This window comes from Acidobacteriota bacterium (assembly GCA_016712445.1).
Classification (GTDB): domain Bacteria; phylum Pseudomonadota; class Alphaproteobacteria; order Caulobacterales; family Hyphomonadaceae; genus Hyphomonas.
Genome location: JADJRB010000001.1, coordinates 1,053,253 through 1,107,005, shown reverse-complemented (window position 1 = coordinate 1,107,005; position 53,753 = coordinate 1,053,253). Strand labels below are relative to the sequence as shown.

Genomic DNA, 53,753 nt, shown 5'->3' with positions numbered 1-53,753 from the left:
CGAAGCCAACATGGGCCGGCAAGTGGCGCGTGACATCATTACCGTGGACGCGATGAAGGCGGCGCTGAAGCGCGTCAAGGTTTCGACCGAGATGAAGGCGCAGGCCGCGGCGGATCTCGTGATCGAGGCGGCGACCGAAAAGCGCGACGTGAAGGAAGCCATCTTCCGGTCGATCTGCGACGTGGTGCCGGCACACACCTACCTTGCGACAAACACGTCCTCGATCTCGATTACCCGGCTGGCGTCCGTGACGGACCGGCCGGAGCGCTTCATCGGCCTGCATTTCATGAACCCCGTGCCGCTGATGAAGCTGGTGGAAGTGATCCGTGGACTGAACACCGATCAGACGACCTACGATGCCGCGATTACCTATGCTCACCGGATCGGCAAGACCACGACGAATGCCGAGGACTACCCGGCCTTCATCGTCAACCGCGTGCTGATGCCGATGATCAACGAGGCGATCTACACCCTCTATGAGGGCGTCGGGAACGTGCAGTCGATCGATACCGCGATGCGCCTCGGCGCGAACCATCCGATGGGTCCGCTGCAGCTGGCGGATTTCATCGGTCTCGATACCTGCCTCTCGATCATGCAGGTGCTGCATGATGGTCTCGCCGACACCAAATACCGCCCGTGCCCGCTGCTGGTGAAATTCGTCGAGGCCGGCTGGCTGGGCAAGAAGTCCGGCAAGGGCTTCTACGACTATTCCGGTGATCATCCGGTGCCGACTCGCTAGGCAGCCGCATTTCTTAAGAGTCCGGTAACCATCCGCGCGCTCCTTGGCTCTGCAAACAGAGCTGCAGGAGTCCGACATGGTCCGTACACCGTTGAACTATCTCGCCGGCGCAGGCGTGCTGCTGGCAATCGCAGCCGGCGGCGCCTACTACGCCTCCCAGTCGGCTTCGGCCGCGAGCGTTGCGGGAGAGGGCGAAGCGCTCACGGTTTACTGGTCGGATGGAGATTCAGGGCGGCTGTCGGACGGAACGAAATTCCGGCTCCATGGCATCGATTCGCCGGAAACCGGCTCGATGAAACAACGCGGCGGCGCCAAGTGCGAAGGCGAGCGGGCGCTGGGATTCGAGGCGAAGGAGGCGGCGCTCGAACTGACGCGGGGCAAGACAGTGCGCGTCAGCGAGAGATTTGGCGCAGACCGTTACGACAGGCTTGTCGTGAGCCTCGAAATCAACGGCAGGGATGTGGCCGCACAACTTGTTTCAGGTGGCACGCACCAGACGTGGGACTATGATGGACGACAGAAGAAACCGGACTGGTGCGGCGAAGCTTCCAGCTGAAGGCTTGCCTTCAGGGCGTCGCCGGTTAGCTTCATCCCGGGACGGCAGGAGGCAGGCGATGCGGCAATTTCTGATCACGGCGAGCCTTGGCCTCGGACTCGTCTTGTCGGCGTGCGATGACGCGCCGCGCCGCGGTGAACCCTACACACCACCCTCGGCCGCCGCGCAGGAACGCGAAGTCCTGGGCGAGACAGAGCCGTCAGATTTGCCGCTAGGCCAACGGGCGGCGCTTGTCTATGCACATGCGATGACGGCTAGGGCGCTGGCAAAGGCCGGTGATGAGGCGGCTTCGGATGAGGCGAGCATCATCGGTCTTGCGGGCGGCTCGGCCGACGCGGGGTTGATGACTGGCCTCGACACGCTCGGGTTCGACCCGGCGAAGCTGGAAGCGGCAATGGCGGCGCCTGACGACGAGACGGCCGCAGCGGCAGCAGACGAAATGCTCGGCGGACTTCGGCAGGGCGCGGCCGTCGATGCCAAGGCTACGATCGAATTCCTGATGAAGTCGCTTTCCGCGTCGTATGAAACTGCGGTCGTCTCCGGCGAAATCGAAGATCAATCCGCCTATCGCGGGGCCTATGGACTAGCGGTCGCGGCGCGCGACATTGCGGCTGCGCAAGATCCGGAAACGTTCGGATCACTGAAGACCGAGCTCGATGTGCTGGTCTTGATGTGGCCGAACAAGGGGCCGGTCTACGGCGCGCTTCCGGCGCCCGAAATGGTCATGGCCGAGCAGCTGGCGCGGGTGAAGTCAGAGCTTGCCGGCGTCCCTTAGGACGGCGTCGATGAACTGCACGGCTTCCGGCGCAGCCCAGTCGGTTTCGCCGGACATGCGCGCGATTTCCCGGCCTTGCGGATCATAGAGGATGGTGGTCGGAAAACCCTGAACATTGGCGCCGTAGACGATGTCGCCCCGGTCGAGCGGCGCATGGCGGAACGGGATGTTGGCCGCGCCGAGTTCGACCAGGCGGCGCTTGGCATACTCGACGTCTTCATCGGCATCGATGCTGATGGCGACGATCTGGAAGGCGTCGCCGCCGCGCGCCGCTTCGAGGGCACCGAGCGAAGGCATTTCGCGTTCGCACGGGCCGCACCAGGTCGCCCAGTAGTTCACGAGTATGGTCTTGCCTTTCAGGCTGGCGAGATCCGCTTCGGTGCCGTCGGCGAGGTCGAATGTGCCTTCGGGGACGGGCGTACCGGCACCGGCGAAGTCGAGCTTTTCGAGCGTGCCGGTCGCGTACCGTTCGAGCGTGTTGGCAGGCGGCTTGCCGCCGGCTGCGCTGATCAGCACATAGACAATGGCCGCGAGGGCGACCAAGAAGAGGCCGGCAAAGGCATAGCGGATCATACGGGGCTCGGCTCCGTTCGGAAAAGTCACGAAGGATATGGCAATGAGTTCAGGTAAAGGCCAGTCGATGTGGGGTGGCCGTTTTGCCGCAACACCCTCCTCGATCATGAACGAGATCAACGCCTCGCTGGATGTTGACCGCCGGATGGCCGAGGAAGATGTGGCCGGCAGCCGGGCCCATGCGGACATGCTGGCCGAGATGGGCATCCTCACGGCGGGCGACAATGAAGCGATCCAGGCCGGGCTGGACGCCGTTGTCGCAGAGATGAGGGATGGCACATTTCCCTTCCGGCGCGAGCTGGAAGACATCCACATGAATGTCGAGGCGCGTCTCAAGGAGCTGATCGGTGAGCCGGCCGGGCGGCTTCACACGGCGCGGTCGCGCAATGACCAGGTGGTGACCGACTTCCGGTTGTGGACGCGCGGCGCGCTGGATGCGACGAGCCACCTTGTGACGGAGCTGCAGGGGGCGCTGGTGCGCCGGGCAGGGGAACATGCCGGGTCCATCATGCCCGGTTTTACGCATTTGCAGACGGCCCAGCCGGTGACGCTGGGCCATCATCTGCTGGCTTATGTGGAAATGCTGGAACGCGACCGCACGCGGCTGCTCGATTGTGCCGTCCGGCTGAATGAAAGCCCGCTCGGTGCCGCGGCGCTTGCCGGGACCGGCTTTCCGATCGACCGGGACATGACGGCCGAAGCGCTCGGCTTTGCGCGGCCGATGGCGAACTCGCTGGACGCGGTCGGCTCGCGCGATTTTGCGCTGGAAGCGCTCGCGAGCCTGTCGATTGCGGCGACGCACCTGTCGCGCCTTGCCGAGGAAATCGTGCTCTGGACGAGCCCGCAATTCGGCTTCGCTGTCCTGCCGGATGAATGGTCGACGGGATCTTCGATCATGCCGCAGAAGCGCAATCCGGATGCAGCCGAGCTGATCCGGGCGAAGGCGTCGCTGATCACCGGCCTGTTCTCATCGCTGCAAGGCGCCGTGAAGGCGTTGCCGCTGGCTTATGCCAAGGACCTGCAGGATGACAAAAGGCTCACGTTTGAGGCGTTCGATACGTTTGATCTGTGCGTGCGGGCGATGACCGGGATGATCGCCACGATCACGTTCAGGCCGGACGTGATGCGCGCGGCGGCGGCAAAAGGCTATTCCACCGCCACCGACCTCGCCGACTGGCTGGTGCGGGAACTGGGCCTGCCGTTCCGGGACGCGCACCATGTGACGGGCCGCATCGTGGCGCTGGCCGAGGGCAAGGGCGTTGAATTGGCGGAACTTTCGCTCGGCGAGATGCAAAAGGTGCATTCCGCCATCACGAAAGATGTCTTCAATGTGCTGACGGTTGAGGCGTCTGCCTCATCCCGGACATCTTATGGCGGCACAAGCCCTGTTCGGGTCGCGGAACAGGTGGCACAGTGGACACAGAGGCTTCGACTGGAGTGATGACGATGAAACGGATGCTTGGCGCCGCGGCTGCGGTAGTCCTGATGAGCGGCGCTTCGGCCTGCGGATTGACGGGCGACCTGAAACGTCCGGGGCCGCTGTATGGCGACCCCAACAATGTCGACCCGGCCTCGTTGCCGGACGCTGAGAACAAGAACCTGCCGCCGCTGCCGGATCGTCCTTCGCAGGCGCCCGAAGAGGAAACCGAGGACGAGCTGCTCGGCGGGCCGGATACCTGATGCGCGGGCGGCTTTTCCTCGCGCTTGCGGCCGGATTGGCGCTGGCAGGATGCCAGACGGCGGGCGCCCCCGCCGAGACAACCGTGCTGTCGGCCGAAGCCGCCGAAGCGGACCCGCTGGATGTTGCAGTCTCCGTCTCGGACAATCCATCCGAAGGCCTGACGGAGAATGACTGGGGCGGAGAAGTGCCGCAATCGAAACCGGCCGGCGACGTCGATGACGGCGGCCTTGGCGATCTAGACTAGGCGCCCGGAGCCAGGATGCACCATTTCAACTATTCCGGTGGGCGCCTCCATTGCGAAGGTGTGGACCTCGAAAGGGTCGCGGCGGAAGTCGGCACGCCGTGCTATGTCTATTCCAGCGCGACGCTGCGCCGGCATGCGCGGGTGATTGCCGATGCCTTCCGTGGACAGAGTGTGCTGGTTGCCTATTCGGTGAAGGCCAATGGCAACCTCGCCGTGCTGGCAACGCTGGCGAGCGAAGGCTGCGGGGCGGATGTGGTCAGCGGCGGCGAATTGCTGCGGGCCCGCAAGGCCGGCATTCCGGCCTCGCGCATTGTGTTCTCCGGCGTCGGCAAGACGGCGGCGGAAATGAAGCTCGGGCTCGAGCAAGGCATCCACCAGTTCAATGTCGAGAGCGCCGGGGAACTGCGCCTGCTTTCGAAAGTGGCGGTCGAGACCGGCCGCGAGGCGCCGATAGCGCTGCGGGTGAACCCGGATGTGGCGGCCGGCGGCCATCCGAACATTTCGACCGGCAAGTCCGGTGACAAGTTTGGTGTGCCATGGGGCGAGGCCGAAGCGCTCTATGCCGAAGCCGGGCAATTGCCGGGCATCCGCGCGGTGGGCGTCGATGTGCATATCGGCAGCCAGATCGGCGACCTCGGCCCGATGCGAGCGGCGTTCGAGAAGGTGGTGGCGCTTGCGCTGCGCCTGCGTACGCAGGGACACGCGATCCGCCGCATCGATGTCGGCGGCGGGCTCGGTATTCCGTACAAGGAAGGGGACGCGCCGGCGCCGCCCTCCGCTTACGCGGCGATGATTTCCGAAGTGACCGCCGGACATGGCTTCGATGTGATCCTGGAGCCGGGCCGGGTGATTGCCGGCAATGCCGGCGTGATGCTGACCACCGCGCTCTACGAGAAGCAGGCGCCCGACCGGACCTTCCTCATCATCGATGCGGGGATGAACGACCTGATCCGTCCGGCGCTCTACGGGGCGCACCATGACATCGTGCCTGTGAGCGAGCCGGCGCCGGGCCATCCATCAAAGACGTATGATGTGGTCGGGCCGATCTGCGAGTCGACGGACAAGTTTGCGGCCGGACGCAGCCTGCCTGAAGTGAGCCCGGGCGAGCGGCTGGCGTTCATGTCGGCGGGCGCCTACGGGGCCGTGCTCTCCTCGGCCTACAATGCGCGTCCGCTGGTGCCGGAAGTTCTGGTGGACGGCGACCAGTATGCAATCGTCCGCAGGCGGCCGAGTTTCGAGGAACTGGTAGCGTTGGAGCAGGTGCCGGCTTGGCTTACGACAGTGGCCTGAGCGAGATCGCGGACAAGGTTTCCGCGACACACCGACGGCTGACGCTGCTCGCGCTGGGACGGGCGTTCTGGCCGGTCTTCGTGCTCGTGTGCCTATTCCTCGCCGCGGCGCTGGCGGGCGGTTTCGACCGGCTCGACAAGATCACCGCTGCGCTGCTCACGCCGGTCCTGCTTGTTGCCGGCGCGGTGCTCACCTGGCGGGGCTTGCAGAAATATGACCGCCCGGACGAATCCGAAGCGTCCCGGTTGCTGGAAGCACCCTCGGAGCTGAGGCCGTTGACCTCGCTGAAGGACCGGCCTGCCCATCCGTCGCCGGCGGCGGCGGGCTTGTGGCAGGCGCACCGGGCGCGGCTGCTGGCGGAGCTGCGAAACCTGCGCCTGCCGCGGCTCAATGCCGAATGGAAAGCGCTCGATCCCTACCTGCTGCGCGGCTTGCTGCCGGTGGCAGTGATTGCGTTTGCGGTGCTGGCGGGCGGCGACGGGCCGGGGCGCATCTGGCGCGCGCTGTTCCCGGACTATGGGGCGCTGGTCGGCGCCGACAAGATGATTGTCGAAGCCTGGGTGACGCCGCCGGAGCATACGGGCCGTCCGCCGATCTTCCTGAAGCCGGGGAGCGAGGAGGTCCGTGTACCGAAGGGTTCGGTGGTGACCCTGCGCACGGAGGCGCCGTCTGCGCCGCGGATCGTGATGAAGGGCGCGCGGGACCGGGACGCGAAGTTTGCCGCAACGCCGGACGGCGCCTGGGAAGCCAAGGCGACGATCAACGGCGACACGCGGATCAGCGTCAAATGGTGGGGCGAGCGGGCGCGCTACAGCTTCACGGTTCTGCCGGACGCGGTGCCGGCGATCGAGTTTGTCGGCCTGCCGGAGCCGGGCGCGCAGGACCGCGTGAAGTTTGCATGGAAAGCGCAGGACGATTACGGCATCGCCGGAATCGAGCTCGCCATCCGCCTGCGAGAGCCGCATCCGGCGGCGCCCGATGCCGAGGAACGCGTGCCGGTGCCGATGCCGGGGGCGGCGGGCGCGAAGGAGGCGAATGCGTCGGTCGAACTTGACCTGACGCGGCATCCCTGGGCCGGGCTCGCGGTGGACCTGCAACTCGTGGCGCTGGACGGCGCCGGGCAGGAAGGGCGCAGCGAAAGCGTGCCCTACATCCTGCCGGAAAAACTGTTCCTCGATCCGCTGGCGCGGGCGGCGCAGGAGGCGCGGGTGACCGTGCTGCGCGAGCCGCGCCCCTATGCGCCTGTGAGCAAGAACAGCCAGTCACTGACGGACGGCGCCCTGAACCTTGCTGCGACCGGGCGCCTCGGGCTCGCGCCCGACGGTGTGCGCCAGGCCGCCGCGATGCTGGGCGCGATCACCTACAAGGGCGAGTATTTCTTCGATGACCTGGGTGCCTTCCTCGGTTTCAAGATGGCCGAGGAGGCTTTGATTGCGGCAAGCTCGAAGGCAGAGGCGGATGCGGTGGATCCGCTGCTGTGGTCGATTGCGCTGAAGCTTGAATATGGCAGCGCGGCAGATGCGGCCCGGCGGCTGGAGGCGGCGCGGGCCGCGCTGGAGCGGGCGCTGCGTGACGGGGCGTCGGAAGAAGAGATCCGCAGGCTGATGGAAGCTTTCCGCGACGCCGCGAACGAATACCTCGCCGCCAAGATGGCCGAGGCAATTGCCAACGGCATGGACGCGCCGCCGTCATCCGAGGACCAGCAGGCGCAGGCCGGCGGGCAAGGGCTGGGCGGACAGGACTTCGAGGACATGCTGAACGCCCTGCAGGACCTGACGGATACCGGCGCGTCCGAACAAGCGCGGCAATTGCTGTCCGACATCACGAACATGCTCGAGAATCTCGAGTTCCAGCAAGGCGGGCAAGGCCAGGATGGACAGGGCATGCCGGGCCAGCAGGGTGAAGGCGAACAGGCGGATGTGCCGCCGGAAGAGCAGGAACTGACGGACGCGATGCGGCGCCTGTCAGAGATGCTGCGCGAGCAGCGCCAGCTGAATGACGATACGCTGGCCCAGCAGCGCGGGGAGCAGCCGTCCGGCGAGGGTGGCACGCCGCCGCCGTTCGGTTCACCGGAAGGTGAAGGCGCTGACGAAGGCGGCGGCGGGCAACAGGAAGGCAGCGGCATGGGCCGCGGCGAGACGCCGGGCGAGGATGGCACCGGCGCCGGCCGGGACGGTGAGACACGCGAGGGCGATCAGGGCGGCGGCCGCGAGAACGGCGGCACGCTGGCGGAGCGCCAGGCCGAGCTTGGCCGGATGGTGGAGGAATTTGCGCGCCGCGCCGGGGAAGGCGAGGGCGAAGGCGGCGGAAACGGCGCGCAGATCGATCCCGACGCGCTGTCGGCGATCCGCGATGCGCAGCGCCGCGCCGAGCAGGCGCTGGAGAACGGCAATGAAGGCCGCGCCATTCTCGAGCAGGAACGCGCCACGCAGATGATGTCCGAGATGTCGCGCGGGCTTGCGACGGCGCTCGACAGCCTGCGCGCAGACCGGCTTGGCCAGCAGGGCGGGAGCGAAGACCCGCTCGGCCGGTCATTGATGGGCGCCGGCAATGACGGCGAAGGCGTCAACATTCCCGAAGAGGCCGAACGCCAGCGCGCGAAGGACATCCTCGACGAATTGCGCCGCCGGTACAACGAAGCGGAAGACGAGGAAGAGCGCGAATACCTGCGCCGGCTGCTCGACCGGTTCTGAGGCGGCGCTTGCCGGGCCTGCGGGTCCGTGGTCTGCTCGCGGCAAAAGAAGACCGGGAGGAAAAGATGGCGCGCTGGGAATATACCAAGGGGCTGAAGGATATCGGCAACGGGCTTTATGCCTGGCTGCAGCCGGATGGCGGATGGGGCTGGTCGAATGCCGGGCTGATCGTCGACGGCGAGGCTTCGCTGCTGGTCGACACATTGTTCGACATGGCGCTGACACGCGATATGCTGGCGGCGATGGAAGATGCCAGCGGCATCGGCGCCGGAAAGATCGGCACGATCGTCAACACGCACGCCAATGGCGACCATTGCCATGGCAACGGATGTTGTCCGCAGGCGGAGATCATTGCCAGCGAAGCAAGCGCGAAGGAGATGGCCGAGGTGCCGCCCGCGACGCTGGCGATGTTCAAGGCGGCCGGTTCGAAACTTGGACCGGCGGGCACTTATTTCGCCGACATTTTTGCGCCGTTTGATTTCGAGAATGTCGATGAGCGCACGCCGACGAGAACCTTCTCCGGGGAGATGTCGCTTAAGGTTGGCGGCAAGGAGGTGCGGCTGATCGAAGTCGGGCCGGCACATACGGGCGGGGACGTACTGGTGCATGTGCCGGGCGACCGCGCCGTCTATACCGGCGATATCCTGTTCATCGATGGTACGCCGCTGATGTGGGCGGGGCCTGTGCGCAACTGGATCGGCGCCTGCGAGAAGATCATCGGCATGGATGTGGATGTGATCGTGCCGGGGCACGGTCCGATCACGGACAAGGCGGGGGTGCAGCGCGTGGCGGACTACCTCGCCTATGTGGACCGCGAGGCGCGCAAGCGGTTCGAGGCTGGGCTGAGTGTGCGCGACGCGGCGCATGATATCGCGCTGGGTGATTTCTCAATCTGGGGCGATGCGGAGCGGATCGCGGTGAATGTCGACAGTCTGTACCGGGAGTATCGGGGTGATGGGAAGGTCACGCCGGTGATCGAGCTGTTTGCGTTGATGGCGGAAGTACGGGACGCGCGGCGAGGGTAGGAGTTATCCGAACCCTTGCAGGCCCTCACCTCCCACGCCCTTCGGGCGCGGGCCCCTCCTCTCCCATAAATGGGAGAGGGGTTAGGAGCGTTGCGTTTGGGGCTGGGTGGCAACTCCTTCTCCCGCAGGGAGAAGGGGCTTTGAGGGAAGCGTTCAGCGGTTCGCGCCCGGCACCCATTTGATGTCGTCTGCGCCGTTGTTGTTGGCGGCGCGGCCGGCGACGAAGAGCCAGTCGGACAGGCGGTTGATGAAGGCGAGGGCGGGCGCGCCGACCGGTTCGTCCGGCAGGGACGCAAGCTCGGCCATCTGGCGCTCCGCGCGGCGGCACAGAGTGCGGGCGACATGCAGCTGGGCAGCGAGGCGCGAGCCACCGGGCAGGATGAAACTGTCGAGGGGCGGGATGGACTCGTTCATCGCGTCGATCTCTTCCTCGAGCCGCGTGACCTGCGTTTCGATGATGCGCAGCGGCGTCCATTCGAGCACGCGGCCACGGTCGGGCGTCGCAAGGTCGGCGCCTAGATCGAACAGGTCGTTCTGGATGCGGCGGATCTGCGCCAGCAGCTCGCCTGAGGCGTCCAGGACCGCGACGCCGAGGGCGGCATTCAGTTCATCCACCGTGCCATAGGCCGCGACACGCGGGTGCCACTTGGCAACAGTCTCGCCGGTGGACAGGCGCGTCTCGCCCTTGTCGCCGGTGCGAGTGTAGATCTTGTCGAGCCGGACCACGCCTCAGCCGCCGATCTTGATGGCGCCGGCCGCGAAACCGATCAGGACGATCAGGCCGATGGCGACCGCCTGGAAGATGACGCGCAGGCGCATCAGCTTGTTGGAGCGGCTTGCCTGGTTCTCATCGGTGCGGATCAGGTTGAACAGGCCGAACCCGAGGACGACGACGATGCCGGCGAGGGCGAGATAGAAGGCGATGGTCAGGAGGTTTTGCATGGCGCGCGGCCTTTCAGGCAGGAATCCATCATAACATAGTCCGGTGCGGGCGCAGCGGCCCTGCAACATGGGGTCGCGCCGGGGGTTAGTTGTCGTTCTCGAGGCGATCGGCGAGCGCTTCGACCCGGGCCGCCATCGCGAGCAGGATCTCAACCGCACGCGCATCCGTTTCAGGGCGGGCGGAGACCCCCCGGCGGGCGCTGTCGAGTTCGTCCAGCAAGGCGAGCGCGGTGATCAGGAGCAGGCGTTCGTCGCCGATATCGCCTACGGCGCCCGCGATCTCGCGCACCCTCTGGTCAAGCTGTTCGGCGAGGCGCTGGATCCGGTTTTCCTGTCCGGGGGCGCAGGCGATCGAGAAGCTCCTGCCGCGGATCGAGATGTCGGCCTTGGCCATGCGGTCACTCGTCCTTCCCGAGTGCGGCGCGGACTTCCTCGATGGCCGCGCCAAGGGCCAGACTCGCCTCATCGGCGAGTGCCTGAAGCTCTTTTTCGCGTGCGAGGGATTGGTCGAGGTCGTCGGCCAGCTTCGACCGGTCGGTCACCAGGGCGGCAATTTCGGCGCGCAGGGCGGCCGGGTTGCCGGAACGCAGGAGGTGGGCCTCGAGCGCGGATTCGAGGCGCTTGAGGGCGGTGTCTAGGCGTTGGGCGGCCGGATCGAGCTCTGACATGGCCTTTCTGGACTAACTGGAATGGATGCGCGCGCCAAGCGCCTTGACGGTTCAGCGAGAGTCTGGCCTAGCACCAACCACGCAAACACCGGGAGACCAGCAGAATGGCTGTCACGAATCGCGAGATGGCGAACGCCGTCCGAGCCCTGTCGATGGACGCCGTCGAAGCCGCAAAATCGGGACATGTGGGGCTGCCGCTGGGCATGGCGGATGCCGCAACGGTGCTCTTCCGGAAGTTCCTCAAGTTTGATCCGAAAGACCCCGCCTGGCCGGATCGCGACCGGTTCGTGCTGTCGGCCGGACACGGCTCGATGCTGATCTATTCGCTGCTTCACCTGACCGGCTACGCCTCGGTGAGCCGCAACGACATCCGCAATTTCCGCCAGCTGGGCGCGAGCACGCCGGGGCACCCGGAAAACTTCATCACGCCGGGCGTCGAGACGACGACCGGGCCGCTGGGGCAGGGCATCGCGACGGCCGTGGGCATGGCGATTGCCGAGCGCCACCTGAATGCGCGGTTTGGCGATGATCTGGTCGACCACCGCACCTGGGTGGTCGCGGGGGATGGCTGCCTCATGGAAGGCATCAGCCAGGAGGCCATCACGCTGGCCGGGCACCTGAAGCTGAACAAGCTGATCGTGCTGTTCGACGACAATGCCGTGACCATCGACGGCTCGACCGACCTGTCGGATTCGACCGACCAGTGCGCGCGGTTTGAAGCTTCGGGCTGGGTGTCGCGCCGCGTCGACGGGCATGACGAGAAAGACGTTGCCGACGCCCTGAAATGGGCAACCAAGCAGAAGAAGCCGGTCTTCCTTGCGGTGAAGACCATCATCGGGTTCGGCGCGCCGAAGCTGGCAGGCACCGGCAAGGCACATGGCGGACCTTACGGGGCCGAGGAGATTGCGGGAATCCGCAAGGCGCTGGATTGGCCGCATGAGCCGTTCGAAGTGCCGGAGGCGATCGAGAAGGCCTGGGCGAAAGCGGGCGAGCGCTGCCGCGACGAGCATCAGGCGTGGAAGAAGCGCCTCGCGGCGAGTGCCCACAAGGGCGAGTTCAATGCGGCGATGGCGGGCCGGCTGCCGAAGAATCTCGGCAAGGCGGTCGCCAAGCACAAGAAGGCCGTGGTCGAGGGCGGCGCCTCGAAGGCGACGCGGGTGTGGAGCGGCGAGGCGCTGGAAGTGATCACGCACCTCGTGCCGGAGATGGTGGGCGGCTCGGCTGACCTGTCGGGTTCGAACAATACCAAGACGGCTGTCACGGCGCCGATGACGCCGAAAAGCTGGGACGGGCGCTATATCCATTACGGCGTACGCGAGCATGCGATGGCGGCGGCGATGAACGGCATGGCGCTGCATGGCGGCATCATTCCGTATTCCGGCACCTTCCTGGTGTTCGCGGACTATAGCCGCGCGGCGATCCGGATTGGCGCGCTGATGGGCCTGCGCGTGATCCATGTGATGACGCACGATTCGATCGGCCTCGGCGAAGATGGCCCGACGCACCAGCCGGTGGAGCATGTGGCTTCCCTGCGCGCGATGCCGGAGATGGTTGTGTTCCGTCCGGCGGACGGTGTGGAAACCGCCGAGTGCTGGGAACTGGCGCTGGCGCGCGCGGACGGTCCGGCGACGATGGCGTTGACGCGGCAGAACGTGGCGCCGGCCCGCAAGACGCATACGGACGAAAACCTCTGTGCGAAGGGCGCCTATATCCTCTCGCCTGCCAAGGGCAAGGAGCGCGGCGTGCTGGTGGCAACGGGTTCGGAAGTCGAGATCGCGCTGAAGGCGCAGGCGCTGCTGGCGGCGGAGGGCATCGGCGTGCGCGTTGTCTCGATGCCGTCGATGGAACTCTTCGGCCAGCAGGATGCATCCTACCGCGCGGCGACGCTGGGCAAGGACTTGCCGAAAGTGGCGGTCGAAGCGGGTGTGCGGTTCGGCTGGGACCGGTGGATCGGCGAAGACGGCGGATTTGTCGGCATGGACAGCTTCGGCGCCAGCGCGCCCTACCAGAAGCTCTACCAGCATTTCGGCATCACGGCTGAGGCCGTGGCCGAGGCGATGAAGGCGAGGATCTAGAGCCCCGTATAGTTCGCACGCGGACGAATGGCGCGGCCGCTGGCGCGCTGCTCCATCGCGTGGGCGATCCAGCCCGCCATTCGGCCTGACGCGAAGATCAGGAAGGCGGCGTCGTCCGGCAAGTCCAGTTGCACGGTGAGCGCTGCGAGGAGCATGTCGATATTGGCGGCTTCGCCGGACGCCTCTTCGGCGGCGCGCACGGCGCGTTTCAGCGCGAGCGATGGCTTCATCCAGCGCAGGAGGGCGGCGGCGCGCGGGTCGCCGGCCGGATAGAGCGTGTGGCCGGTCGCAGGGATCTGCTCGCCGCGCGCGGCCAGCGCCGCCAGTGCGGCAGGCGGGCCATCCGCGACGGCGGCACGCAGGTAGGCAAGGGCGCGGGCGGAGGCTTCGCCGTGGAGCGGGCCGGTGAGGGCGGCGCAGCCCGCCAGCGCGCAGGCGGCTAGGGGCGCGCCGGTCGAGGCGGCAACGCGCGCGGCAAAGGTCGACGGGTTCAGTTCATGGTCGGCGACGAGCACGAGCGCGCGGCGGACGAGGTCTGTGCCGGCGGGGTCGAGGGACCAGAAGCGGCCGAGACGTTGGTGGAAGAAGCCGCGCCCGCCGGCGCCGGTGATCGCTGCGCTGAACTGGGAGAGCAGTTCGCCGCCTTCCAGCGCGAGCGCGCCGGGGCCGCGCCCGAAACTCGGCGGATCGGCGGCGGCGCGCGCGGCGAGGAAGGCAAGAGCGCGGGCCTTGCCGCACTCACCTGGCGGCACGCCGTGCGAGGCCCGGGCGGGGGGCAGGGCGCCCGATTGCCAGAGCAGGCAGGCGGCCTCTTCGAGCGTCGCGTCGGCGGCGAGACGCACGGCGTCCCGGCCGCGATAGATCAGCTTGCCGCCCTGCACTGTGGTAATCGCCGTTTCCATCACGGGTTCGCCCCAGGAAATGGCGGCGCGGGCGATGGCGCTGCGTCCCCGCCCGCTCCGCCGGCGGGCCACGAGCGCGGCGATATCCGGGGCGGAATACAGGCTGGCGCGCGGATCGTCCGTATCCGGCTGCGAGGCGATCAGCCCGCGGCTGACATAGGCATAGAGTGTCTGGGGTTTGATCCCCAGTTCTTCGAGGGCTTCGCGGCGTCCGATCCACTGCATATATTGATTATATTGATCAAGATTGACGTTGAACAGTCCCAGCGCAACATCTGCGGGCAGAAAAGGAGACCGAGCATGGATTCCGGACTTGAGAATGTCGTGGCCGCCGAAACGGTGCTGTCGGATGTGGATGGGCAGAACGGGCGCCTGGTGATCTGCGGCTGGCCGGTCGAGTTGCTGGCTGCGTCGATGGCGTATGAGGATGCCGCCCACCTGCTCTGGCGGGAATTCTTCGATGATCTGCCGGATGTGCGCACTCTGGGCGCAAGGCTTGGCGCGGCGCGGGCGGAGGTGTTCCGGCATGTGCAGGCCTTGCCGGAGGCGCTTGATGTAATTGCCGCGCTGCGGGTCGGCTGGGCGATGCTGCCGGATGATGAAAGCCTCGAGGCGGCGCTGCGCCTTGCGGCGGCTGGGCCGGTGTTCACGGCGGCGGCCGTCCGGCGCGCCCGCGGCGAGGCGCCGATTGCGCCCGATCCGGATCTTTCCCATTCCGCCGATTTCCTCCGGATGCTGACGGGCCGGGTGCCCGACCAGTCCGAGGCGCGGGCGCTGGACGCCTATCTCGTGACGGTGTGCGATCATGGCCTCAACGCGTCCACCTTTGCGGCGCGAGTGGTCGCATCCACGCGGGCGGGTCTTGTCTCATCTGTCGTTGGGGGACTTTCCGCCCTCAAGGGGCCGCTGCACGGCGGCGCGCCGGGGCCGGTGCTCGACATGATCGACGCCATCGGTGTGCCCGAGAATGCGGAAGCGTGGATCGACGGCGCGCTCGCGCGCGGAGACCGCCTGATGGGGTTTGGCCACCGGGTCTACCGGGTGCGCGACCCGCGCGCCGATGCGCTGAAGGCGGCGCTCGCGCGCCTGCCGGGCACGTCCGGACGCATCCGGTTTGCCGAACATATCGAGCGGGCGGTGCTGGGACGGCTCGCGAAGAAATATCCGCAGCGGAAGCTGGAGACGAATGTCGAGTTCTACACCGCGCTCCTTCTAGAGGCGCTGGGCCTGCCGCGCGAGGCGTTCACACCGGTGTTTGCCTGCGGCCGGGTTCTGGGGTGGACGGCGCATGCGCGTGAACAGATCGCCGAAGGGCGACTGGTGCGGCCGCGCTCGGTGTATCGCGGCGCGGTGCCTGTGCCGGCCTGATGCGGGTCAGGCGGTGATCCGGGGCAGCCACATGACGAGGCTGGCGCCCGCGATGCCGCCCGCCATGATCAGGGTAAGGACGACCAGCAGCGCGGACATGGCATGCTTTGGCAGCGATGTCCGACTGGTTTCGGCCAGAAGATAAAGCTGGTAGACGGCCAGCGGGAGGACCGTCTGTGCGAGCATCGCGGCGCGCCCGGCCGGACCGTCCAGCTGGTCGCCGAGGCCAGCGCCGCCGGTCGGTATTGCCCAAGCCATCATCATCACCCGGAGGAACCAGACGCCGCTTGCCATCAGGAAGAGGCGGGTGGCCCAGCGGCGATGCGACGGAAAGTTCCGGGCCCGCGCGGTGCGCAGCGCCATCAGCGCGCAGGTGAAGATGGCCGCGCCGTTGAAGCATTGCAGCGCGGCGTTCGTCCAGCCGCCGAAATTCGGACGCAGCAGGTTGAGCGCGATGGCGCCTGAGCTGATGAGGAGCGCGACGGCGACGTAGAAGCGGCCGTTCCAGCGATGGAAGGCGGGCAGGCGGCGGCGAATTGCCGGCACGAGCTGCAAGGGTCCCGAGGCGGTGATCAGGAGGGCGAGCGGCAAATGGAGCATGAGCAGTGTGTTGCCCACGAGGTCGCCGGGACGAAGCCCGTTGAAGAGGACATCGTTCCAGCGCGCGAGGTTTCCTTGAATGGCCGACCCGCCATAGAAGACCGCGATATATACCGCAAAGATCGCTTGCCCGGTGACGGCGCAGAGGAACCAGGCGATGCCGGTGCCCGACAGGATTCGCTGGGCGCGGCGCGGATCGGGGCGGGGCGTATCGAGAGCGGAAGAAAGTGCAGTCATGTCGGCGCCGGGAGGAAGCAATCGGGAGCGCCACTATATGTTTATCGATATTCGGCCGGTATGATCGGCTGTCGCAGTTTCCTGACCCTGGGTGCCAATCACGGCGGAGCATATGTCGGAGCTTACGGTTTCAGCGGGATATGTCCGCTCTTTCCTACAACTCGCAGAAGCGCGGGGCGCCGAGACGGCGGCGCTGCTGGAAGCTTGCGGTGTTTCACCGGCGCTTCTGGAGTCGCCGGACGCCCGCATTCCCTTTGACCGGTTCAAGGCGTTGATGCGCCATGCGAAGACCGTGTGCAACGAGCCCGCGCTGGCCCTGTATTTCGGCGCGGCGGCGCCGTTCAACGAAGTGTCGATCGTCGGGCTGATTGCCTACAGTGCCGGATCGATGGGCGCGGCGTTCGAACAGACAAACCGGTACGCGCGGCTGGTGGTGGAAGTCGACGGTCACGAAACTGCCAGCCGGTTTGCCATCGTCCGGCGGAGCGACGGCGTCTGGCTGGAGGACCGGCGGCGCAATCCGAATGACTTTCCCGAGCTGACGGAATCGACCTGGGCCCGGTTCGTGTGGGACCGGGCGCGCGCCTTTCCCGATCGGCCGCCGTACGTGCTCGAAATCCATGTCACCCACCCGGCGCCGCCGCATGCGGCGACCTACAGGGACTTCTTCGCGGTGCCGGTGCGCTTCGGCAGCGACTGGAACGCGATGCGGATCGAAGAGAGCTGGCTGGACGAGCCAACCCATGGGGCAAACCGCTACGTGTTCGGGATCTACAACGCCCATGCGGACGCCTTGCTTGCGCAGCTGCTGGAGTCGAAATCCGTCCGTGGACAGATCGAGGCGGCACTGATCCCGGTCCTGCACACGGGCGAGGTCTCGATGACACAAGTGGCGCGGCGGATGGGCTTCAGCCGGTCGACGCTGCACCGGCGGCTGAAGGCGGAAGGGGAGGCGTTCGAGATCATCCTTGACGACCTGCGCCGGCGCATGGCGCTGGATTATCTCGACGGGCGCAAGGTCTCGGTGAATGAAACGGCCTACCTGACGGGCTTTTCCGATCCGTCGGCTTTCTCGCGCGCGTTCCGGCGATGGACGGGCACCAGCCCGGGGCGGTACCGCAGCCGGGAAGGCTAGGCGTCGGGCGTCTCGGTGAAGAGGTCGAGCTGGTTGGGGTCGCGCGGCTTCCGGCGCCGGGTGCGGGTGCGCCCCTGACGGAAATAGAGGTCATCCGTGTGGTCGGAGGCAGCTGGCCGCGGCGCGGCCGGGGGTCGCTGGGCGGCTTCGGCGGGATCGACCTGCTTCCACCAGGTCACCGCCACGACGACGTGGCCTGAGGTGTCTTCGTAGCGCTGGATGTGGCCGGCGGGACCATCGGCGGACTGCGCGCCGAGCAGCGCCAGCGCTTCGGCTTCCGGCAGGTGCAGCCAGCTGGTTTCAAGGCCGGCAATAACCAGGCCCGGCGACAGGCGCGCCGCTTCGCTCCGAGTCCGGGCGATCTGGGTGCCGGGCCGGGTCGCCTCTTCGAGGCTGCGGGCAATTGGGTAAGCAAGGCTCATGAGAGCGGCGAGGTAAGCCCGTCATCGCCCGGCGTCCAGCCCGTATCGCTGACGCTGGTCAGCCGCGCCGCCGCCAGACGGGCGAACCGGAGCGTGACGGCCTTGCGCCGGGCCGCCACCAGGCGGGTCTCGGGCGCTTCGCGGATGACCGCGCCGTAGAAGGCATCGGCAACGATCAGGCCGGCCTCAGGCGGGATCAGCTCCTGCGGGAAATCGCTGGCGACCGCAAAGGTCAGCCGGTCGCAATAGTCCATGTATTCGCGCCATTTGTTGTCGGATTTGAAGTCGGCGATGCTCGACTTGATCTCGATCATCCAGATATCGCCGGCCGGCCCGATGGCGGCGATATCGGCGCGGCGATTGTTGGCGAGCGTCATCTCGGTCAGACCGTAATAGCCAAGGTGCCCCATCAGCCGCAGCGTGCCGCGGCAGATTTCTGCGGCGCGGCGGGGCAGTTGCTCGTCGGGCGGGGCGGGCGTCATCACGGCGGTGCGTTCCGTTTGTGTTCCGGGTCGCCGAGATAGGCCCCTGCGCGCCGGATCGTCAAGGCTTGGGACCGGCTAGTCCGCGCGCGCAAAACATCAAGGCGTCATGCATCCGATCCGGTTCGGCGTGCGTAAGACTTGCCAGAGTGCCAGCTCGGACTGCCGACAGGAGGACAACATGGCCGGTGCCTATGACGCCTCGAATACCGCTGACCGCCAATTCGTTCGCACTGCCATGCAGGCGGCGATGCTGGCGCCTGAGCATGAAGCACGCCTCGCGCGGCGCTGGCGAGAGCAGGACGACGAGGCTGCCCTGCACGAGTTGACGACGGCCTACATGCGCCTCGTGATCGCGATGGCCGCGAAGTTCCGCCACTACGGGCTGCCGATGGCGGACCTCGTCTCGGAAGGCAATGTCGGTTTGATGCAGGCTGCGGCCCGGTTCGAGCCGGAAAGGGAAGTGCGCTTTTCGACTTATGCCAGCTGGTGGATCCGCTCGGCGATCCAGGACTATGTGTTGCGCAACTGGTCGATTGTGCGCACCGGCACGACGGCGGCGCAGAAGTCGCTGTTCTTCAACCTGCGCCGCCTGCGGGCCCAGATTGCGGATACCGGCGACGGGCTGATGAAGGCGGAGAACCGCGAATGGGTGGCGACCCATCTCGGGGTGCCGGTGCGCGATGTGGAGACGATGGCGTCGCGTCTTTCCGGGCCGGACCGGTCGCTGAACGCGCCGCTTGTGGCCGACGGCGACGGCGAATGGCAGGATCTGATCGCCGACGAGTCGGCGACGCCCGAACAGGCGGTGATGGCGCACAAGGACAGCGCCCGGCGGCGTGAATGGGTCGCGAAAGCGCTGCAATGCCTGACGCCGCGCGAGATGCACATCATCGGCAAGCGACGCCTCGCGGAAGAGGCGATGACGCTGGAAGCGCTCGGCGAGGAACTGGGTGTGTCGAAGGAGCGGGTGCGGCAGATCGAGCATCAGGCGCTGCTGAAACTGCGCAAGGCGCTTGAGCAGATGGTCGGCAGCCCGTCGGCGTCGGGCCTGCTGCCCGAGGCCTGATCCCTCGTCAGTCGAGCCGTTCGAGGTTCAACGGATGAGTGATTTCCAGCCGGCCATCGCGCAGGAAACCGCGGGCGCGCAGGTGCGTGCCTTCGGGCAGCTGGCAGAGTTCGGCCGCGGACTTGCCGATCTGCAGCACCAGGGTTGAGCCTTGCAGGGCGACCTCGCAGACGGCGAAACGCTCCTCGGAACTCTGCATGTCGCCGGCGATGCCTTCGACCAGCTGGAAACGGTCGGCGCCCTCGGGCAGGGCGGCTGCGTCGTGGATCGGCCAGACGCCATCGTCCCAAAGGCCCCGGCGATCTTCGCGCGCCTTGGTTTCGTAGGCGAGCAGCGGCGCATTGGCCGCGGCGGTGTCGGGATAGACGCGCACGCGCGCGCCGCCCTTGCGGACCATTTCGGCGTTGAGCCAAAGACGGGGGCCTAGCGCGTCCGTGGTGACGACGTGCGCCAGCGCGCGGTCATACCGGTCGCGGGTGAGGCCGCCATAGCGCAGCTCCACTTCGCGGCCGAGCACCATGTCTTCGAGCAGGCGCTTGGCATCGGCATAGCCGGCCTCGCCCTCACGGTCGCGGTAGGGTGCGGCGGGCGCTTCGATGCCGACCAGACGGACGCTCTGGCCAGTGTCCAGCACCAACGCATCACCGTCGAGCACCCGCACGACGCGGCCCTTCTCGCCGGCTGCCAGCTCGTCCAGCGGGTCTTTCGCGGCCTGGCACGCGGCGAGGGCGATGGCCAAAATGAAGAGCGCCAGTATTCGCGACACGCGCTGTGTTCCCCGTCCAACCCCGCCGGACTCTATCACCCGTCCGCCTCCGCGCTGGCAAGCGGAGTCTCCGCTCGGGGATTGCCAGACGCGGGCGGCGCCCTCTAAGCCTTCCGCAACGATAACCCCCGGGAGGGACCCCATGTCGAAACCCAAGAAATCCTATCGCAAGCGCGAAATCGGTGGCCACACGCTGAGCCCGGAATCCATGATGATGGGGTTCGGCTACGATCCTTTCATGTCGGAAGGCTCGATCAAGCCGCCGATCTTCATGACCTCGACCTTCGCATTCAAATCCGCGCGGGACGGGGAAGCGCTGTTTCGCAGGCTGGCCGGCCGCCATGAGGAGGGTGATCCGGAAGACGCGGACCTGATCTACACGCGCTTCAACAATCCCAACATGGAAGTGCTGGAAGACCGGCTGACGCTGTATGATGACGGCGAGGCGGCGCTGTCTTTCTCGTCCGGCATGTCGGCGATCACGACGGCGCTTTTCGCCTGCGCCGAACCGGGCACCGCGGTGCTGCATTCGAGCCCGCTGTATGGCGCCTCCGAAGTGTTCATCCGCACCTTCCTGCCGGGATGGGGCGTGCGGTCGGCAGAATTCGATGCCTGGTCGAGCGAAGCGCAGATCCTCGCGGCGGCGCGCGCTGCCGTGAAACAGTTCGGACCGGTCTCGGTGATCTTCACCGAGTCGCCCGCCAACCCGACCAACGCGCTCGTCGACATCGCTGCCTGCGCCCGCGTGTGCGACGTGCTGGAGAAAGAAACCGGCCGCCGGCCGATCCTGATGTGCGACAACACGATGATGGGGCCGATCGGGCACCAGCCGCTGAAGCACGGCGCTGATCTCGCGCTCTACTCGCTGACCAAATATGTTGGCGGGCATTCGGACCTGATTGCCGGCGGCATAGTCGGCAATGAGGAGATGATGACCAAGATCCGCCGTATGCGGAACTATCTGGGCACGATGCTGGACGCGCATTCCTGCTGGTTGCTCACGCGGTCGCTGGAAACCGTGCAGCTGCGCATGGAGCGGGCGTTCCGGAACGCAAGGGTGTGCGCCGAATACCTCGATACGCACCCGAAGATCGCCAAGGTCATGTATCCCGGCCTCCTGAAGGACGGCGATCCGCAGAAGAAGATTTTCGACGAGCAATGCCTCGGTGCCGGGGCGACGTTCTCGTTCGATGTCAAGGGCGGCAAGGAGGCGGCGTTCCGGCTGCTCGACAACCTTCGCCTGATCAAGCTCGCGGTCAGCCTCGGCGGCACCGAAAGCCTGATGTGCCATCCGGGATCGACCACGCATTCGGCTGTTCCGGCGGACGTGCGGGCGCGTATCGGGTTCACCGATGGCCTGGTCCGCTTCTCGGTGGGCATCGAAGCGCCGGAAGACCTGGTGGCCGACCTGGGGCAGGCGCTTGAGCACGCGTGACGCGCACGGCCTTCAAATCCCCGGCAATTTCCCGTAAAGGAGAGCCCGGCGATCCCGTAGCTCAGCAGGATAGAGCGACAGATTCCTAATCTGTAGGCCGCGCGTTCGAATCGCGCCGGGATCACCATTCCAGCCTCGGGTCTGCAGCGTCTGGCCGCTTGTGGGGCGGGCGGGGGAGGATTACGCTCCGGGTCCGGACCGCTTTCTCGTGGGGAGAGGGCGCGCGGTGGAGCGTGATGCAGATGCGGGCTTCATGGCCGATTGGCGGACTTGCCCTTGTGCTGGCAGCGCTGGCGCCGTTCTCTGGCGAGGCCCAGGTGCGCGACGAGGCAACGGACACCTTTGTGCGCGGCTTCGTGCGCTTTCTCGCCTATCACGAGGCCGGCCACATGCTGATGGGCCAGATCGCCGACCTCAACAGCAACTCCGAATGGTCCAGCTCCGACCGGGAAGATTATGCCGACCAGTTCGCGATGGTGCTGCTGCAGCCGGACGCCGACGATCCGGACGGCGTGGCGGAGATCATCAGCGCCGCCGCCGGCTGGTTGCAGGTCGACAGCAGCCTCATCCGCAACGAACCGCATGCGCCGCCGGAATACCGGGCGATGGATATCCTCTGCCTGCTCTATGGCAGCAACCCGCAGCAGTTCGCCGAATTCGGAGAAGCCCTGCCGCCTGAGCGCGACTGCCAGGCGGACTACCAGCAGATTACGCAGCAGATCGAGGACGTGTTCAAGGATTATAGCGGCCAATGGGGGCGGGAGATCGAAATCGTGTATGCGGCGCCGACCGGGGGCATGGAAGACGCGCGCAGTTTCCTGATCGACAGTGGCATCGCTGAAGACCTGAAATTCGACATCGAAGCGGACTTCTACCTCACGCATAAGACCACGATACAGGCGATCAGCTGCAAGGGCCGCGTCAAGCCGGACACGTTCTATTCAGACCGTGTGCGCGGTGCTTCGCCGGATCAGGACCATTTCGTGATCACGCTCTGCTACGAGATGATCGATGAGCGCCTGAAGTACGGCATGTGCGGGTTCGAGTAGCTCCTTCGCACCTGCGGCAGCAATTCGGAATGTTCAGCAGGCATCGAAAGGGATATCCTGACGGGCCATGCATGAGGGAAGGGACGCACATGCGACACATTGCAGGAAAGCTGCTTGCTGCATCAACGGCGCTGGCGCTGGCCGGCTTCGCGGGCGCGCCGGCCTTGGCACAAGGCGACGAAGCGACCGAGGCCGAAATCGTGCAGACTGACGAAGCGTTTGACGCGCAAGCCGAAGACGAAGCGGGCCTGGCGGCGCCCGAAGAGGCCGCTGCAGATGAAGCTGCGGCGGACGTGGAAGAAGCCCCGGCGGTTGCCGACGCGGCCGACCCCGGCGTGACAGACGCGCCGGCTGCCGGTGCATCGGACGGCGCGGTGCTTGCGGCGCCGGGCACGACCGACGAGAGCAATCCGGGCGGATCGACCAAGCCGGGTACGACGCCGGACGACTGACGCGCAGGCTCAGTCCGTTGCAGCGACGCCGGCGCAGACATCGCGCGCGGAAACCGGCCACTCTGCGGCCAGCAAGGCGTCGGTCTCTATCTCGAGGTCCGAAAAGCGCCGGCTTGAGGCGCTCAGGAGGTGCGTGCAGGCGTCAGCGGCCAGCTGGTCCCAGGCCTGCGTCTGACGCGCGACATCCCAGATCCGCAAGGTGCCATCGCTGCTGGCCAGCACCAAACGGCTGCCATCCGGCGAGAACGTGGCGCTGCGCACATCACCGCCGAAGCCCGGCAGGGTGATGAGAAGCCGCCCGTCGGCTGCGTCCCAGATATTCGCGGTCTGATCGAGGTTGGCGGTGGCGATGCGCGTACCGTCCGGCGAGAATTGCGCGCCGGACACGTTACCCTTGAACGCCTCAAGCGTGACGAGCACGCGGCCGGTGCTGGCGTCCCAGACCCGCGCCGTGCCGTCATCGCTGCCGGTGACGATGCGCCGGCCGTCGAGCGACCAGGCCGCGGCGCCGACGCTGCCCGAATGGCCGGCAAGCTCCAGCAGGAGCGCGCCCGTGTCCGCGTCCCAGATCCGGGCGGTGCGGTCGTGACTGGCGGTGACCACGCGGCGGCCGTCCGGCGAGAATTCGGCGCCCCGCAGCGTGCCCGCATGGCCTTCCAGGGTCAGTTCGAGTTCGCCGCTCGCAGCGTTCCAGAGACGGGCGGTCTGGTCTTCGCTGGCGGTGACGATCCGGTCGCCCGTCCGCGAATAGGACGCACTCGTCACCGGCGCTCCGTGTCCGGACAGTTTGAGCAGGACCGTCCCCCGCCGCCAGTCCCAGACTTTTGCGATGCCATCTTCGCCGGCCGAGACGACCCGGTCTCCGTCCGGCGAGAAGGCCACCCCGAACACCTTTCCGGCATGGCCATCGAGGCGCGCGAGGCGTGCGGGCGCGCGCGCGTCCCAGACCTGCACGACTCCATCGTCGCCGCCGGCCACGAGCATCGTGCCATCGCGCGAAAACTCGGCGAAGGCCACTGCGCCGTCAGCGGCCGCGAGCGTTGCGGCGAGCCGGCCCTGCGCGCGCCATACCTTTGCAGTTCCGTCGTCGCTGGCAGTCATCACCAATTGGCCATCGGGAGAGAATGCGCCCATGCGGATGCGGTCCGCGTGGCCGAGCAGCGTGCGGGCGAGTTCGCCTGTCCTGGCGTTCCAGATCCTTGCCGTCGCATCATTGCTCACGGTCAGAAGCAGTGCGCCATCGTCCGAGAACCGGACAGCGCGGACGGTACGCTTGTGGCCGGACAACACGGCTATGAACCGGCAGGTCCTCGCGTCCCAGAGGCGGGCCGACGCATCCCCGCTGGCGGTCGCCACGACGCGGCCATCCGGCGAAAAGGCGGCGCTCAGCACGGTGTCGGTGTGCCCGCTCAGTGTGCATGCGGTCTGGCCTGTTCCGGCATTCCAGATCCGTGCGGTATGGTCAAAGCTGGCGGTGACGATCCGCTCGCCATCCGGTGAGAAGTCTGCATCGTAGACGGGGCCGCCATGTCCGGTCAGTGTACGGATGAGGGCGCCGTCTGATGTGCGCCAGACCTGCGCGAGGCCATCATCCTGCGCCGTCAACACGCGCGCGCCATCGGGCGAGAAGACAGCCTTCCAGACCGGCACGCCGATGTCCGCCAGCTGTAATAGCGGCTTGCCGTCTGCGGCGTCCCACACCCTGGCCGTCCCGTCCCGGCTGGCGGTTACTGCCAACGCGCCGTCCGGCGAGAACGCCGCCGTCAGCAAGGGCTGCACATGTCCCGACAGGACAATGGGCGCATCCGCATCGTCAAGGTTCCAGATGATCCCTGTGCCATCCTGGCCTGCAGTGAGGACCCGGCGTGCATCTGGCGAGAACACGCCGCTGTTGACCCTCTGCGTATGTCCTTCAAGCGTTTGCACCAGCGCGCCTGTCTGCGTGTCCCAGACCCGCGCGCGTCCGTCATCGCTGGTGGTCAGCGCGAGCCGGCCTTCGGGCGAGAAGGCGGCTCCGTAGACGGCGCCGCCGTGCTGGAGGGGCGGGAGCGACTCGCCGGCCTGGAACATCACGGCGCCGAGCGCGGCGCGGTAGCTTTCGGCATGCTTGGCCGAGAGCTGCATGCCCGCCAGCGCATAGCGCGCGGCGGCGAGTGTGTCTTCGTCGTCCAGCTTCTGCCAGGCGCGCTCGGCGAAGAAGCCGGCGAGGTTGTCATGCGCCAGGCGCTCGTTCTGGCGCGCCTGAAGGCCGAGGGTGACGGCCGCCGCAGCGAGCAGGCCGAAGACGCCCGCCAGTCCGGCGAGGCCGGCCACGAGGCGCCGCTGCCGGGCTTCGCCGCGGCGCCGGTCGCGCTGCCAGAGTTCGTCGAAGCTGATGTCCAGCAGGCCAGCCGCCAGCCGGGCGACGGCGCGGTCCTTGCCGTCCTTGCGCACGTCAAGGCCAAGCGGCTCGATCGGCAGGTCCAATGGGTCGTCGGGATTATAGGCCCGCCGGAAGGCGGCCGGAAAACACTCCGTCTCCGGATCACCGGAATTCGGAACGCCGTCGATGATGAACGCGAACACCTTGCCGCCGGCGCGGCGGCGACGAAAGCGCTCGATCTCGGCGACGACCCAGGGCGACTTCGCCGACCTCGGTGAACAGATGACGATCATGCTCTCCGACGCGTCGATGGACCGCTCGACCACTTCCGCGATATCGGCGGCGGCTGCCATCTCCTCGTCATCGCGGAAGAAACGGCCCAGCCGCGCACCGGCAGGCAGGCTGCTGTCGGCATCGGCCGGGATGCGGTAGCCTTCGAGCCAGCCATGCAGGCGCTTGCCCCAGGCTTTGTCCTGCTGGGAATAGCTTATGAATGCACGGTAGGTCTTCGCATCGCCGGTCATGTGCTCAGCTTCAGCGCCCCAGTCTCCCAACCCCGGACAGCCTAGAAGGAGCGCGGGGGGAAGTCGAGGCGCCGGGCTTGTTCAGGTGCCGGGCAGGAGGGTGCCGCACCGGATGTCATAGATGATCGCCCGGTCGCTGCGGGTGAGGGCGGCGCTTTGCGCGTGATCGGGGGCGAGATGCGCGGCGATCGACGGGCCGGGTGTGACCGGGTTCATGAAAACGCGTTCGCAATAGCGCGCGCCCGGCTCCGCTGATGCAAGGACGCCTGCCCAGCAGGCGTCGTAAGCCGCCTGTCCACAATAGGACCCGAAGTCGGAGAGGGAGAACGCATCGAACGGCCCGAGACCGGATGGGCCGAGGGAAGCGAGATCCTGGTCGGCAATGACGATCCGGTCGAGCCGGGTGCGCACGGTGTCGAGATTCGGTCGCCGGAGATGCAGGGGCAGGGCGCCCGTGGCCGTGTGCCGGCCTCGAAAAAGCAGGGTCGCGAAGTCTGAGTCCCGAAAGAAGAAACTGGCCGAGGCGCGCCGGAACAGGTCTGTCAGCCGCGCCTCGCTTTTCGCTGGCGGCGGCAGGAATGCGCCGCCCGGTTCGCCGACAATGCGTGTCCAGAACCAGCGCCGGGACAGGAGCCGTACCGCGCCGTGCCAGACCGCGTCGTCAAACCGGCCGCGCCATATCGCGGCCTGCGCCTCGAGCGTCGGGGCATCAAACAACGCGTCGATGGCCGCGCCGCGCATGGTGCGGTTGCCGATGGCGCCGAGCCGCAATACGCGCTCCCATCGCCCCGCATGCCAGATGCCGGACCGGATGGCGCCCATCCGGTCGCCCCAGTACGCGCGCGAGGCCGGCGGCAAGGCGCGCGACACCTCTGCGAACAAGGCGGCACGGTGACTCGAAGGCGACAGGCCAAGGAAGGCGTAAAGCGCGTCGTCATCCAGCACGCGATAGGCCGCCATCTTCAAGCGCAGCAGCTCGTTCTGGGCCGGGTTGATGTCGATCGACGTGATGCGGGCAGGGTTTGCGAGCAACAGGTCGAGCGGCCGAGCGCCGCTCGCGGTCAGGCAGAGCACATGGTCGTCGGGGCCGAGGTCCAGCGCAGCGAGTTCGGTGGCGCCGTCCTCGTTGGCGGAGGTGAAATTCAGTGTGCGGCCGAAGTTCGACATCGTCAGACCTGCAGCGCAACGCTGAGCGCCGCGGGCAGGGGCGCGCGACCCATCAGGATGGCATTGATGCCGGGGCGAAGGATGTCTTGCGGCGCGAACGTCAGCGGCGCGCCTGCGTGCGCGGCACGGTTGACTGCAATCAGTTCGAGGATGCGCCGGTCTTCGGCAAAGATGCGCAGGAAGAAGACGCGCAGCGCTGCGAGCTTCAGGCGGGACAGCGTGCCTGTGCCTGGCACGGCAAGGGTTGCGGCAACATAGGTCTGGTCGGCCGACATGGGTGTCAGCCAGAAGCGGGCCGAAAAGACGCGGCGCGATTGATCCGTATACGTGACTTCCGCGATGGAGGGGGCACGGAAGGTATCTGTGATCGTGTAGCGGTTGGCGCCCAGAAGGCGGGCGCCCCAGCCGCTCGGTGCCGCGCCTGGGGCATAGGTTGCTGCAATCCAGGACTCGCCACTGGCCACCCGCGCGGTGACGGCCCGGCGGGCGCCCGGACGGCGAAGGTATCCTTCATGCACGACGCTCGTGTGCGTGGTGTCGAGAATGTTCTCGCCCACATCACCGAGGCCCGCCCTGACGGTCCCATCAAGTATGAGCTGCCGGCTCGGCCCGGCGATCAGCGGTGTACACGCTGGCAGATCGCCTGCGTCCTCGCCTGTGGGCGCGAATATCCATCCATCGCGCTCTGCCGCCGGCCGCGGGGTGCCGGTCAGCGCGCACGCGGCGTGTATGCGGCCGCCGTCCTGCCTCGACAGTGACAGCGGATCGCCGGCGAGCATGCGCGCGATTGGCGCGCGCTGCATTGCGGCCGCCCGCATCAGCGGATACCAGCCGGGAAGAACGTGCACGCCGGGGGTCACGCGGCGCCAGTCTCGCGGACGACCCGCCGCAGCTTGCCGCTCTTTGGTGGTGGCAGCGGCGCGATGGCCGAGGTGATGCGCGGCGCTGTCCCGTGCTGCGCGAAGATTGCCGCGAGGTTCGCCGCGGCTGCCGGCAAGTGCGGCGCGCAGGCCGGCGTCAGCACCAGCGACACGCTGTCCGGTGCTGTCTGGAAGACGCGGAAATCGTCAACCGCCCGTTCCGTGCCGACGATCGCGTTGCGGATGACATCCGGCGTCACGAGAACCCGCGCGCCGTTCGTGGTCGCGAGCGAGAACGTGTCATCGCATCGGCCGACAATTTCATCCACGCGCTGCAGGGGCGAGCCGCACGGGCAGGGCGTGTCGGACAGGCGCAGCAGGTCGTTCATCCGGTAACGGATCATCACCTGCGTGCGCCGCGTGAAATCCGTGACGAGCGGCGCCGCCAATCCGCCGGTTGGCTCCCACTCAAAGGCTGTGCAATCTTCGCAGAGATGCAAGGTGCCATGCGGGCAGGCGACCCCGAAGAGGCCTTCGGTCGCCATGTAGATCTCGCGCACGGTCACGCCGAAGCGTGCCTCGACCAGCCGGCGGTCCGGCGGGTCGAGCACTTCAGCACCCGAGAATACCTGGTCCGGCGAAAGCGCAAGGTCGGCTTCCGCAAGCGCGCGCAGGGCGTGCGGCGGCGCGACGAGTACGTTCGGCCGGAAGGCGGCAACGGCCGGGAACTGGTCTTCCAGCCCGTCCGAGAGGTCAAAGAATTTCAGCGCGAGCCGCCCGGATTCATTTGCAGCGTCGTAGAGGCGGCTGCCTCGCGGCAGCATCACGGCGACCCGGTATCGTTTCGACAACAAGTCCGGCAGCGCTTTCGCCAACAGAGTGCCTAGCCAGAGATAGCGCTCGCTGTCGCTCACTACGTAGAGGCCGCGATTGCCGCTGGTGCCGGTGCTCGCGCCGATACTGTATCGCCCTATGCGGCCCGTGCCGGTGAGAGCGTGCCAAGCCTCATCTGCGGTGATGGCCGGCACATTGTAGCGGTCGAATGCGGCCATCAGCGCCGCCTTGTCCATCACGGGAAAGTCCGCGAGCCGCTGCCCCGTGAGGCTGGCGTAGGCGCCGACCTTCGGCGCCGCCCGCGCGAGGAACTGCGCTAGCCTCCGGGACTGCCAGTCGAGCAATGCGGCCCGCGTGCGCAGCCGGGCGGCGCGCGCTTTCGTGCGCCAGAAAGCCGATAGCGTAAGCGCGAGCGCCATCGTCATGGGGGCGTTTCCGGATCATGGCACAGCACGATGCGCCCGCCGGCCTGTTCAAACGCATTGAGGCGCGCGGCCGTGTCGCGGCTGGCCGCAGCATCGTCGAGAATCCACCGGGCGGGCGCGCCGGGCGAGCGACGCTCGCGGATCGCTTGCGCGAGCCAGTCGGCGTCTCCGGCATACAGCACAGGTGGGTCCTGCCGCGCAAAGAGGTAACCCGTATGGCCGCGCATGTGTCCGGGCAGGGGGACCGCCAAGACCGCGCCATCCCCGAATACATCGCGCGCGGGGCCGAGGCCGAGCGGCGCCTCAACCATCGGCAGCGCGTCCAGCGGCGTCAGGCGCGCATGAAAATCATCCGGCAGCAGTTCGGCAAATACGCCGTGGCGGGTTCGGCCAAACCATCCGGCGTTCGCAAAATGCCGGGCCGCCGCAGCATCGCCGATGAGACGTGCGCCGGGATAGTCGCGCAGCGCGGATACGTGATCGCCGTGCAGGTGCGTCAGCAGCACAGCGCCGATCGCTTCGGCGCGGGCGGGCAAGGCATCGGCCGTCAGCCTGGGCTTCAGGATAGCGGCATACAGGGTCAAAGGCAGGGAGCGCGGCCCGCTCGTCACACGGCGGGAATAGCCGGTATCGATCAGGCAGGCGCCCGCCTGCGCATGAGTGAAACGTGCATAGCGTACGGCGAGGGAGATGCGGGTCCAGCGGCCGCCCTTCAGCACCAGTCGCTCCGGCACCGAGACGGTCGCGCTGTTTGGAAACGTCAGGTCACTGATCATGTGGCGCGCCCGAACGTGCGCGCGAGGCCTTCTTCGAACGCCACGCGCGGCCGCCAGCCGAGGGTCTCTCGCGCGGCGGTAAGATCCAGCGTCTGGGTAAAGGCGAAGAGGCCCGCGCCATAGGCGGTGACGCGCGGCTCGGGGCGGCGCGGATGCAGCCACGCAGCGGCTTCGAGCGTGCGGGCGGCGGCAAACATTGCTGCAGCCGGTATGCTTCGCCAACGCACAGGAACGCCGGCCCGGGTGGCGGCGGCTTCGACGATGCGGCGCACCGCCAGCGGTTGCCCGCCCGACACGTTGAACACGCGGCGCGGCAGGCCGGCCGGCGCAGCCAGCGCGGCGCGCACCGCGTTCACCGCGTCGTCAACGTGCGTCAGGTCTGTCTCGGCTTTACCGCCCCGGATCAAAGGCAGGGCCCCGGTCCCGGCGGCGCGGATGAGGCGCGGCAGCAACGCGGTGTCGCCGGCGCCATAAAGCCCGCGCGGCCGCAGGACGATGACGTCCAGATCGGTTGCCGACAGGGCCAGTTCTTCGGCTTTACGCTTGGTTGCGGCGTACGCGTTTACCGGCGCAGGCAGGGGCGCATCCTCTCGCACGCCCGGCTGGTCGCGGAAGCGGAAGTACAGGCTGGGCGTGGAGATGTGCACGAACCTACTGGCGCCGGCGGCGCGCGCAAATCCGAGTGCGTGGCGAGTGCCGTCCACATTCGCGGCATAAAAAGCGGTCTTCGGCGCCCAGGCCGAGGACAAGGCGGCGCAATGCACGACTGCGTCGACAGAACGTGCAGGCGTCGGGCCTCCGCGCGCCAGATCGTGCGCAACCGTAGCGGCGCCGAGCTTCTCAAGTGCGCGCAGCTTTTCGGCATCCCGGCCGAGTGCCAGTACGTCCGCGCCGTCTGCCAGCAATTGCCGCGCGAGTGCGCCGCCCAGGAATCCGGTTGCGCCGGTGATGGCCACCGTGCCCACGCCTAGGTCTCCAACAGCGCGCCCGCCAGCGACACGCCGGCCGAGGTGCCCACAAGCAGGATGCGCATACCCGGCCGAATCCGCCCTTCGCCCCGCGCCATGCCGAGTGCAACGGGGATTGAGGCGGCCACCTGATTTCCGATCGTCCGTACCCGGTTGAAAACCTTGTCCTGGGCAAAGCCGCCGCGCCGTATGATATGGGTCAAGGCGTGGGGGCTCGCCTGGTGCGGCACAACGAGGTCGATGTCCTTGCGCGTCAGGCCGGACTTGGCCAGCAGCCGGTCGAGAAAGCCGGGCAGGGCAGCCGCGGTGATCCGGTAGAGCGCCTTGCCGTCCATGCGGAAGTAGGCATTGCGTGCGAAGGCGTCCGGGTCCGCATGGAAGTCGATGCCGGTCCCGCCGGCAGCCAATGTGCAGGCGTCATAGCCTTCGGCATAGGTCTCCATGTGGAAGCCGCCGAAACGGGCACCGGCGCCGTCGCCGGTCGCCGCGCTGACGACGAAAGCGGCTGCACCGTCACCGAAGAGGCCAGCGGTGTCCGGTGCATCGTTCCAGGGCAGGGCGCGCGAGGCGATCTCCGAGGTGACCACGAGAACATGCCGCGCCCGTCCCGATGCGATCTGCAGCGCCGCCAGGTCGAGGGCGACCAGCGCGCTGAGACAGGTGGCGTTCACGTCATAGGCCGGGAAGGTCAGCGCGGCGCCGCCAAGCTCGCGCTTCACGAGCGCTGCCGTCGCCGGGATCGGTTGGCGGCCCACGGCTGCCCCGAACAGGAGAAGGTCCATGTCGGCGAGTTTCAGCCCCGCATCCTGCAACGCGGCCCGGGCGGCAGCTGCGCCGAGGTGCTCCTGCGTTTCGCCCGCGCCGGCGACTGGCCGGCTCGCCACGCCGCACGCCGCCTCCAGCCACCCGTCCGGCCGGCCAAGGCGCCGGTCGATGTCCGAGGACGTGAGCAGGGTTTCAGGCACGCAAATGCCAAGGCCGGCCACAACCGGGCTGGCAGCAGGCAGGACAGTGGTCGCAGTGCGCTCAATGTGAGTGAACATTTACGTATTATACTGCGCTTTTCAGCCGCGCGCAAGCGGCGCCGGCGCGGGCGGTAGAGCTGGATCTGGTTCCGATGTCAGGCCAGCGTCAGGCGCAGCTCGCGAAAGCCGACAAACCCGATCGTCGGCCGGTCGCGAATCGCAGGCGCGGCGAGCCGCATGCGCGGATAGCGCGAGGCGAGCAGGCGAAGCGCAATTTCGATTTCGAGCCGGGCAAGCGGCGCGCCCAGACAGGCATGCACGCCGCCGCCGAACGCGGCATGGTCACGCCGGCCCCTGCGGATACGAAAAGCGTGTGGATCCTCGAATGCGTCGGGATCCCGGTTGGCCGCCAGCAGCGACACGACCACAGCGGCGCCATGCCGGACGGGGCAGCCAAGGATCTCGCGGTCCTCCGGCACATACCGCGCCGCAATCGACACCGGCGGGCCGTAGCGCAGCAGTTCCTCGGTCGCCGGAACGGCCAGGTCCGGGTCTGCCACGAGCGCGGCCCATTCTTCCGGATGGGTGATCAGCGCGTGCAGGCCGTTGCCGATCACGTCCGCTGTGGTGAGGTTCCCGGCCAGCAGCAGGAGCAGCAGCAGGGACGAGATTTCGGAATCGCTCAGCCGGTCGCCGTCCTCACCTTCGGCTTGCAGGATGGCGGTCAGGAGGTCGGCGCGCGGCTGCCGGCGCCGGCGGGCGATCTCTTCGGCGAAATAAGCGTCGAGGCCGGCAAAAGCCGCGATCTGGCGCCTGTCTTCGTCCGGTGAACGCAGCGGATTGAACACGAAGATCAGGTCTTCGGACCAGGCCCGGAACTGCGGCATGTCCGAACGGGCAAAGCCGAGCATGTCGCCAATCACATAGATCGGGAAGGGCGCTGCAAATTCCGAAATCGCGTCGAAGTCCGGTTTGGCCGCGGCCTGCTCCAGAAGCCGCGCCGCGATCGCCTCGATATCCGCCCGCTTGGCCGCGATGGCCTTGGGCGTGAAGGCGCGGGATACTAGGCCCCGCACGCGCCGGTGCTCTGCGCCGTCCATGTAGAGCAGGTTGCCGTGCGGTTCCGGATCCAGCATGGCTGGCGGCGCGAAGACGCGGGCGAGCGAGCCGGCAGGCGTGGCGCGCGGGTCGCGCTGGTAGGTCGGATCGGCGAAGATCGCCCGCACGTCGGCCAGCCGGGTCAGGTAGAGGCCGCTCGGCGCCTCCGGAAAGTGGGCGTGCCGATGGATGTGGTGCGGTGCTTCGCGGCGCACCCGGTCGAGCAGTGGATGCGGATCGCGCAGGAAATCCGGATTGAGCTCAGTCAGCTCGAAGCCGTTCGGCAGAGGCGCGCAGTCGGGCACTGGTTTCGCGTTTGGCATGGCCATCCCCATAAAATACAAGCGCTAGTTGTATTTCAGGTCTGACGTATTCTCGCAATTGCAAATTCGCGAGCTTCAACAGGCTTGACGATCCAGCTCATCTCAATTACTTTGCAATTCAAAGTGCTTTAAGGAGATAGCGATGACCCACGCCAACACCCTCTCAAGCGACCTCGCCTATGTGCGTGACCTTGCTGAAGCCGGACAGAATGCGCCGCTGCTGGGCGGACGGTTCCTCGCCTGGTGGGGCGGGTTGATGACGTTCGCTTACCTAGGCCATTACCTGATCGCAACCGGCGCCGCCGGCGTCGGTATGGAAACGCTCTGGATCTGGTGGGTTGGCATCACGTCGCTGGGCCTCGCCGGCCAGTTCCTCATGCAGAAGCTGTTTCCGGCCAAGCCCGGCGCCTCGTCGCCCGGCAACCGGGTGCAGTCCGTCTTGTGGATGAGCGCGGGCTTCGCCCTGTTCGCTTACTTTGCCGGCGTCTTCGGCCGGGTTCTGGCCTTCGGCGAAGGTATTGAGGGCTTTTACTGGTCTGTGCCGATGGTAATCGGCCTTTACGGGCTCGGCCAGCTCGTCACCGGCCTGATTGCCGATCAGTCGGCATTGCGTTTCGCCGGCTTCGCCGCGCTCACGGGCTCGGCCGCGGCAGGTCTCCTGTCCGGTTCGGAATATGTCTGGCTGGTCGCCGCCGCCGTAGCCTTCCTCGCGGTATTTGCGCCCGGCGTTTGGATGCTGCGCCGCGAACCGGCAACCACCGTCTGAGGGCCGGCGCGTGAGCGAGGACAATCCTTTCGACCACAATGACATCGACGATGTCATCCACGGCCGGCTCCGGCTTGGCGTCATGGCCTACCTGTCGGCGGCCAGCCCGGCCATCTTCGGCGAGTTGCGCGACAAGGTCGGCGCGACGGATGGCAACCTTTCCACGCATCTGAAGAAGCTGGAGGAGGCCGGTTATGTCCGCCAGGAAAAGCGCTTCGTCGGCAAGAAGCCCCAGACCCGCGTTTTCCTGACCGAAACGGGCCGCGCGGCCTGGATCGCGTGGATCCAGCGCATGGAAGCGATCATGCGGGCGGCGGAATAGGTTTGGGCGCCGATCACGGCGAGTTGAGTTGAACCATCCTGCCGGTGCGTGCGTATAAGCGGCATGACAAACCCGCTTTTTTCCCGACGCCTGTTCCTGTTTTCTGCCGCTACGGCCGCCCTCGTCGCCTGTTCCGGCGGCGCACCGAAGGCGGCTGCCGCCGGTCCATCTCAGTACACGGATGATGACTGGCGCAAGCTTACCGAAGACGAGTGGAGAACCCGCCTGTCGCCTGCCGCCTTCGCCGTGCTGCGCAAGGCCGACACCGAGCGTGCCTTCACATCGCCGCTCAACGACGAGAAACGCCCTGGCACATTCCACTGCGCCGGGTGCGACCTGCCGCTGTTCTCGTCCGACGCCAAATTCAACAGCGGCACGGGCTGGCCAAGCTTTGCGGATACCTTGCCGGGCGCGGTTGGCACCAGCATCGACAAGAAGCTGTTCTATGCCCGCACCGAATACCATTGCGCCCGCTGCCTCGGCCACCAGGGGCATGTGTTCGAAGATGGCCCGGCGCCCACGGGCCTGCGTTACTGCAATAATGGTGTGGCCTTGACGTTCAAGGCGGCGTGAATGGCTGCCCCCTCGCCTGATTGGCTGAGGGGCAGACCGTTTCAGTAGAACAGCTTCGCCGCGAGGAAAGCGAAGAAGAAGCCGACCGCGTAGAGCGCAACGCTCAGTCCCCAGACGATCCAGCTGATACGCCGGGCACGGGCGCAGGCGTCGGCCTGTGCCTTGTCGGCCGGGCAGGGCAGGCTGCGCGCACGCCACTGCCAGGCGCCGGACACGGCGAGCAGAAGCCCCGCAACCCCGAAAACGACACCCTTGTGCTTGCCGAGCCAGGTGATCTGCGGCACCGCCTCGATCAGTCCGGCCATCACGGCGCCGGCCCCGATACTGACGAGCAACGCCGGCAAGGCGCAACAGATCAGTGTGCCGGTGGAAGTGAACAGCGTCAGGAAGGCCGGCAGGGTGCTGGGCGGCCTGATTTCATCCGTATCCGTCATTTCGCGGCATTCCTGTCGATCGATACGAGCGAATAGCCCGACTTGCGGATCAGCTTTTCGATGGCCGCATCGTCCATCGACTTGCCGGGTTTCAGGTCGATGCGGACTTCTCCCTTGTCGAGGTTCACGTAGACCTTCTGGACGGCATCTTCCTTGCCGAAGGTCTTGCGGATCGACTGGGCGCAGAAGTCGCAGACGAGGCCGTTGACCTTGGCGACGAGGATTTCTCCCGCGCCAGCCTCCATTGCGGATGCCTCCGGAGGCGTTGCAAGCGCGGCCGGCGCCGCGACGGCGACAGCGGCGGCGACCATGAGTGTCTTGATCAGTTTCATGTCTCTTGTCCTTTTGTTCAATGTATCAGAAGCGCCACACCCAATTGAGCAGGAATTCCTCCTCCTCAAGCGTGTAGCCGGCCTCAAGCAGGAAAGGTCCCTGAAACAGGCGCACGAGCGGTGTCAGGGTTACGGGTTCGTCCGCCTCCGGATTATTGTCGACCTGCAGCATGAGCCAGGTATGCAAGTCGCCAAACTCCGCCACATAGGGCGCGGCCCCGATCCGGGCCGAGTGCGAAACGCTCTCGTCCGGGCCGAAGTCGCGCGCGCGCACGTCGTACGAGACGAACAGGCGGCGCGTTTCCCAATCGGCCGCGAGACCGGCAAAACTTGCCAGCTCGGCATCTCCCCCCTCGAACGGGTCGGCCACGCCGGCCCCGAGCTTGAAGTAGACGTTGCCCTGGCTTTGCGGGGCATTCCATCGGCGCACGAGCCGGTTGTATTGCAGGCCAGTGAATGTCTGGTCCATGTCCCAGTTCTGCTCGACGTAGAGGCCGATGGAGTCGGTGGCCGTCGGGGAGTAGTGGGCGTGAAGGGATGAATACATCCCGTTATTCTCCTGCATCAGTGTCCAGCCGCCCGCATAGGAGACGGGCCGGGCGCTGGCAGGCGCGGCAACTGCTGCGAGGGCAAGCCCTGCAACAAGGTATCTGGGCGGCATGGTGCCGGTCCTTCTTTCCGAAGTTGATCCGATCCGTGAACGGATCAGGCCTTCGGTGGGCGGGGCTCCGGGAGCACAGTGCGCGAAGCGGCGCGCGTATCCAGCGGGAAACTGGTGGGGCGCGCAAAGGTAAAATCGGCGGGCACGGGCGAATCGAGCGCCGGCAGGGCGGCCAGGACCGCAGGGCAGCAACAGTCGGTTGCCTTGTCCGGTGCGGCGGGCAATTCGGGCGCGGCGTCGTCAGGTACCGCCATCATGTCGCAGTGCGCATGATCCATCACCGCCGCCGCCTCGGGCGCCTCTACCGGCATGTCGCACGGGCCAGCATGCGCCGACAGGGCACTTGCGGCCATCAGCCAGAGGCCAAGGCAGAGGATCAGGGTGCGCTTCAGCATCGCGGTCTTATAATGGGGTTGCCGGCCAAAACCGTCAATCAAGCCATTACTGCGCGGTCCAGCCGCCATCGATCGACAGTTCGGCGCCGTTGATGGCATCTGCCGACGGGCTGCACAGGAACGCGGCAAACCCGGCAATCTGCTCGACCGTCACGAATTCCTTGGTGGGCTGGGCGGCCAGGATCACGTTCTTCACCACCTCGTCACGGGTCATGCCACGCGCCTTGGCGGTGTCGCCGATCTGCCCGTCGACCAACGGCGTGTGGACATAGCCCGGGCAGATCAGGTTGGCGCGCACGCCGTGTTCGGCGCCTTCAAGGGCGGTGGTCTTGGTCAGGCCCGACAAGCCGTGCTTGGCCGCGACATAGGCGGCCTTGTAGGGGGAAGCGACCTTCGCATGCGCCGATCCCATGTTGAGGATCCGGCCCCATGTCTTCGATTTCATGTAAGGCAGGGCGAGCCGTGTCGTATGGAAGGCGCTCGACAGGTTGAGGGCGATGATCAGGTCCCACTTGGCGACCGGGAAATCCTCGAGGGGAGAGACGAACTGCGTGCCCGCATTGTTGACGAGGATGTCCACGCCCCCGAAGGCCTTCGCCGCGTCCGCCATCATCGCTTCGATCGCGTCCGGCCGCGTCAGGTCGGCGCCGGAAAACGTGACCTTTACTTTATGATCCGTTTCGAGATCGGCGCGAAGCGCTTCGATTTCCTTCGCGTCGCCGAAACCGTTGAGGATCACATTGGCCCCGTCAGCGGCGAGGCGGGCGGCGATGGCCTTGCCGATCCCGCTGGTCGAACCGGTCACGAGGGCGATCTTACCCTTGAGCATGCGTGTGTCTCCTTTAGGGGCGAGAGGGCAGTGGGTAGGCACGACGGGGCGCTCTGGCAACCCTGTGACCTGCTCTGCCCGCAGAATTGAGAGGACTTGCCTATGATGCCGTTTGGTGGGGAAATCAGTGCCTTCGACGCGGCCTTTCCCAGATTCCTGATGTCCACCGGCGCGGCCGGCCTGATGTTGCTGCTGGCCTCCACGATCTATGTCCTTTTGACTCCGTGGAAAGAGCTGTCGCTGGTGCGCTCGGGCAATACCGCTGCCGGGGTGGCGCTCGGCGGCGCGGTCGTCGGCCTCGCGATCCCGATTTCTTCCACGCTTGCATCATCCATGACCCTTCCGGGCCTGCTGATCTGGGGCGCCATCGCGCTGCTGATGCAGCTCATCGCCTACCGCGTCGTCGACCTCATCTTGCGCGACATCCCCGGCCGCATCGCGAATGACGAGATCGGCGCGGCCACCTTGCTGGCGGCGGCCAAGATATCGACTGCCATGATCCTCGCTGCAGGCCTATGGGACCCGGTGCTGCAGAGGCTATAATCCCCCGTATGCGATCCTTCGACCTGCTCATCTATCTCGGCGCGCTCGGCCTCATGCTGGCCGTGATCTTCGCGCTGTCGCCGGACGCCGACGCACCTGCGCCTGCGCCGGAAACCGAGTTCGAACGCGAGTTTGCCGAAGAGATGGGCCCGCTTCTGCCGGATGCCTCGCCGCTCGATGAACTCGTGCTGGTTCAGGTCGGCGAGCCGCAGAACGGCGTCGGAACCGCCTTCGCTGTCAATTCCAGCGGCGACTGGCTGACCGCCCGCCATGTCGTCGAAGGCTGCGCCAAGGTCACGCTGATGGTGGCGCCGGGCAATTTCGTGCCGGTCGCACGCATCTCCATCGACGAAGATCACGACCTTGCCCTGCTGTCGACCGGGCGCAGCCCGTTCCCGGTCTCGCTGGCGCTCGACGCGCCGATGCGGGTAGGCACTGAAGGGTTCGCCGTCGGCTACCCGCAAGGCGAACCCGGCGAGCTTGCCACCCGGCTCGTTGCCCGCTCGCGTCTTGTCACGCGCGGCCGGCGCGAAGCCGAAGCGCCGATCCTCGCCTGGGCCGAAATCGGCCGCACCGAGGGTCTCGAAGGCACGCTCGGCGGCATATCCGGCGGGCCGATGTTTGATTCCAGCGGCGCGGTGCGCGGTGTGATCCTCGCCGAAAGCCCGCGCCGTGGCCGGATCTACACGACCGCGCCGCAATCGGTGGAAGCCTTCCTCACGAAGCTCGGCATTCCGCTTGAGCCCGGCCCGGCGGAAAGTTTCGAACTGTCGGGATATGGCACGCCTTCCGACAACGCGCGGCGCAGGCTACAGGTCGTGAAAGTGACCTGCGAGGTAACGCCATGAGCGATTTTGCGACCCGGCTGACCGAAGGCGTACGCCGCCACGGCCCGCTCTGCGTGGGAATCGATCCGCATGCCGGCATGGTGCCCGCCCTGTTCGGCGGCGATACCGCGCGCGGCCTCGAATACTGGGGCAGGGCGCTCGTCGAGGTGGCGGCCGGAAAAGTCTCGGTGGTGAAACCGCAGGTCGGCTTCTTCGAACGCCTGGGCCCCGGCGGCATGGCCGCCCTCGCTGCGGTCACCCGCGCTGCGCGCGATGCCGGCCTGCTGGTGCTGATGGATGCCAAGCGCGGCGATATCGGGTCGACCGCCGAAGGCTACGCCGAAGCCTTCCTCGGTGCCGGCGCCTTCTTCGAAGCCGACGCGGTCACCGTAAACCCCTACATGGGCCTCGATACGCTCGAGCCGTTTGCCAAGCGCGCCGAGGCGAACGGCAAAGGTGTGGTCGTGCTGGTGCGCACCTCGAACCCCGGCGCCGCCGACTTCCAGATGCTCGATACCGGCGGCGAGCCGCTGTACATCCGCGTTGCCGAAGCCCTCAAGCCGCTGACCGAACGCCTGATGAGCCCGTGCGGCTGGTCAAACCTGATGATGGTGGTTGGCGCCACGGCACCGGAAGAAGCCCGGCGCGTCCGCGCCGCCGCGCCGAAGGCCCTGTTCCTCGTGCCGGGGTATGGCGCGCAGGGTGCGGTCCCTGGCGAGGCGATGGCCGGTCTGGTCAGGCGGGGCAACCATACCGAAGGCGGCGTCATCAGCGCCTCGCGCTCGGTCAATTTTCCGAAAGCGGCGGAAGGCGCGCGCGATGTTGCCCGCTGGCAGGCCGCCGTCGAGGCCGCGCTGATGGCGGCGCGCGACGAGTTGCAGGCCGCTGCGGTCGCCTGACGCTGGCGCTGCGTCACGCCTCGACATTGCGGCGTGAAGGTCTAGTCTGCCCGCCTGCAGATCCCGCCGCTTGTCAGGCCGGGGCGCGGTTCGGGAGGCACCACATGAACATCAGGACTTGGCGCAGCTGGGCAGGCCCGGCGCTACTCGCGGGCGCGGCTCTCGTGCTGGCCGCCTGCGGCGATCGCGGCCCGAAGGTCGCGCAGCCACAAGGTTTCGCAGCGGTCGATACCGCGCGCATTTCCACCGCCAGCGGCGGCGACGAATGGCTCACCTATGGCGGCACGTATGACGAGCAGCGCCATTCCAAGCTGACGCAGGTAAATACCGACAATGTCAGCCAGCTCGGCGTTGCCTGGACCTACGACCTCGCCACCAACCGCGGCGTCGAATCGACCCCGATCGTCGTCGACGGCACGATGTACGTCACTTCCGCCTGGTCGGTCGTCTATGCGCTCGACGCCAAGACCGGCGCCGAGAAGTGGGTCTACGATCCGGAAGTCGACAAGGCGGTCGGCGTGAAGGCCTGCTGCGATGTCGTCAACCGCGGCGTCGCCGTCTATGACGGCAAGGTCTATGTCGGTGTCATCGATGGCCGGCTGGAAGCCCTGAACGCCGAAACCGGCGAGAAGGTCTGGAGCACGGTGACCGTCGACCAGTCGCTGCCCTACACGATCACCGGCGCGCCCCGCGTCGTGAATGGCAAGGTGCTGATCGGCAATGGCGGCGCCGAACTCGGCGTGCGCGGATACCTCTCCGCCTACGATTCCAGCTCGGGCGATCTGGTCTGGCGTTTCTACACCGTCCCCAACCCGCTGAAACAACCCGATGGCGCAGCCTCCGACGATGCCTTCGTCAAAGTCGGCAACGTCACCTGGGGCGATGAAGGCGCCTGGACCACGGATGGCGGCGGCGGCACGGTCTGGGACTCGATCGTCTATGACGAGGTCAACGACCAGATCATCTTCGGTGTCGGCAACGGCTCGCCGTGGAACCGCAATTTCCGCGACCCGTCCGGCGGCGACAACTTGTTCCTGTCCTCCATCGTGGCGGTCGACGCCAATACCGGCGCCTACAAATGGCACTTCCAGACCACGCCGGGCGACAACTGGGACTATACCGCCACGCAGACCATCATCCTCGCGGACCTGCCGCTCGGCGAGAACGGCGCCAGCCGCCGCGTCGCGATGCAGGCCCCGAAGAACGGCTTCTTCTACGTGCTCGATGCAGCAACCGGCCAATACCTGTCGGGTGATGCGTTCGGTCCGATGAACTGGGCGACCGGCCTCGATGCCAAGGGCCGCCCGATCGAGAACCCGGAATCGCGGTACGGCAAGGCGCCGTTCCAGCAGCTGCCCGGCCCCCTCGGCGCGCACAACTGGCAGCCGATGGCCTTCAACCCGGATACCGGGCTTGCCTACATCCCGGCGCAGGAAATCCCGCAGGCCTATGCCGAGGATCCGCGTTTCACTTCGCGTCCGACCGGCTGGAATACGGGCATCGACTTCGCCGCCGGTATTCCCCCGATTGCGCCGCCGGAAGTTGCGAAGATGCTGCGCTCGACCCTCAAGGGCCGCCTCGTGGCCTGGGACCCGGTCGCCCGCAAGGCACGATGGAGCGTCGAGCACGACAACGCCTGGAACGGCGGCGTCCTGTCGACCGCGGGCGGCCTCGTCTTCCAGGGCAAGTTGAACGGCGACTTTGTTGCCTACAATGCGGCCACCGGCGAAAAGCTGTGGAGTCATCCGCTCAAGTCGGGCGGCGCGTCCGGCCCCGGCACCTATACGATCGACGGCGAACAATACGTCACCATCACCACCGGCTGGGGCTCGGCCTTCGCGCTCGCCGGCGGGTTCGGATATGACGAGAAGGTGCCCTCGATGGTCGGGAAGGTGGTCACCTTCAAGCTTGGCGGCACGGGCGAGATCGCCGATTCCGGCCTGGCCCCGATCGAGAAGACCGCCAAGGCGCCCGCCTTCGGCAGCCTCACGATGATTTCCGAAGGTGCGGTCCACTATGCTCGCAACTGCGCGGTCTGCCATGGTCCGCTCGCCGTCTCGTCGGGCGTGCTGCCGGACCTGCGCTGGTCTGCGATCACCGGCAACAAGGATGCGTTCAAGGGCGTCGTGCTGGACGGCAACCTCGCCGCCAACGGCATGGTTTCCTTCGCGGACTATCTGACGCCGGACGAAGCCGAGGCCATCCGCGCCTATGTGCTGACGCAGGCCCACGCGGCTACGGATGCCGGCGGCGGCAACTGACGTCCGGCGCAGCCTGACCCTGCAGCTGCCCGCACTCAGGCCGAGTGCGGGCAGTTTGCGTTTGGCGGGCCAACTTCCGGATTGAAATGCGGCCGCGCGTGGTGCACGGCTCCACTTCAGGGCGCTGGGGGTGTCACCATGACGGGCTGGACGCCGTGCGCGCCGCAGCGCCAGACGTGCTGGCCACCGCGGCTTTCAATGCCGGCCAGACCTATTCGGACTTCCAGGAAGGCGACAAGACCGCCGGTTATGGCGTTGCGGCGCTGATCGCAGGCGGCGCCGGGGTGGCGGTGCTCAAGAAGACCGGCCTGCTGGCGATCCTTCTCGTCTTCCTCAAGAAGGCATGGATCCTGATTCCGATCGTCTTCGGCGGCCTCTGGCAGGGCATCAAGCGGCTGTTCGGCGGTCGCGGACAGGCCTGATCGTTTTCGAATGGCGCGCCGGCCGCAGGCAGCGTAGTCTGCGCGCATGCATATCCTGCTTGGTCTCATAACCATCCTGGTCGCCATCGGCGTCTGGCTCTGGCGCCTGCAGATGGCCAAGCGCGGTTTCGATGCGGCGGCCGATGTCGTGCAAACCGTTGCGAACGCGCCTCGCCGCCTCGCCTTCAAGTACAAGGCCGGCAAGGGCGGCCTCGACCTGATCACCGATCCTCGCGAGGCGGCGGCCATCATGATGATGCAGGTCGCACTCGCCCGCGGCGCGCCTTTGTCGGCCGGGCAGGGCGAGGCGATCGAAGCCGAGATCATCGCGGCTTTCGAATTCACGCCGGTCGAGGCGGAAAACCTTGCCGCCCATGCGGCCTGGGTCTGCCAGACGGCGCCGCCGGCGCGCGAGACGATGACCCGGCTCAGCAAGCTGATTGTCAGCGCCTCCAATCTTGGTCCGAAGGAAGTCGTCGATCTCGACGCGATGCTGGTGGCGGTGTCGGAGGCCGAGGGCGTGCCCACCCGTCCGCAACTGGCGCTGCTCCAGGTCTACCGCGACATGGCTGGTCTCAAGACCTGATCTTGCGCCGCTCCGGGCGCTGGTCTACGCGGGGCCATGACCTATGCGGCGCGCGTCTGGAACGATAACTGGATGAACTTCTCCGTGCTGCGGCACGGTGCGTTCGACGGTTTCCTCGTCACCTCGAAAAACTCCGGCACCCATTGGGTGAAGTACATGTTCGCGGTGGCGCTGGCCGACACTTACGGCATCGAGCGGCCGGCCTACTTTTCCGAGAATGCCGTGCGCCCGTATATCGGCTGGCCGAAGGATGCGCCGGTCCATCCGCAACTGCCACGCCTCGCGTTCAGCCACACGATCCCGCACCGCCTCGCCGACTGGGGTTGGGCGCGCCGCCTCGGCCGCCTGCCGCCGTATGCGCTGTGCATCCGCCACCCGATGAGCATTCTCGCCTCGCACCATGCCAAGTGGGAATACGATATCCAGGTCGACTGGCTCGAGTACCTGCGCGGCGATCCGGACGGAAAGCGCTACCGCTGCGACCTCTTCTGGCTTGCGCGCTTCTGGAACCGATGGGGCGAAGTGGAGCAGCGCTTTCCCGCATCCATCCTGCGCGTCCAGTACGAGCAGACGCGCGCCGATCCGCGCGGCACGCTGGAGGCCATCGCGCGCCACTGGGGAATCAGCCTGACGCCGGCCGCGCTCGACGCGGCGGTGGCCGCCGGCACCAAGGAGGCGATGGCTGAGAAGGTCGATCCGGACGCCGAGCCGAACGTGCTGCAGAACCGCCAGCAGTCCCTGACGGACCTGTTCAGCGGCGAGGCGATGGACATATATGCCCGCATCGTGCGCGCGCACTTCCGCCACGACCTCGGCTACGACCTGATGCGGCCGCCTACGGTTTGACGAATCCGCTGGAGCGTCCGTCGGGTCCGTACCGGATCCACCACGGCTCCTGCTTTGCCTGCGCTTCCAGCGTCTGGAACAGCGGGTCTTCCAGCACGGCCGCTGCATACGCCGCTGCCGCGCCGCTGAGCGGCAATCCATAGGTGCGGAACCGCGTCACGACCGGAGTGTAGAAGGCATCTGCCGCCGACCAGGCGCCGAACAGGAAAGGTCCGCCCTCGCCAAACCGCTCCCGCAGGCCGCTCCACATGGCCTGAAGGCGCGCGATGTCGGCTTCTAGCGCGGCGGTCATCTCGGGCGCCGCTTCGCGTGCGCGGATGTCCATCGGACAGGCACTGCGGATCGCGCTGAAGCCGGCATGCATTTCGCTGCACACGGCCCGCGCCACGGCCCGGCGCTCAGGATCCAGCGGCCAGACTTCGCCGGGCGGCGCCCATTCGGCGATGAATTCGACGATCGCGAGGCTTTCCCAGATCTCGAAGCCGTCCCAGCGCAGCAGCGGAACCTTGGCGGTCGGGCTGATCGCCTTCAGCTGCGCGGTCGTCTCGGGAAAGTCGAGCGGCACGATGACTTCTTCCACCGGCAGGCCAACCTTGCGCGACACCAGCAGCGGCCGGATCGACCAGCTCGAATAGTTCAGGTTGCCGGAAACGAACTGCCTCATTGCGGCTTTCCTTCGCCGATAGCCCAGCGGGTCTCGTTGATCGTCACGCGGCCGAACACGCCGGCCTTCGAATAGGGGTCCTCGGCATTCAGTGCCTTGGCCGCCGCCAGGCTGTCCGCCTCGATCAGGAAAACCGAGCCGACCATCTTGCCGTCGGCGTCGAGCAGCGGGCCGGCCATCCGGACAACCGGGCCAAGGCCGCTGGCCCATTCCAGGTGTGCTGGCCGGGCTGCCGCGCGCCGGGCCGCGCCGTCGGTTTCATTGTCGAGGCAGTGGAGACAGAACAGACCCATATGGCACCTCCGGAAGTCTGATTGTGCTATGGCACGGCCCGCGCAGGGGCGCCATGGCCGTCCGATTCCCTGATTTCGCTGGTTTTAGTCATTGGCGACTGAATACTATATTGATTGTTCAGTCATTTCGTGTAGAGTAGCTAAATGATGACACCGAGCCCCACCGACGATACCCGGACCCAGATCCTTCACGCCGCCGTGGAACGTATCCTCCACTACGGCTACTCGAAGACAACGATGGCTGAGATAGCCCGGGACTGCAACATGTCTGCGGGCAACATCTACCGCTTCTTCGCGTCCAAGCTCGATATCGCCGAGGCGATGGCGCAGAAGTTCAATGAGGAATCCTACCTCACCTTCGCCCAGATCGTCGCCCGCAAGGACACCGCCGCCAACCGGATGCGCGAGTTCTTTCACTATGATCTTGCCCGCACTTACTCGGCCATCGAGGAAGAGGCCAAGATCCTGGAAGTCGCCGAAGTGCTGGGCAACGAGCGCCCGCTCTATATGAATGACAAGCTGGCCCGGGAACGCATCTACCTCGTCCAGATCCTGTCGGACGGGGTCAAGGCCGGCGAGTTCCGGCCGCTCGCCAACCCGAACGAGGTTGCCGAGATGTGGCAGTCGGCTCTGATGAAGTTCCGCTTCCCGCAGCTGTTCTCGAAACTGACACTGCCGAAACTGCAACGCGAGCTCGACGGAGTCATGGACCTGCTCCTTTCCGGCATTTCTCCCGGCTCAAACGTGCCCGCACCCTGGGACGGCATGACCCCGGCCACCGACGAAGTCTGCCCGGTGACGGGCAAACCAATCGAGCATCTCGAAATTAAAAGCTGATTAGTGAATAAAAACGTTTTTGTTCATTGACCAGCGTTCAGGGCGGTGCTATATAAGACTCATGGACGGCAGCGGTTGCCTTCCACCAGTCCAAAGAGCCCTCGCCATGACCACCTCGCGCCAAGAAGCCCGCCAGTCGCTGATCTCGTTCCTCGCCGCCGTTCCCGTGACGGCGCTGGCCCTCTGGGCCACCTACGGTCTCGCCACTTTCGTCGCCTGATCGTGCAGCGGACCGCACCGGCCCGCAGCCACATTTTCCCCGGCCAAAGGCGCGCCGCCCCTGACGCGCCGCGGGGTTCCAGCCGGGACCTGGGTTTTCCCCTTCCTCCAGGTCCCGGTTTTTCTTTGTCCTGAATCCGGCCTCAGGCCTTCGCGCCCTTGTGGCCGCCGCCATACACCGGCGTCGTGAGCGCGGCCGCCTCATCCAGTGGCCAGCGCGGCCGCGATCCGGCCTCCAGGCCATCGGCTTCGCCCGCCAGTCCTGCTGCCAGCCGCTCGGCGCCCGCCAGTGCGATCATTGCGGCATTATCCGTACAGTGACGAAGGGGAGGGGCGATCAATCGCGCGCCGTGCTGCGCGGCTGCGGCCTCCAGCGCCGCGCGGATCGCCTTGTTGGCGGCCACGCCGCCTGCCACGACGAACCGCTTGCCGCCCGCGCCGGGATCGAACCCGGCCAGCGCCCGCGCCGACTTCTCACTCAGCACATCGCAGATCGCGGCCTGGAAGCTCGCGCAGATGTCGGCCTTCGTGGCCTCGCTCGCAGCGCCTTCCGTCCCGCGTGCCACGGCCGATTTCAGCCCTGCAAAACTCATTTCCAGTCCTGGCCGGTTCAGCAGCGGGCGCGGGAAGTCATGGGCGCGCGGGTTTCCGGTGGCGGCGAGGCGCTCCACCGCCGGCCCGCCCGGGAAGCCAAGCCCCATCAGCTTTGCCACCTTGTCGAACGCTTCGCCGACCGCATCGTCAATGGTCGAGCCGAGGCGCCTGTAGATGCCGAGCCCTCGCACTTCGAGGAACTGGCAATGCCCGCCGCTGACCAGCAGCAGAAGATACGGGAACGGACAGTCCGAAGCGAGGCGGGGGGAGAGGGCGTGGCCTTCCAGATGGTTCACTGGAATGAAAGGCACGCCGGCGGCCTGCGCCACGGCCTTGCCAGTCATCAGGCCCACCAGCACGCCGCCGATCAGGCCGGGGCCAGCGGTGGCCGCCACACCGTCCAGCGCGTCATAGCCTATGCCGGCATCCGCCATCGCTTTCGCAACCACCGCGTCCGCCAGCTCCGCATGCGCGCGCGCCGCAATTTCCGGCACCACGCCGCGATACGGCGCATGTTCCTCGACCTGCGTGCGGATCACATCCGACAGCAGCGTCACGTGCCCGTCCTGAAGTCGCAGCACGGCTGCGGCGGTCTCGTCGCAGGAAGTTTCGATACCTAGGATTGTCACGGGCTTGGCCATCGCCGGCATATAGCGTTGACTGGCCCCGCATAGAAGCGCCGAATCCCCGTGTAAGAAATCCGGCGGCGGGCAGACTAAACATACATGACGCCGACACCCGACCAGGATGCAAGATACCGCGAAGCGGCCGAAACCTTCGGTGCGGCGCTGCAGCGTCTGGCCGGGGCGTTTGAGGCAAATGCCGAGCGCCGGCGCGACTTGCTGCAGGACATCCACGTGGCCCTCTGGCGCAGCCTTGCGGCCTTCGATGGGCGCTGCAGCCTGAAAACCTGGGTCTACCGAGTCGCTCACAATACCGCCGCCAGCCATGTCGACCGCGAGCGCCGCCGCCATCACGGCGCCGTCTCCCTTGAGGCCGCCGCAGACCTGCCGGCACCGTTCAGCCTCGCGGCCGAGCTTGAAGCAAGCGACGCGCTGGCGCGCCTGCACGCCTGGATCCGCGCGCTGAAGCCGCCGGACCGGCAGCTGCTGACACTCTATCTCGAAGACCTCGCCGCTACAGAAATTGCCGACATCACCGGCCTCACGCCCGGCGCCGTCGCCACGCGCATTTCCCGCCTCAAGTCGCAGCTCGCCGCGGATTTCAAGGAGCCCGTCCTATGACCGACCGTGATCCCTTCCAGTCCCTCTGGACCCAGCAAGCGCAGGCGCCCTTCAGCATGACCACCGCCGACCTCGCCCGCCGCAGCGCCCGGTTCCAGTCCACCATCCGCAGGCGGAACATCACGGAATATGCCGCCGCGGCGCTGGTCATCGGCGTGTTCGGCTGGATGGCCTGGCTGATCCCTGTGCCCGCCGTGAAAGCCGGCGCGGTGCTCGTCAGCCTCGGCGCGCTCTATGTCTGCTGGAAACTGCACGTGCTGGCCGGCGCCGGGGTGCCGGACGCCGCTGTGCCCCTCGCAGACTTCCACCGCACCGAACTCCTCCGCCAACGCAGCGCCCTTGCCAGTGTCTGGAAGTGGTACCTCGCCCCGTTCGTGCCGGGCATCCTGGTCTTCATTGGCGGCGTCGCCTTCGCCGAAGATACCGGCCTGCCGCTGTCCGCAGGATTGATGCTGTTTGCCACCAGCGCCGGCTTTGTCGCCGCAATCTTCGCCGCCATATGGTGGCTGAACCAGCGGGCTGTCGCAGCCCTCGACCGGGAGATCGCCGCGCTCGACGTGGGTTCCAAATAATCGCTTGATTTACGGCAGGGCAGGCGGCTGAGATCAGCGCGCTATCCCTGCCGGAGACCTGTCGATGCCCGCTGCCATCCTGCTTCCTGCCGCCACGCTTGTCGCCTGGTCCCTCGTCGTCTGGGTCTGGATGCTCGCCACCCGCGTCCCCGCGATGCAGAAGGCGCGCATGCATCCCGAGAAGGCCAAGCACACGCGCGGGGAAGTCTGGGGCGCGCTGCCTTCCGAAGTCCGTCAGGTGGCGGACAATTACAATCACCTGATGGAACAGCCGACGATCTTCTATGCTCTCGTGATGGTGCTGGCGGTCAGCGGCGAAGCGACGATGCTGGATGCCGGTCTCGCCTGGGCCTATGCCGGCCTGCGCATCGCCCACTCCCTGTGGCAGAACACCCGCAACGTGGTGATGATCCGCTTCTACTTCTTCATCGCGTCCACGCTGGTGCTCTTCCCGATGACGGGCAGGGCGCTGTACTTGTTGCTCACCTAGCCGGGAAACACAATCTAGGTCGCTTTTCGACGGTTCCTGCCGATACGACGCGTTGATTGGAGTTACGCACCGATCAGTTCGCGGACGGCTGGAATCAGTATGCTGCCAATCGCCGTTCCGAGAAGAATTAGGCCACCTGACCAGATGCGCTTCCTGAGATCCCCCAATGCCCACTTCAAAAAGGATCGTTTCGAAACAAAGGTTGCGAGCCGACCTTGTATCTCGTTGAGTGCATTCGCCTCCGTTCGGTCCAGGTCTCCGCCTTCAAATGGCGGTCGACTCGCCGGATAAGTCGAGTTCAAATGCCCGCGGTGCTCGGCGTGGATTTCTTCGCATCTTCCCCGAAATTTTCGGATGTAGTCTTCGGCGAGCTTGAAATCTCTAGCCTCGACAGGCGAATGTTCAGGATCGAGTGAGTCCAGTTTCGCGCTCACGCGCTGACTAAAGGACAGGAGACTTCGTATCAAAATCTCTTCCAGCACCAACCAGCGTCGACCACTTAAGGCCTTGCCTTGAGTCGCCGCCGCGCCGGTATCTTGCGCAATTTCTTTGCGAGCCAAACGCTCCGACGCCGCAAACTCGATGTCTAGAAAGTTTGCGAAATGGCTCTTCAAATGTCTCAATCCCCATCCATCCGCAGCGCGGCGACGAACGCTTCCTGCGGAATCTCGACCTTGCCGAACTGGCGCATGCGCTTCTTGCCGGCGGCCTGCTTGTCCAGCAGTTTCCGTTTCCGCGTCGCGTCGCCGCCATAGCATTTCGCGGTCACGTCTTTCCGCATGGCGCTGATCGTTTCGCGCGCCACGACGCGCCCGCCGATCGCCGCCTGGATCGGAATCTTGAACATCTGGCGCGGGATCAGGTCCTTCAGCCGCTCGCACATCTGGCGTCCGCGGCTCTCGGCCCGGTCGCGGTGCACCAGCATCGCCAGCGCGTCGACCGGCTCCTCGTTGACGAGGATCTGAAGCTTCACGAGGTTTTCCGCCCGGTGCCCGATCAGCGAATAGTCGAAGCTCGCATAACCGCGCGAGATCGATTTCAGCCGGTCGTAGAAGTCGAACACGACTTCGTTCAGCGGCAGTTCGTATTTCACGCAGGCTCGTCCGCCCACGTATGAAAGTTCCTTCTGGATGCCGCGCCGGTCCTGGCAGAGTTTCAGGATCGAGCCGAGGTATTCGTCCGGCGTGTAGATCGTCGCGGCAATCCACGGCTCGCGGATTTCCGAGATGCGCACCACGTCCGGCATGTCGGCCGGGTTGTGCAGCTCGATCTCGGAGCCGTCCGTCATCGTCATCTGGTAGACCACGCTCGGCGCGGTCGCGATCAGGTCGAGGTCGAACTCGCGGCTGAGACGTTCCTGGATGATCTCGAGGTGCAGGAGGCCGAGGAAGCCGCAACGGAAGCCCATGCCGAGCGCCGCAGATGTCTCCATCTCCCAGGTGAAGCTCGCATCGTTGAGCCGCAGCTTGCTCATCGCCGCGCGCAGGTCGTCGAAGTCGCCCGCGTCCATCGGGAACAGGCCGCAGAACACCACCGGCTGCACGTCCTTGTAGCCGGGCAGGGCCTTCTCGGCCGGGCGCTTGTCCTCGGTGATCGTGTCACCGATCGCCGTGTCGCCGACTTCCTTGATCGAGGCGACGAAATAGCCGACCTCGCCGGGGCCCAGCGCGTCGGTCTCGGTCAGCTTCGGATTGAACGTGCCGACCTTGTCGATCTCATAGACGCTGCCGGTGCGCATCATGCGGATCGACTGCTTCTTCTTCAGCACGCCGTCATGCACGCGCACGATGACCACGACGCCGAGATAGGGGTCGTAATAGGCGTCGACGAGGGCGGCCTTCAGCGGCGCGCTGGCATCACCCGAGCGAGGCGGGGGCAGCTGCGTGACGATGGCTTCCAGCACGTCAGGGATCCCGAGGCCGGTCTTGGCCGAAATCTCGACGGCGTTCGCCGTGTCGAGCCCGATGATGTCCTCGATCTGCTCCTTCACGCGCGGCACATCGGCGGCCGGCAGGTCCACCTTGTTGAGCACGGGGACGATCTCGTGGTTCTGGTCGATCGCCTGGTAGACGTTGGCCAGCGTCTGCGCTTCCACGCCCTGCGACGCATCCACCACCAGCAGCGAGCCCTCGCAGGCCGCAAGGCACCGGCTCACCTCATAGGCGAAGTCCACGTGTCCCGGCGTGTCCATCAGGTTCAGCGTATAGGTCTCGCCGTCCTGCGCGGTGTAGCTGAGGCGCACGGTCTGCGCCTTGATGGTGATGCCGCGCTCCTTCTCGATATCCATCGAGTCGAGCACCTGTTCGCTCATTTCACGGTCGCTCAGGCCCCCGCAAGCCTGGATCAGGCGGTCGGCGAGGGTCGATTTGCCATGGTCGATGTGGGCAATGATCGAGAAATTGCGGATATTGTCGCGTGGGGTCATGGGCGGCATATAGCGGGGCAGGTCGGCTGCGGGAAGTAGCTCTCGGCTGGCCGTCCCACTGGCATCCCGGCCCGGCTGGGCGTAAGACTTGCCCCGAACCGAGGAGACACCCGAATGAGACTGGCTATCGCTGCGATTGCGTCCCTGGCGCTGGGGGCCTGCTGCCATCACGGCAAAGCGGCTGACGCGCCCGATGCCCCGCCCGCTGCAGAGGAAACCGCCGTGCAACCGACCGACTGGCAAGAACCCCAGATGCCCACCGCCGAAGAGGCCGCGAAAGCCGCCGCCGATGCCCAGGCCGCGGCCGAAACCGGCGTCGTCTATGCCGGCGCAGACAAGAAGGGCCTGACCATCGGCCTGAAGGTTGGCGAGACGCTCCGCATCGAACTCGTGTCCATCCCCACCGCCGGATATGTCTGGACCGTCGTGGAAGCCCCCGCCTTCATGGAAGCGGCCGGCGAATCGACGCGCGGCACCGATCCCGCCTACCAGAACATGCCGGGCTTTACCGGCGGCAACCACTATCTCGGCTTCGACTATGTCGCGAAATCGGCCGGCACCGGCACCTTCAAGCTCACCGAAGGCCGCCCCTGGGAAACCGACGAACCGCCGATGGATACCTATGACCTGACCGTCACGGTCACCGCAGCAGAGTAATCCGCACCTTGGCCGACACGCAGCCACTCCCCGCCAGGACCGGCATCACCGATGAGGGCTACCTCACCGATTGCTGGTATCTGGCTGCGCCGTCGGCAAGCCTAAAGGCAGGCCAGCAGACGCGGCTGATGATTCTCGGCGAGCCGGTCGTCGTCGGGCGCACGCCCGCCGGTGAGGCCTTTGCCCTGCGCGACATCTGCCCGCACCGTCTCGTGCCGCTCTCCGCCGGCAAGCAGGTCGAGACGAAAGGGGAGTGGACCCTCCAGTGCCCTTACCATGGCTGGCGCTTCGGCACGGATGGCGGCTGCCGCCTGATGCCGAGCCTCACCGAGGACAGCCCGTACGACCACACCAGGGTCAAGGTCCGCCGCTATCCCGTCCACGAAGCGAACGGCGCGGTGTATCTCTACGTCGCCCACGATCCGCGCTCCGCGGCGCCGCCCGCCGTGCCGCCGCCGGACTTTGGTCCGCTCCCGGACAAACCGGGCTTCGTCATCGAGGACATGTTCAACGCCCATATGGACGACGCCGTCGTCGGCCTGATGGACCCCGCGCACGTGCCCTTCGTGCATAACCAGTGGTGGTGGCGCCCGCCGTCGGTTGGCCTGAAGCTGAAGGAAAAGCCCTTCGTCCCGACCGAGCGCGGCTGGGCGATCGACCGGCATCCGCCCTCGTCAAACTCGAAGCTTTACCGCTGGGTCTTCGGCGGCAATGTCCAGACCGAGATCCGCTTCCAGCTGCCGGGCTATCGCTGGGAGATCATCTCGAACGACACGGCGCGCCTTCTGACGCTCACCTGCCTCACGCCCGAGGCGCCGAAGAAAACCCGCATCACCCAGTTCACCTGGTGGACAGGCGCGCCGCTGCTGCACCTCGCCGTGCCGGTCGCGAAACGCATGGGCCGCAAGTTCCTCGCGCAGGACGGCGAGATGGTCGACCTGCAGAATCAGGGCATGGCGCACCAGAAGGCGATGCTCTGGATCGACGACATCGACGTGCAGGCCAAATGGTACCAGCAGCTGAAACGCGAATGGACCGCCGCCCGCACTGAAGCCCGCGACTTCGTCAACCCCATCCAGCCCCGCCAGCTGAAGTGGATGAGCTGAGGGCGGGAACGCAAAATGCGCCGGTTATATTCCCAAGAATTCATGCGTATCTTCTGGCCGCACTGGGTCGGTTCCGCCGTTTGCATTGCGCTGTTCGCATGGCAGCTTGCATTTGTGTTTCCAGACCGGCCGCGAGAACCGGATCCAGTCAAAGGCTATACAATCGAATTCGAACTCCAGCCGGAAGCGGTCTACGTGTCGGCGCTGGATTTGACACTGATCTTCGGAATATTTCTGACTGGCATGGCTATCACGGCGTTCGGCTTGTGGCGTGTTCAAAATGCCCAGAAGATACCGGCCAAATGAAGCATTTCATCGTTGCGCTCACTATCGGCTTCCTGGCCGCCTGCGCCACGCCCGCTCCGCCTGCCGCCGCTGAGGCGCGCTCCGTCGCGGTGAAGCCCATCCCCCTCGGCACCAGCTACACGCTTCAGTCCGAAATCCTCGGCGACACACGCGAGATCAACATCTGGGCG

Annotated in this window: 62 protein-coding genes and 1 tRNA gene (2 of these 63 only partly in view); 35 read left to right on the top strand and 28 right to left on the bottom strand. The window is 66.5% G+C overall.

Features of this window, described 5'->3' with window-relative positions; all coding sequences use genetic code 11:
- The 3 genes from IPK75_05745 to IPK75_05735 form a co-directional block, all read left to right on the top strand.
- Positions 1 to 739 carry the 3' portion of a 3-hydroxybutyryl-CoA dehydrogenase gene (locus IPK75_05745; GenBank protein ID MBK8197855.1) on the top strand. The gene continues 140 nt to the left of window position 1, outside the view, so the window shows 739 of its 879 coding nt (coding positions 141-879); the start codon falls outside the window, past its left edge; it ends in the stop codon at positions 737 to 739.
- Positions 740 to 815: 76 nt separating this feature from the next.
- Positions 816 to 1,295, top strand: coding sequence for a thermonuclease family protein (locus IPK75_05740; protein MBK8197854.1), 480 nt, complete (start codon positions 816 to 818; stop codon positions 1,293 to 1,295).
- A gap of 58 nt (positions 1,296 to 1,353) precedes the next feature.
- A complete protein-coding gene (locus IPK75_05735; protein MBK8197853.1) occupies positions 1,354 to 2,070 on the top strand; it encodes a hypothetical protein in 717 nt (238 codons plus the stop codon).
- Here the strand turns inward: IPK75_05735 and IPK75_05730 are convergent.
- On the bottom strand, positions 2,047 to 2,643 hold the full coding sequence (locus IPK75_05730; protein ID MBK8197852.1) for a TlpA family protein disulfide reductase: 597 nt from the start codon (positions 2,641 to 2,643) through the stop codon (positions 2,047 to 2,049). The genes IPK75_05735 and IPK75_05730 overlap by 24 nt on opposite strands.
- Before the next feature lie 43 nt (positions 2,644 to 2,686).
- Here IPK75_05730 and argH point away from each other — a divergent pair, with 43 nt between their 5' ends.
- The 6 genes from argH to IPK75_05700 all read left to right on the top strand — a co-directional run bounded on the left by argH (position 2,687) and on the right by IPK75_05700 (position 9,576).
- Positions 2,687 to 4,084: an argininosuccinate lyase gene (argH, locus tag IPK75_05725; GenBank protein ID MBK8197851.1), complete on the top strand. Its 1,398-nt coding sequence runs from the start codon at positions 2,687 to 2,689 to the stop codon at positions 4,082 to 4,084.
- Between the two features lie 14 nt (positions 4,085 to 4,098).
- Complete coding sequence (locus IPK75_05720; protein MBK8197850.1) at positions 4,099 to 4,323, top strand: hypothetical protein; 225 nt, start codon at positions 4,099 to 4,101, stop codon at positions 4,321 to 4,323.
- On the top strand, positions 4,323 to 4,568 hold the full coding sequence (locus IPK75_05715) for a hypothetical protein (protein ID MBK8197849.1): 246 nt from the start codon (positions 4,323 to 4,325) through the stop codon (positions 4,566 to 4,568). Before IPK75_05720 ends, IPK75_05715 begins: the two co-directional genes overlap by 1 nt.
- Before the next feature lie 15 nt (positions 4,569 to 4,583).
- Positions 4,584 to 5,858: a diaminopimelate decarboxylase gene (gene lysA, locus IPK75_05710; protein MBK8197848.1), complete on the top strand. Its 1,275-nt coding sequence runs from the start codon at positions 4,584 to 4,586 to the stop codon at positions 5,856 to 5,858.
- Entirely contained in the window at positions 5,837 to 8,551 is a 2,715-nt protein-coding gene (locus IPK75_05705) for a DUF4175 family protein (GenBank protein ID MBK8197847.1), read from the top strand. Before lysA ends, IPK75_05705 begins: the two co-directional genes overlap by 22 nt.
- 65 nt (positions 8,552 to 8,616) lie before the next feature.
- Positions 8,617 to 9,576 (top strand): MBL fold metallo-hydrolase, encoded by a 960-nt coding sequence (locus IPK75_05700; protein ID MBK8197846.1) that lies wholly within the window; start codon positions 8,617 to 8,619, stop codon positions 9,574 to 9,576.
- 153 nt (positions 9,577 to 9,729) lie between these two features.
- Here IPK75_05700 and IPK75_05695 read toward each other — a convergent pair whose 3' ends face one another.
- The 4 genes from IPK75_05695 to IPK75_05680 form a co-directional block, all read right to left on the bottom strand.
- A complete protein-coding gene (locus tag IPK75_05695) occupies positions 9,730 to 10,302 on the bottom strand; it encodes a cob(I)yrinic acid a,c-diamide adenosyltransferase (protein ID MBK8197845.1) in 573 nt (190 codons plus the stop codon).
- Between the two features lie 3 nt (positions 10,303 to 10,305).
- Complete coding sequence (locus tag IPK75_05690) at positions 10,306 to 10,518, bottom strand: twin transmembrane helix small protein (protein MBK8197844.1); 213 nt, start codon at positions 10,516 to 10,518, stop codon at positions 10,306 to 10,308.
- 85 nt (positions 10,519 to 10,603) lie between these two features.
- Positions 10,604 to 10,912, bottom strand: a complete 309-nt coding sequence (locus IPK75_05685) for a cell division protein ZapA (protein MBK8197843.1) — start codon at positions 10,910 to 10,912, stop codon at positions 10,604 to 10,606.
- A gap of 4 nt (positions 10,913 to 10,916) precedes the next feature.
- Complete coding sequence (locus IPK75_05680) at positions 10,917 to 11,186, bottom strand: DUF4164 domain-containing protein (GenBank protein MBK8197842.1); 270 nt, start codon at positions 11,184 to 11,186, stop codon at positions 10,917 to 10,919.
- A gap of 104 nt (positions 11,187 to 11,290) precedes the next feature.
- Between IPK75_05680 and tkt the strand changes: the two genes are divergently transcribed.
- A complete protein-coding gene (tkt, locus tag IPK75_05675) occupies positions 11,291 to 13,261 on the top strand; it encodes a transketolase (protein ID MBK8197841.1) in 1,971 nt (656 codons plus the stop codon).
- Here tkt and IPK75_05670 read toward each other — a convergent pair.
- Positions 13,258 to 14,388: a citrate synthase gene (locus IPK75_05670; protein ID MBK8197840.1), complete on the bottom strand. Its 1,131-nt coding sequence runs from the start codon at positions 14,386 to 14,388 to the stop codon at positions 13,258 to 13,260. The genes tkt and IPK75_05670 overlap by 4 nt on opposite strands.
- A gap of 75 nt (positions 14,389 to 14,463) precedes the next feature.
- Here IPK75_05670 and IPK75_05665 point away from each other — a divergent pair, with 75 nt between their 5' ends.
- Entirely contained in the window at positions 14,464 to 15,531 is a 1,068-nt protein-coding gene (locus tag IPK75_05665; GenBank protein MBK8197839.1) for a citrate synthase/methylcitrate synthase, read from the top strand.
- A gap of 6 nt (positions 15,532 to 15,537) precedes the next feature.
- On the opposite strand, the gene IPK75_05660 is transcribed toward IPK75_05665, so the two are convergent.
- Positions 15,538 to 16,368 carry a DUF2306 domain-containing protein gene (locus IPK75_05660; GenBank protein ID MBK8197838.1) on the bottom strand — a complete coding sequence of 277 codons (831 nt, stop codon included), beginning with the start codon at positions 16,366 to 16,368 and terminating at the stop codon, positions 15,538 to 15,540.
- Positions 16,369 to 16,480: 112 nt separating this feature from the next.
- On the opposite strand from IPK75_05660, the gene IPK75_05655 reads away from it, so the two are divergent.
- Positions 16,481 to 17,503 carry an AraC family transcriptional regulator gene (locus IPK75_05655; GenBank protein ID MBK8197837.1) on the top strand — a complete coding sequence of 341 codons (1,023 nt, stop codon included), beginning with the start codon at positions 16,481 to 16,483 and terminating at the stop codon, positions 17,501 to 17,503.
- Here the strand turns inward: IPK75_05655 and IPK75_05650 are convergent.
- Together IPK75_05650 and IPK75_05645 are read right to left on the bottom strand one after the other, a co-directional pair.
- Entirely contained in the window at positions 17,500 to 17,925 is a 426-nt protein-coding gene (locus IPK75_05650) for a hypothetical protein (protein MBK8197836.1), read from the bottom strand. The genes IPK75_05655 and IPK75_05650 overlap by 4 nt on opposite strands.
- Positions 17,922 to 18,407, bottom strand: coding sequence for an MmcB family DNA repair protein (locus IPK75_05645; GenBank protein ID MBK8197835.1), 486 nt, complete (start codon positions 18,405 to 18,407; stop codon positions 17,922 to 17,924). The genes IPK75_05650 and IPK75_05645 overlap by 4 nt, the downstream gene beginning before the upstream one ends.
- A gap of 181 nt (positions 18,408 to 18,588) precedes the next feature.
- Between IPK75_05645 and IPK75_05640 the strand changes: the two genes are divergently transcribed.
- On the top strand, positions 18,589 to 19,476 hold the full coding sequence (locus IPK75_05640; GenBank protein ID MBK8197834.1) for an RNA polymerase factor sigma-32: 888 nt from the start codon (positions 18,589 to 18,591) through the stop codon (positions 19,474 to 19,476).
- 7 nt (positions 19,477 to 19,483) lie between these two features.
- On the opposite strand, the gene IPK75_05635 is transcribed toward IPK75_05640, so the two are convergent.
- Positions 19,484 to 20,242: a thermonuclease family protein gene (locus IPK75_05635; protein MBK8197833.1), complete on the bottom strand. Its 759-nt coding sequence runs from the start codon at positions 20,240 to 20,242 to the stop codon at positions 19,484 to 19,486.
- A gap of 142 nt (positions 20,243 to 20,384) precedes the next feature.
- Between IPK75_05635 and IPK75_05630 the strand changes: the two genes are divergently transcribed.
- The 4 genes from IPK75_05630 to IPK75_05615 all read left to right on the top strand — a co-directional run bounded on the left by IPK75_05630 (position 20,385) and on the right by IPK75_05615 (position 23,178).
- Positions 20,385 to 21,677: a cystathionine gamma-synthase family protein gene (locus IPK75_05630; GenBank protein MBK8197832.1), complete on the top strand. Its 1,293-nt coding sequence runs from the start codon at positions 20,385 to 20,387 to the stop codon at positions 21,675 to 21,677.
- 50 nt (positions 21,678 to 21,727) lie between these two features.
- Positions 21,728 to 21,804: transfer RNA gene (locus tag IPK75_05625), tRNA-Arg, on the top strand.
- Positions 21,805 to 21,919: 115 nt separating this feature from the next.
- Positions 21,920 to 22,726 carry a hypothetical protein gene (locus tag IPK75_05620; protein MBK8197831.1) on the top strand — a complete coding sequence of 269 codons (807 nt, stop codon included), beginning with the start codon at positions 21,920 to 21,922 and terminating at the stop codon, positions 22,724 to 22,726.
- An 89-nt stretch (positions 22,727 to 22,815) separates the two neighbouring features.
- Complete coding sequence (locus IPK75_05615; GenBank protein MBK8197830.1) at positions 22,816 to 23,178, top strand: hypothetical protein; 363 nt, start codon at positions 22,816 to 22,818, stop codon at positions 23,176 to 23,178.
- 9 nt (positions 23,179 to 23,187) lie between these two features.
- On the opposite strand, the gene IPK75_05610 is transcribed toward IPK75_05615, so the two are convergent.
- The 8 genes from IPK75_05610 to IPK75_05575 form a co-directional block, all read right to left on the bottom strand.
- Positions 23,188 to 26,064, bottom strand: coding sequence for a TIR domain-containing protein (locus tag IPK75_05610; GenBank protein ID MBK8197829.1), 2,877 nt, complete (start codon positions 26,062 to 26,064; stop codon positions 23,188 to 23,190).
- 81 nt (positions 26,065 to 26,145) lie between these two features.
- Positions 26,146 to 27,231 (bottom strand): DUF3419 family protein, encoded by a 1,086-nt coding sequence (locus tag IPK75_05605; protein MBK8197828.1) that lies wholly within the window; start codon positions 27,229 to 27,231, stop codon positions 26,146 to 26,148.
- A 2-nt stretch (positions 27,232 to 27,233) separates the two neighbouring features.
- Complete coding sequence (locus tag IPK75_05600; GenBank protein ID MBK8197827.1) at positions 27,234 to 28,034, bottom strand: hypothetical protein; 801 nt, start codon at positions 28,032 to 28,034, stop codon at positions 27,234 to 27,236.
- Positions 28,035 to 28,087: 53 nt separating this feature from the next.
- On the bottom strand, positions 28,088 to 29,350 hold the full coding sequence (locus IPK75_05595) for a CoF synthetase (protein ID MBK8197826.1): 1,263 nt from the start codon (positions 29,348 to 29,350) through the stop codon (positions 28,088 to 28,090).
- Positions 29,347 to 30,126, bottom strand: coding sequence for an MBL fold metallo-hydrolase (locus tag IPK75_05590; GenBank protein MBK8197825.1), 780 nt, complete (start codon positions 30,124 to 30,126; stop codon positions 29,347 to 29,349). Before IPK75_05590 ends, IPK75_05595 begins: the two co-directional genes overlap by 4 nt.
- On the bottom strand, positions 30,123 to 31,091 hold the full coding sequence (locus IPK75_05585; protein ID MBK8197824.1) for an NAD(P)-dependent oxidoreductase: 969 nt from the start codon (positions 31,089 to 31,091) through the stop codon (positions 30,123 to 30,125). The genes IPK75_05590 and IPK75_05585 overlap by 4 nt, the downstream gene beginning before the upstream one ends.
- A 2-nt stretch (positions 31,092 to 31,093) precedes the next feature.
- A complete protein-coding gene (locus IPK75_05580; protein MBK8197823.1) occupies positions 31,094 to 32,137 on the bottom strand; it encodes a ketoacyl-ACP synthase III in 1,044 nt (347 codons plus the stop codon).
- Positions 32,138 to 32,214: 77 nt separating this feature from the next.
- Entirely contained in the window at positions 32,215 to 33,480 is a 1,266-nt protein-coding gene (locus IPK75_05575; GenBank protein ID MBK8197822.1) for a cytochrome P450, read from the bottom strand.
- A gap of 142 nt (positions 33,481 to 33,622) precedes the next feature.
- Here IPK75_05575 and IPK75_05570 point away from each other — a divergent pair, with 142 nt between their 5' ends.
- The 3 genes from IPK75_05570 (at position 33,623) to msrB (ending at position 35,141) form a co-directional block, all read left to right on the top strand.
- On the top strand, positions 33,623 to 34,246 hold the full coding sequence (locus IPK75_05570) for a hypothetical protein (GenBank protein ID MBK8197821.1): 624 nt from the start codon (positions 33,623 to 33,625) through the stop codon (positions 34,244 to 34,246).
- A gap of 10 nt (positions 34,247 to 34,256) precedes the next feature.
- Positions 34,257 to 34,568, top strand: coding sequence for a transcriptional regulator (locus IPK75_05565; protein MBK8197820.1), 312 nt, complete (start codon positions 34,257 to 34,259; stop codon positions 34,566 to 34,568).
- Positions 34,569 to 34,631: 63 nt separating this feature from the next.
- On the top strand, positions 34,632 to 35,141 hold the full coding sequence (gene msrB, locus IPK75_05560) for a peptide-methionine (R)-S-oxide reductase MsrB (protein ID MBK8197819.1): 510 nt from the start codon (positions 34,632 to 34,634) through the stop codon (positions 35,139 to 35,141).
- A 41-nt stretch (positions 35,142 to 35,182) separates the two neighbouring features.
- On the opposite strand, the gene IPK75_05555 is transcribed toward msrB, so the two are convergent.
- Genes IPK75_05555 through IPK75_05535 form a run of 5 tightly spaced genes read right to left on the bottom strand, consistent with a single transcriptional unit; the run spans position 35,183 to position 37,792 of the window.
- Positions 35,183 to 35,575 (bottom strand): hypothetical protein, encoded by a 393-nt coding sequence (locus IPK75_05555; GenBank protein MBK8197818.1) that lies wholly within the window; start codon positions 35,573 to 35,575, stop codon positions 35,183 to 35,185.
- On the bottom strand, positions 35,572 to 35,907 hold the full coding sequence (locus IPK75_05550) for a heavy-metal-associated domain-containing protein (GenBank protein ID MBK8197817.1): 336 nt from the start codon (positions 35,905 to 35,907) through the stop codon (positions 35,572 to 35,574). The genes IPK75_05555 and IPK75_05550 overlap by 4 nt, the downstream gene beginning before the upstream one ends.
- 25 nt (positions 35,908 to 35,932) lie before the next feature.
- The gene (locus IPK75_05545) at positions 35,933 to 36,568 is read right to left on the bottom strand and encodes a hypothetical protein (GenBank protein ID MBK8197816.1); all 636 of its coding nucleotides are present in this window, start codon (positions 36,566 to 36,568) and stop codon (positions 35,933 to 35,935) included.
- Positions 36,569 to 36,612: 44 nt separating this feature from the next.
- A complete protein-coding gene (locus IPK75_05540) occupies positions 36,613 to 36,963 on the bottom strand; it encodes a hypothetical protein (protein ID MBK8197815.1) in 351 nt (116 codons plus the stop codon).
- Between the two features lie 46 nt (positions 36,964 to 37,009).
- Positions 37,010 to 37,792, bottom strand: a complete 783-nt coding sequence (locus IPK75_05535; protein ID MBK8197814.1) for a 3-hydroxybutyrate dehydrogenase — start codon at positions 37,790 to 37,792, stop codon at positions 37,010 to 37,012.
- 105 nt (positions 37,793 to 37,897) lie between these two features.
- On the opposite strand from IPK75_05535, the gene IPK75_05530 reads away from it, so the two are divergent.
- The 7 genes from IPK75_05530 (at position 37,898) to IPK75_05500 (ending at position 44,176) form a co-directional block, all read left to right on the top strand.
- Positions 37,898 to 38,335 (top strand): DUF350 domain-containing protein, encoded by a 438-nt coding sequence (locus IPK75_05530; protein MBK8197813.1) that lies wholly within the window; start codon positions 37,898 to 37,900, stop codon positions 38,333 to 38,335.
- 143 nt (positions 38,336 to 38,478) lie between these two features.
- Positions 38,479 to 39,183: a trypsin-like peptidase domain-containing protein gene (locus tag IPK75_05525; protein ID MBK8197812.1), complete on the top strand. Its 705-nt coding sequence runs from the start codon at positions 38,479 to 38,481 to the stop codon at positions 39,181 to 39,183.
- Positions 39,180 to 40,061, top strand: coding sequence for an orotidine-5'-phosphate decarboxylase (gene pyrF, locus IPK75_05520; protein MBK8197811.1), 882 nt, complete (start codon positions 39,180 to 39,182; stop codon positions 40,059 to 40,061). Before IPK75_05525 ends, pyrF begins: the two co-directional genes overlap by 4 nt.
- A gap of 104 nt (positions 40,062 to 40,165) precedes the next feature.
- On the top strand, positions 40,166 to 42,322 hold the full coding sequence (locus IPK75_05515) for a PQQ-dependent dehydrogenase, methanol/ethanol family (GenBank protein ID MBK8197810.1): 2,157 nt from the start codon (positions 40,166 to 40,168) through the stop codon (positions 42,320 to 42,322).
- Between the two features lie 86 nt (positions 42,323 to 42,408).
- A complete protein-coding gene (locus tag IPK75_05510) occupies positions 42,409 to 42,744 on the top strand; it encodes a DUF2167 domain-containing protein (protein MBK8197809.1) in 336 nt (111 codons plus the stop codon).
- A 46-nt stretch (positions 42,745 to 42,790) separates the two neighbouring features.
- Complete coding sequence (locus tag IPK75_05505) at positions 42,791 to 43,330, top strand: hypothetical protein (protein MBK8197808.1); 540 nt, start codon at positions 42,791 to 42,793, stop codon at positions 43,328 to 43,330.
- 36 nt (positions 43,331 to 43,366) lie between these two features.
- Positions 43,367 to 44,176 carry a sulfotransferase family protein gene (locus IPK75_05500; GenBank protein ID MBK8197807.1) on the top strand — a complete coding sequence of 270 codons (810 nt, stop codon included), beginning with the start codon at positions 43,367 to 43,369 and terminating at the stop codon, positions 44,174 to 44,176.
- Here IPK75_05500 and IPK75_05495 read toward each other — a convergent pair.
- Both IPK75_05495 and IPK75_05490 read right to left on the bottom strand, forming a co-directional pair.
- Complete coding sequence (locus tag IPK75_05495) at positions 44,166 to 44,840, bottom strand: glutathione S-transferase (GenBank protein MBK8197806.1); 675 nt, start codon at positions 44,838 to 44,840, stop codon at positions 44,166 to 44,168. The genes IPK75_05500 and IPK75_05495 overlap by 11 nt on opposite strands.
- Positions 44,837 to 45,133 (bottom strand): hypothetical protein, encoded by a 297-nt coding sequence (locus IPK75_05490; protein ID MBK8197805.1) that lies wholly within the window; start codon positions 45,131 to 45,133, stop codon positions 44,837 to 44,839. The genes IPK75_05495 and IPK75_05490 overlap by 4 nt, the downstream gene beginning before the upstream one ends.
- Positions 45,134 to 45,277: 144 nt before the next feature.
- Here IPK75_05490 and IPK75_05485 point away from each other — a divergent pair, with 144 nt between their 5' ends.
- A complete protein-coding gene (locus IPK75_05485) occupies positions 45,278 to 45,970 on the top strand; it encodes a TetR/AcrR family transcriptional regulator (protein MBK8197804.1) in 693 nt (230 codons plus the stop codon).
- A 362-nt stretch (positions 45,971 to 46,332) separates the two neighbouring features.
- On the opposite strand, the gene tsaD is transcribed toward IPK75_05485, so the two are convergent.
- A complete protein-coding gene (gene tsaD, locus IPK75_05480) occupies positions 46,333 to 47,433 on the bottom strand; it encodes a tRNA (adenosine(37)-N6)-threonylcarbamoyltransferase complex transferase subunit TsaD (GenBank protein MBK8197803.1) in 1,101 nt (366 codons plus the stop codon).
- Between the two features lie 75 nt (positions 47,434 to 47,508).
- On the opposite strand from tsaD, the gene IPK75_05475 reads away from it, so the two are divergent.
- The 3 genes from IPK75_05475 (at position 47,509) to IPK75_05465 (ending at position 49,089) form a co-directional block, all read left to right on the top strand.
- Positions 47,509 to 48,027, top strand: a complete 519-nt coding sequence (locus tag IPK75_05475; GenBank protein MBK8197802.1) for an RNA polymerase sigma factor — start codon at positions 47,509 to 47,511, stop codon at positions 48,025 to 48,027.
- Entirely contained in the window at positions 48,024 to 48,599 is a 576-nt protein-coding gene (locus tag IPK75_05470) for a hypothetical protein (GenBank protein MBK8197801.1), read from the top strand. Before IPK75_05475 ends, IPK75_05470 begins: the two co-directional genes overlap by 4 nt.
- Before the next feature lie 64 nt (positions 48,600 to 48,663).
- Positions 48,664 to 49,089, top strand: a complete 426-nt coding sequence (locus IPK75_05465; GenBank protein ID MBK8197800.1) for an MAPEG family protein — start codon at positions 48,664 to 48,666, stop codon at positions 49,087 to 49,089.
- Between the two features lie 62 nt (positions 49,090 to 49,151).
- Here the strand turns inward: IPK75_05465 and IPK75_05460 are convergent, their stop codons facing one another.
- The gene (locus IPK75_05460; protein ID MBK8197799.1) at positions 49,152 to 49,703 is read right to left on the bottom strand and encodes a hypothetical protein; all 552 of its coding nucleotides are present in this window, start codon (positions 49,701 to 49,703) and stop codon (positions 49,152 to 49,154) included.
- Positions 49,704 to 49,708: 5 nt separating this feature from the next.
- Entirely contained in the window at positions 49,709 to 51,514 is a 1,806-nt protein-coding gene (gene lepA / locus IPK75_05455; GenBank protein MBK8197798.1) for an elongation factor 4, read from the bottom strand.
- 114 nt (positions 51,515 to 51,628) lie between these two features.
- On the opposite strand from lepA, the gene IPK75_05450 reads away from it, so the two are divergent.
- The 4 genes in view from IPK75_05450 to IPK75_05435 are tightly spaced (at most 42 nt apart) and all read left to right on the top strand, a layout consistent with a single transcriptional unit that may run on beyond the window.
- The gene (locus tag IPK75_05450) at positions 51,629 to 52,171 is read left to right on the top strand and encodes a protease inhibitor I42 family protein (protein MBK8197797.1); all 543 of its coding nucleotides are present in this window, start codon (positions 51,629 to 51,631) and stop codon (positions 52,169 to 52,171) included.
- 8 nt (positions 52,172 to 52,179) lie between these two features.
- Complete coding sequence (locus IPK75_05445) at positions 52,180 to 53,277, top strand: aromatic ring-hydroxylating dioxygenase subunit alpha (GenBank protein ID MBK8197796.1); 1,098 nt, start codon at positions 52,180 to 52,182, stop codon at positions 53,275 to 53,277.
- Between the two features lie 42 nt (positions 53,278 to 53,319).
- A complete protein-coding gene (locus tag IPK75_05440) occupies positions 53,320 to 53,583 on the top strand; it encodes a hypothetical protein (GenBank protein MBK8197795.1) in 264 nt (87 codons plus the stop codon).
- Positions 53,580 to 53,753, top strand: partial view of an alpha/beta hydrolase gene (locus IPK75_05435; GenBank protein MBK8197794.1) — the beginning only. It continues 717 nt past the right edge of the window; only the first 174 of its 891 coding nucleotides appear in the window; it begins with the start codon at positions 53,580 to 53,582; its stop codon lies off the right edge, out of view. The genes IPK75_05440 and IPK75_05435 overlap by 4 nt, the downstream gene beginning before the upstream one ends.

Coding starts and splice junctions, on each gene's coding strand:
- IPK75_05535 (MBK8197814.1), bottom strand. CDS start 37,792: ATGCTCAAGGGTAAGATCGCCCTCGTGACCGGTTCGACCAGCGGGATC.
- IPK75_05720 (MBK8197850.1), top strand. CDS start 4,099: ATGCTTGGCGCCGCGGCTGCGGTAGTCCTGATGAGCGGCGCTTCGGCC.
- IPK75_05650 (MBK8197836.1), bottom strand. CDS start 17,925: ATGAGCCTTGCTTACCCAATTGCCCGCAGCCTCGAAGAGGCGACCCGG.
- IPK75_05620 (MBK8197831.1), top strand. CDS start 21,920: ATGCGGGCTTCATGGCCGATTGGCGGACTTGCCCTTGTGCTGGCAGCG.
- IPK75_05500 (MBK8197807.1), top strand. CDS start 43,367: ATGACCTATGCGGCGCGCGTCTGGAACGATAACTGGATGAACTTCTCC.
- IPK75_05605 (MBK8197828.1), bottom strand. CDS start 27,231: ATGTCGAACTTCGGCCGCACACTGAATTTCACCTCCGCCAACGAGGAC.
- IPK75_05660 (MBK8197838.1), bottom strand. CDS start 16,368: ATGACTGCACTTTCTTCCGCTCTCGATACGCCCCGCCCCGATCCGCGC.
- tsaD (MBK8197803.1), bottom strand. CDS start 47,433: ATGCCGGCGATGGCCAAGCCCGTGACAATCCTAGGTATCGAAACTTCC.
- IPK75_05490 (MBK8197805.1), bottom strand. CDS start 45,133: ATGGGTCTGTTCTGTCTCCACTGCCTCGACAATGAAACCGACGGCGCG.
- IPK75_05485 (MBK8197804.1), top strand. CDS start 45,278: ATGATGACACCGAGCCCCACCGACGATACCCGGACCCAGATCCTTCAC.
- IPK75_05440 (MBK8197795.1), top strand. CDS start 53,320: ATGCGTATCTTCTGGCCGCACTGGGTCGGTTCCGCCGTTTGCATTGCG.
- IPK75_05640 (MBK8197834.1), top strand. CDS start 18,589: ATGGCCGGTGCCTATGACGCCTCGAATACCGCTGACCGCCAATTCGTT.
- IPK75_05615 (MBK8197830.1), top strand. CDS start 22,816: ATGCGACACATTGCAGGAAAGCTGCTTGCTGCATCAACGGCGCTGGCG.
- lepA (MBK8197798.1), bottom strand. CDS start 51,514: ATGACCCCACGCGACAATATCCGCAATTTCTCGATCATTGCCCACATC.
- IPK75_05595 (MBK8197826.1), bottom strand. CDS start 29,350: ATGACGATGGCGCTCGCGCTTACGCTATCGGCTTTCTGGCGCACGAAA.
- IPK75_05540 (MBK8197815.1), bottom strand. CDS start 36,963: ATGCTGAAGCGCACCCTGATCCTCTGCCTTGGCCTCTGGCTGATGGCC.
- IPK75_05665 (MBK8197839.1), top strand. CDS start 14,464: ATGGATTCCGGACTTGAGAATGTCGTGGCCGCCGAAACGGTGCTGTCG.
- IPK75_05505 (MBK8197808.1), top strand. CDS start 42,791: ATGCATATCCTGCTTGGTCTCATAACCATCCTGGTCGCCATCGGCGTC.
- IPK75_05555 (MBK8197818.1), bottom strand. CDS start 35,575: ATGACGGATACGGATGAAATCAGGCCGCCCAGCACCCTGCCGGCCTTC.
- IPK75_05645 (MBK8197835.1), bottom strand. CDS start 18,407: ATGACGCCCGCCCCGCCCGACGAGCAACTGCCCCGCCGCGCCGCAGAA.
- IPK75_05465 (MBK8197800.1), top strand. CDS start 48,664: ATGCCCGCTGCCATCCTGCTTCCTGCCGCCACGCTTGTCGCCTGGTCC.
- IPK75_05475 (MBK8197802.1), top strand. CDS start 47,509: ATGACGCCGACACCCGACCAGGATGCAAGATACCGCGAAGCGGCCGAA.
- IPK75_05550 (MBK8197817.1), bottom strand. CDS start 35,907: ATGAAACTGATCAAGACACTCATGGTCGCCGCCGCTGTCGCCGTCGCG.
- IPK75_05590 (MBK8197825.1), bottom strand. CDS start 30,126: ATGATCAGTGACCTGACGTTTCCAAACAGCGCGACCGTCTCGGTGCCG.
- IPK75_05655 (MBK8197837.1), top strand. CDS start 16,481: ATGTCGGAGCTTACGGTTTCAGCGGGATATGTCCGCTCTTTCCTACAA.
- IPK75_05735 (MBK8197853.1), top strand. CDS start 1,354: ATGCGGCAATTTCTGATCACGGCGAGCCTTGGCCTCGGACTCGTCTTG.
- IPK75_05685 (MBK8197843.1), bottom strand. CDS start 10,912: ATGGCCAAGGCCGACATCTCGATCCGCGGCAGGAGCTTCTCGATCGCC.
- tkt (MBK8197841.1), top strand. CDS start 11,291: ATGGCTGTCACGAATCGCGAGATGGCGAACGCCGTCCGAGCCCTGTCG.
- IPK75_05525 (MBK8197812.1), top strand. CDS start 38,479: ATGGGCCCGCTTCTGCCGGATGCCTCGCCGCTCGATGAACTCGTGCTG.
- IPK75_05570 (MBK8197821.1), top strand. CDS start 33,623: ATGACCCACGCCAACACCCTCTCAAGCGACCTCGCCTATGTGCGTGAC.
- IPK75_05715 (MBK8197849.1), top strand. CDS start 4,323: ATGCGCGGGCGGCTTTTCCTCGCGCTTGCGGCCGGATTGGCGCTGGCA.
- IPK75_05680 (MBK8197842.1), bottom strand. CDS start 11,186: ATGTCAGAGCTCGATCCGGCCGCCCAACGCCTAGACACCGCCCTCAAG.
- IPK75_05530 (MBK8197813.1), top strand. CDS start 37,898: ATGCCGTTTGGTGGGGAAATCAGTGCCTTCGACGCGGCCTTTCCCAGA.
- IPK75_05575 (MBK8197822.1), bottom strand. CDS start 33,480: ATGCCAAACGCGAAACCAGTGCCCGACTGCGCGCCTCTGCCGAACGGC.
- msrB (MBK8197819.1), top strand. CDS start 34,632: ATGACAAACCCGCTTTTTTCCCGACGCCTGTTCCTGTTTTCTGCCGCT.
- IPK75_05740 (MBK8197854.1), top strand. CDS start 816: ATGGTCCGTACACCGTTGAACTATCTCGCCGGCGCAGGCGTGCTGCTG.
- lysA (MBK8197848.1), top strand. CDS start 4,584: ATGCACCATTTCAACTATTCCGGTGGGCGCCTCCATTGCGAAGGTGTG.
- IPK75_05515 (MBK8197810.1), top strand. CDS start 40,166: ATGAACATCAGGACTTGGCGCAGCTGGGCAGGCCCGGCGCTACTCGCG.
- IPK75_05630 (MBK8197832.1), top strand. CDS start 20,385: ATGTCGAAACCCAAGAAATCCTATCGCAAGCGCGAAATCGGTGGCCAC.
- IPK75_05730 (MBK8197852.1), bottom strand. CDS start 2,643: ATGATCCGCTATGCCTTTGCCGGCCTCTTCTTGGTCGCCCTCGCGGCC.
- IPK75_05450 (MBK8197797.1), top strand. CDS start 51,629: ATGAGACTGGCTATCGCTGCGATTGCGTCCCTGGCGCTGGGGGCCTGC.
- IPK75_05600 (MBK8197827.1), bottom strand. CDS start 28,034: ATGCAGCGCGCGCCAATCGCGCGCATGCTCGCCGGCGATCCGCTGTCA.
- pyrF (MBK8197811.1), top strand. CDS start 39,180: ATGAGCGATTTTGCGACCCGGCTGACCGAAGGCGTACGCCGCCACGGC.
- IPK75_05510 (MBK8197809.1), top strand. CDS start 42,409: ATGCGGCCGCGCGTGGTGCACGGCTCCACTTCAGGGCGCTGGGGGTGT.
- IPK75_05700 (MBK8197846.1), top strand. CDS start 8,617: ATGGCGCGCTGGGAATATACCAAGGGGCTGAAGGATATCGGCAACGGG.
- IPK75_05495 (MBK8197806.1), bottom strand. CDS start 44,840: ATGAGGCAGTTCGTTTCCGGCAACCTGAACTATTCGAGCTGGTCGATC.
- IPK75_05610 (MBK8197829.1), bottom strand. CDS start 26,064: ATGACCGGCGATGCGAAGACCTACCGTGCATTCATAAGCTATTCCCAG.
- IPK75_05545 (MBK8197816.1), bottom strand. CDS start 36,568: ATGCCGCCCAGATACCTTGTTGCAGGGCTTGCCCTCGCAGCAGTTGCC.
- IPK75_05670 (MBK8197840.1), bottom strand. CDS start 14,388: ATGCAGTGGATCGGACGCCGCGAAGCCCTCGAAGAACTGGGGATCAAA.
- argH (MBK8197851.1), top strand. CDS start 2,687: ATGAGTTCAGGTAAAGGCCAGTCGATGTGGGGTGGCCGTTTTGCCGCA.
- IPK75_05580 (MBK8197823.1), bottom strand. CDS start 32,137: ATGTTCACTCACATTGAGCGCACTGCGACCACTGTCCTGCCTGCTGCC.
- IPK75_05470 (MBK8197801.1), top strand. CDS start 48,024: ATGACCGACCGTGATCCCTTCCAGTCCCTCTGGACCCAGCAAGCGCAG.
- IPK75_05690 (MBK8197844.1), bottom strand. CDS start 10,518: ATGCAAAACCTCCTGACCATCGCCTTCTATCTCGCCCTCGCCGGCATC.